We start from the raw sequence: 40794 nt of genomic DNA on the forward strand, positions 1-40794 counted from the left end.
CTTGACCACAACCCTGCAACTCTCTTTATCCAGATAGGCATAGATTCATGCGTCATATTCTGCGTTTTTTCACTGTTAAAAATATAGGCCCACACAATTCCAGGCTTTGTGTTATCTTTCAAATAGCCGCTTAGAAATACATCATTTTTTACTTGAAAGAATGAATTTTCAGAGATGTTATTTGTTCTTAAAGTAATTTTTGAGCTATTTCCAAATGCAGGATAGTCTGTAAAGCTAAAAACTTTGATAGTAAATGTTCCATTGTTTGTCTGGTCAGAAGAGATTTCTTTTGTAATCATTTTTCCTCCGGCTTTATCAACAAGATCAGATGCAAATTGTGTTTGCAGATAGTTTATTATTTTATGATCAGGGTCAGCAAAAGAATAATCAATATTCCCTTCAGGTTGTAGGTTACATGCCTCCTGTTGCCATATTGATGAACCCTTTATGGCATTAATCATGAGTTGACCATGAAGCAGTTCATGGTATAGTATGACCAAATTTTCAATATTGTGCAATCGCGGATCTGTTTGGGTATCATTTGATATTACCTTTGGATTAATTCGAAGTTCGTTATTGCAATCTAGAGAAATCTTTCCATCTTGAGTGGTTTGAGAGCAATGCCACGTGTAGGAGCCTCCCGTAACTAGATCTTGATGAACTGTATTTTCATCAAACTTTGCCAAACTAGTTTTTACATTTGTTATAACTTGATTATTGGTATCATGTAAGTTACAAGAAAAAGTGATTATCATCTGTTTTTGAAACGTTTCAATCACATCAGATACATCTTGTTTTGGTGCATTTACTGTCTCAAATTGGACAAGTAACTGATCAAAGATGGTTTTTTCTTCGCTTGTTGGAGGTTCGTATAATGCATATGCAGGAACAATATTTACAATCAATACTAGACTAAAAAGCAGGACATACTTCAACAAGAAAGAAGGTCGTAGTTATATAATTAAGAGTTAGGCACAGATTGTATCTGATTCTTTAGTTCATCCCATGCAGGTTTTGGGTTTTTGTTGATATCAAATAGACCTGTACCACATAGATATGCTGCAGTATTATTCAAGACCACATTGTTGCCAAATATTGAATTACTCTCTTGGTTTAGTGAGTTGTAACAGGTATCAACAGGTCTATCATATTGTCGGTACCAAGTTAGAAACTCAAAATCAGATTGATTCTTTTTGTAAAAGTCATAGACTGTTTTTACAAACTTTTGTTGGTCTTCCTTTGTTCCATTAAGAGACGGGTCAGTACTCCAACCAATCTCCATTAATGCTATTTTCTTGCCTTGTGCAAAATCAATCATCTTTTGCAAATTAGCACTAGCCTTATCGGTACTAGTACTTTGATAATATAACAAGTCTACAGGTGCATAAGAATATGCAACAAAATCACCTTGGTTTAGTTTTCCTACAATATCACCTTGGCTGTGATTTATGATGTCATTTAGTGAAAACCAGTTTCCAAATTTGACATTTGGATGCTTTACTTTTAATTTTTCATATACGCCATTGAAGAAATCCACGTATTGTGGAATTTCATTAGGATTATCTCTAAAGTAATTGTCTACACTACCGCCAATTATCACATAATCTACTATGTAATACCTTGAGAGTATGGCATCAAGAGTAGTTACTGTTTGATCCTGAAGTTTTTGATCAAGATGTGGTTTTCCCATCCAAGTAGGAAATGGACCTAGAATTTGGTTGTTGACTACAGAAAAGTAAAGTGTGACATTGAGGCCCTGTTCACGATTTAACCCCATTAGAATATCAGAGTAGCTCCAATTGTAGGCTCCTTGTTTTGGTTCCATGAGAGGCCAAGAGAGATAGACATTGCTCCTTCCAATTCCTGTTGATGCTGCTTGAGCATATGCATTTTTGATCTCTTGAAGTGTTGGTGTTTGAGTAGGAGGCATGATAACAAGACCGAGTTTTGGATTATGTGAAGAATTTATTGGTCCAACTGAAATTGGTCCAGGTCCAGTTTGTAATTGTGGAATTACAAAGAAAATTATTGCAATTGTTATTGCAATTCCTGCTCCAATGGCAACACCAATGAGCTTCTTATTCAACAATACCCTCAAGAATTGGAGATACTAAAAGAGTTTTGATTTAGGAAAAAAATCCTAACCAGATGTACAGCCGCTATATCCGCATTCTATGCACACACTGCATCCCTCTGCAAATACCAAGTTGTTTTTGCATGTAGGACACAATCTTTCTTCCATTTGTTCTGGAGTAAGTGCTGGTGCCGGAGTAGATTGCAGATTATCTGGAATTTTTATTTGAAGTGCTCTTTCTATCTCAGTTTTCAGATATGCGTTTGTGACATTCTTTGAGATATAGTCCGTGACATAACCACTTGGGCTTACTTGGAAGTTCTTTTGAACATTGTTTCCAGTCATATGCAATACTTGTTCATGTCTTGAGCCATCACGGAATACAGTGATTCCTTTTAGACCAAGATCATGTGCAAGCAGATATGCAGCTTTTACATCATCAGATGATACGTCATTTGGCATATTGATTGTCTTTGCAATAGCATTACCTATCCAGCGCTGCCATACTCCTTGAGCCATCAAGTGATCTGCCCAGTGAATGTCCATTGCTGTGACAAATATCTTTTGCATCCATTCTGGAATTTCAGCGATTCCTTTTACTGAACCATAATTGTTTGCAATCTTTTCAAGAATTTGATCGGTGTATAACCCATGTTCTTTTAGTACTGCTTCAAAGATTTTGTTAGTGTAGAAGAATCTACCTACTGTAACTCTCTTTTCAAAGACTAGAGCAAACATTGGCTCCATTCCGTTTGAACAGTCAGATATCATTGACAGTGTACCAGTCGGAGCAACCGTTGTTGTCAGAACGTTTCTGATACCATGCTTCTGAATCTTGGCAATTAGAGCATCCCAGTCATATGTACGGGCACTCTTTGGTTTCTCATAATATCCAGCAACAGGAATTTTACCTTCTGGATATTCTGTTTTTGAGCATAGTGGGAATGATCCTCGTGTCTTTGCAAGTGCAACACTTTCTTCCATGGAATAGTATGTCAATGCTTCAGCAAGCTTCTCTTGGAACTCATATCCTTCTTGTGAGTTGTATGGAATTCGTAATTTGAACAAGAGATCTGCAACTCCCATTACTCCAAGTCCAATTCTTCTAGAATCTTTTGATGCCTTGTCAATTTCTGGAATTGGATATGTATTAACATCTATTACGTTGTCAAGGAATCTTGTTGTCTTTCGTATGGTTTCTTCATATCGTTGCCAGTCAAATTCGTATTGACCATCTGCTTTTCTCTTGACATAATTAGATAGATTGATCGATCCAAGATTGCAGGATTCGTATGGATAGAGACTTTGTTCTCCACATGGATTTGTTGCTCGTATTGGGTGACCTCTTGCTTTTGCAAAAACATTGTATTTGTTTATGATATCAAAGAAGATCAATCCTGGTTCACCACTCTTCCATGCAGAAAGTGCAATCAAGTCAATCAAGTGATGTGCATTTATTTCTCTCACAGGAGCTTTGTCTTTTGGATGTCTAAGAGTGAATTTTCCATCTGCTGAGTTAACTAGTGCTTCCCAAAAGTCTTCCCAAACTCCTACACTTACGTTAAAGTTCTCTAGAACACCTGGTTTTGTTTTTGCAGTGATGAATTTTTCAATATCTGGATGCCATGCCTCTATGATTCCCATATTTGCACCCCTTCGTTTACCGCCTTGTTTTACTACTTCAGTAACTGTGTTAATGATGTTCATAAAAGAGACAGGACCTGAGGCTACTCCAGATGTGGATGCCACCATATCTCCTTCTTGTCTCAAATCTGAATAGTTGATTCCAACTCCGCCTCCTGATTTGAATATCAATGCTGCGTCTGATGATGATTTCATGATCTTTTCCATATCATCTTCCATTGCAAGCACAAAGCATGCAGAAAGCTGGCCTAATCGTGCACCAGCATTCATCATAGTTGGTGAGTTAGGTAGAAAGTCTTGTGCAACCATAAGATCAGCACCTTCTTTGATTCGTTCAGTATATTGCTCAAACTTGTTTGCAGCTAACATAGTCAACAATTCTCTAAAGCTGACTTTCATCTGGCCATGTTTTGCCAAATCTATGTAGTGGTTTATCAGGGATCTAAAGTGATATTTGTTAAGATAGTATTTTCCTATCTTGAATTTATAATTAAAGTCATCAAGTTTGTCAAGGTACCGTGCTGCTTCCTCTGTATTTTGAGTATTTCCTCCTTCAAGTTGGAATACAGATGGATCTCTAATGATATCTGCAAGGCCTACCAAGATAGCAACTCTTTCAAACATTTCTCCTGGGCTTTCAGTTATCTGGCCTTTGTTATTTCTAAGCAGGTATCTAGATGCAAGAACTCTCAAGCAATTAAGATCAAATTTCTTTGCAACACTATCAAGTGACTTGGATTCAAGTACTTTCATCTTTTCTTCTCTGACTCTTCGTCGCTCGTGTCTGTATAGGATGTATGCCTTTGCGATCTCGCTAAGTCCCTCTTCAATCAGAGTAGACTCGACCATATCTTGAACATCTTCTACACTTGGTGCTTCAGAACCAGAAAATCCTCGATTCACGAGTTTTGCAAGAACATGATTAGCAAGTTTGTCTGCCAATCCATGATCTGATTGTCCGCAAGCAACAAGTGCTTTGTAGATTGCGTTTGAAATTTTATCTCTTTGGAAATCCGAGACTCGACCATCGCGCTTCTTTACTTGAATGATCGAATTTTCTATTTGTGAAAAATCTGTCAAATTACTCCCCTTACCCCTATCAAATGGCAGTTAATTAAACACTGCGGCAAAAAATAATTTTCAAAAGCTAAACTTTGGATCAATTTTGTTGACACCGTTACGATTTCCATGGTATTAGATCATCTTACAGTAAAATAAATTTTGATAAAATTTTGATATATAATCTGAAATTAATTCAAAAATTTTGTTCACTAAATTATTAGCCGTTCCTGTGTGAAGGCTATGCTAGTATGTAAGGAGACTTACATACAGAACACTTTTCAGCGATCTTTTCCTCCTTGAGACCACAGTTACTGCATATAGGTACTTTTTTGATAGGTCTGAAAGATCCCAATAGATCACCTGCCTTTTCTATTGCCTTCTTTATTCCTGAGGAATCCATTGCATCTGGGATCTTTAATTGGACCAAGAGGCCGCCGTTAAGTATTTTTGAGAAATAATTAGATTCTACGATCTTTTCGTTCTTAGGAGTCATCTCCGCCATCTCAGAGGCATCAAGAATAACCCCTTCTGAATACGATTCTCCCATTACGTGATTGTTAATTGACATTTTACCATATTTTTCACCATCAAGAGACGAGAAACGGCTTGCAGCATCACTCTCAGTCATGGTCACAATGACATTGTCGCCCATCTCTTTTCCTTTCTTTGTGGCTACCTCCATAGCGGTGTTTATCACTTTGGCAAGGATTTCGTGTCCTGCCTTGTTATTTTCATATCCAAGAATACCATAAACTGCCTCCTTGAGGCCTATCAGATTAACAACAAGTGTAACCGATCCCTTTTGCATGTATTGAGTATTGTTTGCAAGTATTGGGTTAAGACCACGTCTTGTTAGATCAGATATCTCCTTCTTTCTTAGAGACATGGCTGCTAGTGCAGGTTTCATCAACAGTGCAAGTCTTGCTCTGAAATAAGTTTCGTCTTTGTTAGATTCAAAGGCAAGTCTTGGCATATTGATCGATAAAGATTCTAGATTGATAGAAGTCGTTCCGACATTCTTTGTATCTCCTCGTGCTAATCCTTTGTTAGATACTAATCCTTTAGCAAACATAATGTGTCCACCCAAGGCAATTACATCTGCCAAAGTTTCTGAATAGTCGCTTATCTTGGCCTTTTCATAATCAATAATCAATCCTATCGAAGGAAGCGGTGTAGACTTTACATATTTCTTGTAGGCTTGAAGAACAGTTCCAACCATCTTTGGTTCTGTTCCTATAGAAATTCTAAATGAAGCAAGTGTTCCATTCTTTCCGTATTTGGGTCCTGTAGATATTTTTGCAAAACAACTTGCAAGTTTTTCTTCAATTTCAGGCAAATTCTTGGAATATTTTTGTAATACTGCAACCAATCCATCCATCACTATTTCTTGTGATGCTTCTTTTATCAGAAGACAAGTAAGTAAGGATAAGGAAGTGAATAGGTCATCTAATGAGCTTGGTGATGAAGTCCTCGTTACGCCTAGGAATTTTCCTCTCAAGTCAACTCCTTCTTCTATGAGTTCCTTAATGTTTACAAATATGGTATCTGGAAGAAGTGACCACAATCCAGCATTAGTAATGTGAAGATCTCCTGAGAGATGAGAATCAGCCACATCCTTAGGCAGAGTATTTAAAACGAGATATTCTCCAAAGACATTCTGTCCTGTTTTAAACAACAGGCCTTCAACTCCATTATGAATGCCATCTACATTAGTCAACATCTCATGAATGTCATAGCCAGGTAAGCCAAATCTTGCTAGTTTGTGCCTGTAATCTTCATGACCTTGTTCTAGGAGTACAGAGTTGACCATTTCGCGTATAAGAGAGGATGTAAGATATGATGTTTGGAATTTGTATATTCGATTCTCTACTTCCTCGGTAATTTTTTGAGCAAGCTCAAGTGGGAGACTACCCTCTCGAACCAACGATTGAATGATCTTGTGAGAATTGAATTCTTCTATGGATTCATGCGAAGTCCTAACGTACATCTTGCCACTTTCAATGATAGATCGCTCCTCAATCTGTCTTGCAAGACTTAGGACCAATTTTCCCAAATTGGTAATAGTATATCGCCTTTCAGATTTGTTCAGGGCTACAAGAGATTGTCTTAGTAATTTTCTCAAGTGATATGCAAACTTGCCACTTTCTTTTTTAGACTTAAAGCCGGCAAGTGATTTTAATTCAGAATAAGTGAGAGGTCCTTTGGAGTTTAGTATACGTAAAATATCAATTCTGTTTGGACTTGCCATAACAGAGAAGATCATTCTTACACGCTTTGATGCTGATTGTAATATTCCACCACGTTTTGGATCGCCAAAGTCCTCGCTAAGTTCCATGGAATTGTCTAGAGGGTATCGGTAATTAAGATTTTTGACTAAATTGATAGTAAGAAGAAGCTTTTTAGATCAGTTTTTCTGTACATCCACACTAAATTCGGATGGAGAAAGTGTATGTCCACAGGATGGACATTTGCTGTTATACGGCCTCATTACGTCTTTTATTGATTTTAACATACGCATATTTGCAATTTTAGCTCCGCATCTTCCGCAAACTACATCGACTGACATTACAAACTAATGTCATTGGAAATATTATAAAAGAGATTTTTCGAATTTTTTTAATCAGTTTCGTAAATTTGGTTTACTGTTTTTCGATTATGATTCCACGTTGATCATAACCTGTGATTTTTACTCTAGTTCCTAGAGGAAGATCGGCAGGAGATTTTATGCCTGCCATAAAACCAGAGATTCTCAATTCAGAATTATCTAATTTTATGACTACCCAAGCATACGGAACATACTCTTCGTATCCGTCTGGAGGCACAGTGATTATTGTATAAGTCACAACGGAGCCCTTACCATCAACTACGGTATTCTCAAATCCTTTGTTTCCGCAATTTTGACAAAAATATGTAGTCACAAGATGGTGATGACCACATTTTGTACATTTTCTAGTCAGAACCTTACCTAATTTGGCATTGTTAGCGAATTCTTCTTTTGTTAGCAATTTTATACACTTTTGAATATATGNGGAATCTTACCTAATTTGGCATTGTTGGAGAACTCTTCTTTTGTTAGCAATTTTATACACTTTTGAATATATGTACGGCACAGCTGGCGCCTGTTGCACCAAAGTTATGTGTTAATCCGATTTTAGCATCTTTGACTGTTCTATCACCTGCTTTTCCAGTTAATTGATCAAAAACTTCTGCAACTTGACCTATTCCAGTTGCACCAATTGGGTGACCTTTTGATTTGAGTCCTCCTGATGGGTTGATAGAAATATCACCATTAAGTTTAGTTCTTCCTTCTCTAACAGCTTCAACAGCTTTTCCTTTTTCGAAAAATCCCAAGTCTTCAGTGTCAACTAGCTCTGCAATTGTAAAGCAGTCATGAACTTCTGCAAAATCAACATCCTTGGGAGATATGCCGGCCATCTTGTATGCAGCTTGTGCTGCAATTCTTGTACTTGGTATAGTAGTTATGTGATCTCTTCCTTGCAGTGCAGCAGGTGATCCACCCCTGCCTGATCCAATTACTTCAACATAGTTTTTGGTATGTGCCTTTGCAAATTTTTCACTACATAATATAACAGCGCTTCCTCCATCTGAAAATGGACAGCAATCATACAACTTTAGTGGACTTGCAACTACTGCTGATTTCATTACATCATCTATTGTAATTTTTTTTCTTAGATGTGCTTTTGGATTAAGAAGTCCATTGTCATGATTCTTTACTGCAACGCTTGCAAGATCTTCCTCTGTTGCTTTGAATTCAGCAAGATATGCTCTTGCCATAGATGCAAACAATCCAGGAAATGAAGCCCCTGCTCCTCCCTCATAAAAGAAATCAGAACAATATGAGAAATATGTTGTAGTCCATTCAGTACCTGTATGAGTTACTTTTTCTACACCTGTTGCCAATACAACATCATAGAATCCTGCTGCAACATTTGCATATGCTTCTCTGAATGAAACTGAACCGCTTCCACATGCAGATTCAATTGAAAGTGATGGAACTTCTGGTATACCGAGATTACTCATTATGACCGGACCCAAGTGGACTTGCTTGTCTGCAATTCCAAACACGTTAGAAATGTATCCTGCCTGGATCTCTTTTGGTCCTATTCCTGCACTTTCTATGGCATCAACTGATGCTTGAAGTGCGATATCAGTAATGCTATCTTCTAATTTACCATATTTTGTACTACCAGCTCCAATAAGACAGACTTTTTCCACAAATCTCGCTGACCAGATTCCATATAAAAATTCTTCAGTAGTTTCTTTAATGCGATAAGCAAGATGGTATCATTGAAAGACCAAATTACTCTTGTTGTCAAGAAGCGACTGAATTCAAGAAATTCTGTCAAGATAACAAAGAAGAACATCGGCAAAATTCAGAGTGAGATAAAACAGTACTATGACAAGAATGGGTATCTTTCATGGTCAGAGAAGAAGCGAAAATATGTAATTCTAGGGACAAACGCTCCTGTTAATGGCCTTGTGGAATGTCCTGCTTGTCATGTAGGAAAACTTCTCATAATAAGATCTCGTCAAACAAAAAAACGATTCATAGGATGTTCAAATTATTACAACGGTTGCAGGGCATCATCTCCGCTGATTCAAAGAGGTATGATCTGTGCAACAAAGATTTCATGCGAGATTTGTTTGTGGCCAATTATTTTACAAAGATATTCTAGAAAACAAAAGTGGGCACGACAATGCTCTAACATACGATGCGCAAGCAGAACTAAATCTTGAGATTGGTGTAAACGTCAGTACGTCTATTTTGTAAGAGTGGAAGTTTTTGTCTTACTTGTTTTACTTCATCAAGAGAAATATCAACAACTCCAATTCCTTCTTTTTTCTTCATATCAAGAAGTATTTTCCCGTAAGGATCAACCACTAGACTTCTCCCGCAGTAAATGTTACCCACTTGATCTGGAGATATTACATAGCATCCATTCTCAATTGCTCTTGTTTTGTTTATAGTAATCCAGTGTTCTTCTTTCATTTTTCCCTTAACCCATGCAGATGGTACTACAAGAATTTCAGAACCAGATGAGGCAAGCATTCTTGACATCTCAGGAAATCTGAGATCATAGCAGATCATCATTCCCATTTTTCCCGCACTGGTTTTTACGGGTTTGACAATTGATGAGCCTGGATAAAGTTTTGAAGATTCCTTGAATCCAAGTGCATCATAGAGATGAATTTTTCTGTATGTAGTTATGACTTTGCCATTTTTTCCTATAAGAAAAGATGTGTCATATACCCTGTTTGGTTTTGGACTTTTTTCATACAACGTACCAATAACTTGTATTGAATTTTTTTTTGCTTCTTCAGATATTGATGAAACAAATTCTCCGTTTATTTTTTCTGCAGTGTTTACAAGATCTATAGCAGACTGGGAAGATGATGTGTAACACATCATAAATTCTGGAAAAGTGCAGAGTTTTGCATCTCTGCGTGCTGCCTGGGATATATATCGAAGAATTTTTTTTAAATTGTTTTTCTTGTCTGTTGCAGCTCGCATTTGGACTACGGCAATTTTTGTCACACGTTTTTTGAATTATTATAAAATAAAAATGTGTTTAGAGAGGATTTCCTGCCATATACCAATTTTCTTTTGGATTCTCTTCGAAAACCACGATTACATGACTTTCTTTTGTCTTGAGAATCTCTACTGCCGATTTTGTGATGGCTTTTGCATATTCCTCTTTCTGTTTTTCAGTTCTGCCCGGATACATTGAGATTGTTATGAGAGGCATGTATCACAGATGGGCATACAAGATTTATTCTTTGGTAATCATCAAACTTGAGTTTTTACTAGAATCACACCGAAGAGTTATTTTGTAGATTCAAGTTCCCCACTTGGTACCGCCACCTTTCCAGCCATACCGTGTACCATAAGTAAACTCTGAGCTGTGGGTTTTTTTGTAAACGTATCCGGCAAGCAATCCAATTAGAAACCCTCCAATGTGTGCAAAAAAGGCAACACCTGAACCACCTGACCCGATAAATGCTGGCAAGACATTTTGGAAGATAAACCAGAACGGCAGATACCACTTGGCTGAAATTCTAATCAGTCTGGTGAAAAATCCAAGAAACATTAGTGTGACAACTTTTGCGTTTGGAAATATGATGAGATAAGCACCAAGTACTCCAGAGATTGCACCAGAGGCTCCCAATGCTGGCAATTGACTTGAAGGATCTGACAAGATATGGAAAAAGTCAGCTACAACACCCCAAAAAAGATAGAGTGCTAGAAATTTGCCCCTTCCAAATTTGTATTCGATATTATCTCCAAATATCCAAAGAAATAACATGTTGCCTCCAATGTGCATTATACCTGCATGGAGAAACATGGAACTGAAAATAGAAGTAAATACACCATAGTTGTGATTTGCTAAACCATGTACAACATTACTTGGAATAGTACCATAACTCAACAACATATTTTCTGCTTGTCTGTTTGTAAACTCCCAGACTTGATGAGTTACCGCTATTTCCCAAAAAAAGACTAGAACATTAATTGCAATTAATGAATATGTAACATAGGGTCTGTATCCTACAGGTTTTGGGTTTTCATCTCTGAGAGGTAGCATGTAATAATGAATTCACTTTAATTTCTATAATAGCATTTTGTGAGTTATACAGAAAAGAAAATCAAAATTTAGAATTTTGGAATTCCTCTAGTCTTTGCAACAAACACTACCATGCTCATAACAGCAATTGCCAGAACTATTGATGCTACTGGACCGAATTCTGGTACAGTTGCGTTATCTGGTGTTATGCTAGATGAATTACCAGACTGCCCATCAGTTTGGGTCAATGCGTCGTTATCCATTACGGTAGAAGGTATGACAACATTTCCTCTGGCCATGCCAATTCTTGACGTATCAGGAACACCGTTGTTAAAGATTGATTTTACCTTGATAACAATGCCATAGATGCCATTACCTGGCAAGTTTATTGTTTGAGTACCTGCGCCATTTTGTGCAATGGCATCACTCTTTGACCACAATACGCTTTGATCTTTGTCAAGTATCTGTAGATCATAATCCACATCACCAGCTACCTGTTTTTCTGTAAATGAATCGTAGAAGCTGATATTCAGATTGTTTTGTGAATCTGCTTCCAAGTTTTTAGGATTCCATCCAAGCTTTACATGCCAGCCTCCAAAGTCGGTCAACAAAGAAGCTGATGATTGTACATTTGGTTTTTCAGGTGCTACTTTGAATTCAATACTTGAAGTTCCACTTGGAATAGTTTTTGCCATGTTTACCAAGTCAAGTTTGTTTAGGAACAGGTGGACTATCATGTAATCTCCAATTGTATATGGATCAACAATTATTCTGCTTCCAGTAAGAGCATATCCTTGTGCACTTGCAGCATATGTAGGAGTGTCTGAGAATGCTGTCAATGACTTTGGAACTCTCAACTCTTCATGTATGAATATAGGTCGGTCTTGGAATCTATTTACATTCCAATCAAATGGCATCTTCCAAGAAAATTGTTTTGTTGATTGATCAAAGTTAAAGTCTGATGTTTTGTCATAGTAGGAAATTAGTGTAGTATTGTATGGATTATTTTGATAAGTAACATCTTGCATAGATACATCTCCCACACTTAGATAGGAGTCAAATTTTGGCGGATTTGATGGATCAAGCAACGTATTAGCAAAGTCAAGAGCCAAAAGTTCCATATGAAGATGATATAGACCTCCTTCTGCGAGTATTGGGGAAAGTACAGTTACATCGTTTGTCTCTGATCCCCATCCGCCCAGTACGGGGTCGGGATTTCCATACACTGTACATATTCCTGATGGACAGTCACCAGGTTGGAATTTAATTGTAAGATATCCGGAATGAGTATAGAACAAATCATGCATCAAGATTTTGTCTCCCTTGGTAGCATTGATGAAAAATGAGACATTTTTTATTGTGGTATTGGTATTTGCGTCAAAGAATCTAAACTGTAGAGTTTTGTCTTCCGAACTATCAGATGTTATAATTGGAGGATTAAGTTTAATGAAAGCTGTAATAACTCTGTCACCAATTTTTGCCTGTACATTTTCTTGAGTAAAACCGTCACCGAATGCTTGTTGAGGAATAAATGGAACTACAGATAACAAAACAAACACGCCAAGGACTATAGGTAATATACTCTTGACATAAAGCTGCATTAATTGAAAAGTGATCTGTTAACCTATTTAATTCTTGAGCAACAACGTTACTTCACATAAAATTATTAACAAGACAAGATAAAATTATGAAATGAAAAGATGGTCAAAAATATCATCCATTTTTGCAATATCTATCACAATATTAGCAATATATCTGATATCAAGTTCAGAAATTTATCATTCAAGAGATACTGCATTTGCCCAGAGTTCATCATTAACGATAATTACACTATCAAGTGATAACAAATTAGTTGGCGGGGGCCAATTTGTAATCTCGCCAAATCCATTTACAGGTACAGGAAATTATACAATTACAGACAATTCTGCCGATGATACTGACAAAGAAAAAGATGGTGTAGTTACTTTGTCAGGAATAAAAAATGGAAATTACAGCATAATTCAGACAAGAATTACATCAGGATATAGTGTTGATCAGATGCAAAAAACAATTCAGGTGAACAACTCATCTGGTGTTGCTACTTTTACTGATCTACCAGTCAACAACGCTGTTGCATCTTTTGGATCAAAAAGTGTTACTTATACAACCAAGTTTGAATGTGGTTCCATATATGCTGGAGAAGGACCGCTAAGGCCTGGTCATTACGATACAGACATTAGTTTATTTAACAAACAAAAGTTCCCAACACAAGTTTTTTGGAATTCTGTGCTCAACAATGGCCCTAGTTCAAATGCTATTTTACTCAAGATGGATTCTGAGACATCAAAGAGCATAACGTGTCATGATATCAGAGCCATACTTGGAAATAACAATGAAAATTTCATAGAAGGATTTACCATCGTTAATGTTCCATTAGATTCAATGTTTAATGGTGGAATGACCATGACAAGTTCCTCAAGTGACATCAACGTATTAGATGTACAAGCATTTTACACTGCAAATGCATTGGATATGCTTCCTCATGAGGTAATTGTGGATAAGATCTCATTTTACATAATACAGGATGAAAGCGGAAAGATTCCAACCAACATGACGCGAAAGACTCTTGACATATCAATTCCATCAGGCCTAAATCAGATATCAGACACGGAAAAGAAAGTAAAAGATGCACTTGCAAAACAATACTCACTTTCTGATGATGACTTGGCAAAAATTGTGATCAGGATAAAAGATGTCTCAGTAGGAGTTGGAGTTTTGATTGACGATCATGCCATATCATTATCTACAGTCGAACCTCAACCAGGTTCTTAGAAAAATAATAAAAAGAAAAGTAGAGTTAAGTTTAGAATTTTGGAATTCCTCTAGTCTTTGCAACAAACACTACCATGCTCATTACAGCAATTGCCAGAACTATTGATGCTACTGGACCGAATTCTGGTACAGCAGTTGTATTAGCTGGTGTTGTAGTTGTTGTATTTGTACTTGGTGTGGTGCTAGCTGCTACAATTACTTGGCCTGCCATCCATGGATGTACAGTGCAAAAGAAATTGAATGTGCCTGCATTTGCAAAAGTGAATTTGAATTCTGCGCCTTTCTTGATGAGTCCACTATCAAATAGTGAACCGGCGTTGTCATCGGAGACTTTACCGCTTGTCACTGTGTGACTTACGGTGTCGCCGTTCTTCCATGTCACTTCTGTTCCAGGTGCAACAGTTATAGGATTTGGAGAGAAACAATTACTTGTAGTAACACATGCTGCATTTGCGCTAGATCCTGCGCCTGCTTGAATGTCTACTTCATTTGCTGTCTGTCCAAATGCTGGTGCTACACCTAAAATAGCAACTAGAGCCAAAAGACCAAATAGTGCGCCAATTGGTTTTGACTTCATTGTTTTGTGTAATGCTTCAGATCTTAAAAAGATGATCAAATTCTATAATCAAAATAAAATCATCAGTGACAATATGTACCAAAATCAGATTTGATTTTAGGATGAATTAAGGTACTATTGGCTTTGTCTTTCGAGTAAATTTGTTTCTGGCCCTTAGGGATTTTANCGATATAGTGATGCCTGAAATTACTGCTGAAACAGACAGGGAAATAGAAATTAGCATCGTANGATATAGAGCTACTATAAAAATCTCTCAGATAGTTCTCTAAAATATGCTCTCAGTATTGTTAACAGTATTTAGAAAATCAACTATAATCCACTTGTACTAGTGCTTCATAATAAAAAGAAAAGTAGAGTTAAGTTTAGAATTTTGGAATTCCTCTAGTTTTTGCAACAAACACTACCATGCTCATAACAGCAATTGCCAGAACTATTGATGCTACTGGACCGAATTCTGGTACAATATGTGTAAAGCTAAGTGTTTCACCTTTAACACCTGTCCAGGTGGCAGGATCTACTGTAGGCAATCCAATACCATTGAGTGTTATCTGTACATCTATCGGATCAGCAGATGAAAGATTTGTACTGCTGGTTTGTGTATCATCACCTGTATGAGTATGTCCAGCTGAATTTGATAGAACATTATTTCCATCTTGCGTTACAGAAATTGCATAGTTCTGATGATGTATTTTATTTCCACTAGCATCTGTAAATGATACATCTATTGACAGTGGTTGTCCATTGACTGGACCGCTAGTACTTATTGCTACAGCGGTACCATCAGAAGCTTTAGCAGTTAATGTTGTCATTCCGCTTGTATTATTTCCGCCAGCTGATGCTGCTCCTACAATTACTTGGCCTGCCATCCATGGATGTACAGTGCAAAAGAAATTGAATGTGCCTGCATTTGCAAAAGTGAATTTGAATTCTGCGCCTTTCTTGATGAGTCCACTATCAAATAGTGAACCGGCGTTGTCATCGGAGACTTTACCGCTTGTCACTGTGTGACTTACGGTGTCGCCGTTCTTCCATGTCACTTCTGTTCCAGGTGCAACAGTTATAGGATTTGGAGAGAAACAATTACTTGTAGTAACACATGCTGCATTTGCGCTAGATCCTGCGCCTGCTTGAATGTCTACTTCATTTGCTGTCTGTCCAAATGCTGGTGCTACACCTAAAATAGCAACTAGAGCCAAAAGACCAAATAGTGCGCCAATTGGTTTTGACTTCATTGCCGTAAGATCGTGTCCAATGTATAAAAATATGTTTTAGATTATTTCATGATGATTTTGTTCTGTGGAATGAGAGATTAACTAACTATAGACAAATTATGCTTGTCTAATGACTTTGTAGAAAACATGCCAAAATGTTTTGCTATCAATGTTCCAACAAACATTGCAACCATCAGCATGACTATAGTTCCAGAAGGAGCCAGATTGAAGTAATAGGATAGGGTGATGCCTGCAACTACTGCTGAAACAGACAGGGAAATAGAAATTAGCATCGTATTTTTGAATCCTTTACCCATCATTATGCTGGTTATGTTTGGCAATACTATTAGTGCAGATATGAGCAATATTCCAACTAGTCTCATTGTTGCAATTACGGTAACTGCTGCCAAGGCCACAAATAGATAGTTTAGCTTTTCAACAGGTATTCCATGAACTTTTGCTTGTTCTTCGTCAAACGTGAAATGTATCAATGGTTTTCTTATAGCAATTAGTGTTACAATAACACCACAACTTACTGCTACAATTAGTAATGCATCTTGCACACTTGTCAACAAGATACTTCCAAAAAGGAAACTGAAGAGATCAATAGTAAAACCATGGGATGCACTAATGAGCAATACTCCCATTGCAAAGCCTGATGACAACAATACTGCTATGGCAGCATCTCCAGATATTTTGGTGCTCTTTCTTAATTTTGTAATACCAAGAGCAGTAGAAACGGAAACAGCAAATGCAGTCCAGATGGGATAAATGTTAAGAAAGAATCCAAGTGCTATTCCACCAAATGCAACATGTGAGAGAGCATCTCCAAAAAGAGAATACCGTTTCAAGACCAAGAACAATCCTATCATAGAGCAAGTGATTGAGACCACTATACCAGTGAGAAGACCCCTTTGCATAAAACCATAAGACAAGATATCAGGAACCATCAAAATCACATATCATGTTTATGCATGTGCAGCTGCATAGCTGATTCAGAATATGTTTTAAGCATGTCCTTGTTTGCAAAAAATTCTTCCTTCTCTCCATGGAAAAATAATTCTCTATTCATACATGCTACTCTGGTTGCAAGATCTGAAATTGCAGTAAGATCATGAGAAGACCACACTATAGTGATCTTGTTTTCTTTGTTTATTTTCCTGAGCACTGAATAGAATTTGTTTTGTACATCCATGTCTACCCCAGTTACAGGTTCATCTAATATCATCAACAATGGTTCTTTGACAAGAGATTTTGCAATGAAAGCTCTCTGTTGCTCTCCTCCAGATAATTCACTAATTCTTCTGTCTTTGAATGATTCCAATCCTACAATTTTTAGTGATTCTTCTATTTTTTCATGGTCTTTACTAGATGTAGAAAATATCCTATTCCAGCAGCAGCCACAACTTTGTATCAATGCAGCACCTTTAACCAACTTCTTTTTGGGTAAAATTCCCATTGAAACCACATCATAGACAGTTGCAGGAAAATTAGGTTCAAAATTTACTTTTTGTGGTACATATCCTACCATTGAAAGCAATGTAGTATACGAATGTCCTTCATATCCAAATAACTTGATTTTTCCTTGATAATTTTGTAATCCAAGAATTGCTCGGAACAAGGTGGTTTTGCCTGCTCCATTTGGTCCAACAATTCCTAAGAGGTCTCCTTCTTGAACGCTAAAACTAATTTTATTTACTGCCAAAATACCATTATGGCTTACTGAGACATTATCAACATCTAACGCATTTACTGACATTCTAGAGCCATCCTCAAATTGTCTAAGTTTTCATGCCATTTATCTAAGTATGTCTTTCCTTCTTGCTGTTCAGTTTGATTTATTCCCTCAAGTGGGCTCAATACCATTACCTGTGCACCAACTTCACTTGCAAGCGTATTTGCAAGTCTTGGGTCCACCAAGTCTTCTGAAAATATAACTTTGACGTCCTTGTCCTTTGCAATCTGGATCACTTTTTGTATATCTTGTGGAGGTACATCTGCTTCTGGTGCAATTCCCGTAATCCAAACATCATGTACACCATANCCGTAATCCAGACATCGTGTACACCATACCTGTTTGAGAAATAATTAAAGGCATTATGAAACGATACAAATGTATCTTTTTTGCAGTGTGACAGTCCACTCTTTATGTCGTTGTCTAATGCAGATAACTTTGCAATGTATGCATTCGCGTTATCGTTATAATATTGTGCATTTGCAGGGTCAGCTTTTTGCATTGCATTTTTGATATTTGTAACTTCTTGTTCTGCATATATTGGATCATTCCNAAAGTATCTTTTTTACAGTGCGACAATCCAGTCTTTATGCTGTTGTCTAGTGCAGACAATTTTGCAATGTATGCATTTGCGTTATCTTCATAGTATTGAGCATTTGCAGGATCTGCTTTTTTCATTGCATTTTTAATATTTGTAACTTCTTGTTCTGCATATATTGGATCATTCCATACATGTGGGTCCATTCCACCCTGCGCCAAGATTTCCTTGTCATCTTCTGCAGCATCTGCTTTTAATAGAGTAATGCCATCAGAGGCCTTGACAAATGTCATGTTTGCAAATTCTCCAGATTCCATGAATTTTGAAAGATATGCTTCCATACCGGCTCCATTGTAAATGAAAAGTTTTGTTCCCTTTAGTTCCTCAATCTGTTGGATACTTGGCTCCCAAGAATGTGGCTCATTTCCAATTGGAAGAAAACTGTAAACTTCAGCTTTATTGCCACCAACATTTCTTGCAAATTCATACAATGGGAAAAAGGATGCAGCTACTTTGAGTTTCGNCCGGTGGAGAAACATTGGAACTTGATAAAACTATGGCTGCAATTATTGCCACTGCAACTGCCACACCTACAATTATTCCTGCCTTGAGTTTATTCAACACTAAAGCTATTTCATTGTTATTAATAAATTTACAAAATCTTAATAACTATTGCTGCTAAACTTATAAGATACTTAATAACAGTTGTATCCATGCCTATAGTCTCAATTTCTCTAAACGACGAGATTCTATCAGAATTGGACAGGATACAGAAAACTATGGGGTTTTCTGGCAGGTCTGAGATTATTCGCGCAGGTATAAGAAATTTAGTTGCTGAAGAAAAACAGCATGGAGCATTATCTGGACTAATCCATGCCATACTCATGATTGTCCATGATGAAGAATCAGAGCAAGTTGTAACAGGAATAAAACACAATCATGAAGATTTGATTGGTACTCATCTTCATAGTAAAGTAGATGGAAACAAGTGCATGGAACTTTTCTTGTTACACGGAGATGCTGAAAAGATCAGTATCATGACACGAGACTTTCAGACAAACAAGAAGATGGATAATGTAAAACTAGTTACGATGTAAAAATTATTTTTTATACGATTCCGTTTTCATTTAGAATCAATGCCAAAAGCGCTGCGCGTGTGTCTTTTCCATATTGGGCTTGTTTAAAGTATCTAGCTTGTTTTGCAGAATCAATTTCATGCGATATTTCATCAAGACGTGGTAGTGGATGCATTATGATTGCATCATCTTTTACTTTCTTTACTAGTTCTGAACCAATTTTATAACTACCTTTGACCTTGACATATTCTTCGATATCAGCAAATCTTTCTTTTTGTATTCTTGTTACATAGATGACATCTAGGTCATCCAAGTTTTCTTCCAAATCAGTAGTTTCAGTGTATTGTAATTTTTTTCTTATTTCATAGGTTGAATCAGCACGGATTTTAAGCGATGGAGGAGATATCAATTTTACATCGACACTATAATTACTTAGAGCATACAAGAGCGAGTAGACTGTTCTTCCATATTTTAGGTCACCGACAATTCCTATCTTAAGGCCATCAATTTTCTTTTTTTCTTTTCTAATTGTGTAAAGATCAAGTATTGCCTGTGTTGGGTGCTCTTCTGTACCACTTCCTGCATTAATCAGTGGTTTTTCTGATATTTCGGCTGCAAACCTGCTAGAACCATCAAGTTGGTGCCTGAGAATAGGACATCAGAGTACAAAGACATGATTTTGACAGTATCTGCAAGGCTTTCGCCCTTTTTTGCAGACGATGAGGAAGCATCAGCTATTCCAAGCGAGGTGCCGCCTATTGAGGCCATGGCAGCCTCAAAGCTTAGCCTGGTTCTAGTGCTAGGTTCAAAAAATAGATATCCAAGTGTCTTTCCTCGCACAATTTCCCTTCGTTCATTTTGGTTCATTCCAATTATTTTGTCGGTTGCTTGGAAAACAGTTTCAAACTTTTGTTTATCAAAATCTCTCACTGAGACAATATCTTTTTGGAAAAAAGAATTGCTCATTAGCAATTCACTATTATATATGAGTAGTATACAAACTATTCCAATGTCAGAGTCGGATCTTATCGTAAGAAGGATCAAGAATGGAACTGTTATTGATCACATAGAATCTGGAAAAGGTTTGAAAGTGTTAAGTGCATTGGGAATAGATGGTAGCGACGGAAATGTGATTACAATTGCACTCAATGTACCAAGCTCCAAGGTTGCAAAAAAAGACATTATAAAAGTTGAAAATAAATTTTTACAAGACAAGGATACAAACAAGCTTGCACTTATTGCTCCAAAGGCAACGGTAAACATAATCCAAGATTACAAGTTAGTTGAGAAGAGACGTGTTGCTTTGCCAAATCAGATTGAGAGAATTTTTAGATGTTCAAATCCAGACTGTATAACAAATAGTGATGAAGACATACAGCCAATCATGGATGTTGTTGACAAAACAGGACTTGTTCTAAGATGCAGATATTGCACAAGAACTTTGGATGTCAACGAACTAAAATATTATTAGAATTATTTCTTTTCTGCTTGTAATTCATACTGGTGATAGGTAAATTTCCTTGCGGTTCCAAATGGCTTGAATGCTCTTCCATTACCATGATAGAATTTTGAAAAGAATTCGACATAGACTAATCTGGCTCCCTGGATACCTGGCTCAAAGACACCAATTATGATATTGAATATGTGACCTATGAAGAGTATCATCGTTCCAAGAACAATGAAAGGAATTCCATGATGTAATGTTTTAAAAAAGATAAAGTCAATTACATCAGCCAAGATAACTGATGCCAAAAGAATTCCAATAAGTCTGGTGTATGATAATATGTGGCTAACAATAGAGGGTAACTCCATGATTGCCCTTGGGCCTTCTCCTACAAACATCAAGCCGATTCCACCTATCATCAAACCTATGTAGGCTGCTCCTGTCATGCTGTGTACTGGGTTGACATGCTGGTGATGCATTAATGCAAGACCAAAGAGTACTACACCCCAGCCAAAGAGCAACCAGCCCATTTTACCAATTGCATGTTTTTTGAGACCTTCACGTATACTGTTCAAGATACCAAGAATTAGACCAAATGTTACCATTCCAAGACCAATGTATCCAGCGATTAGCAATAGTTTTCGTAGACTAGTAATTGGACTGAATATTGTTCCGTCTGCAGGTAGATGTAAACCTAGATGAGTATTGAGAAAACCAAATAGATAGCCGTTAAGATGGAATCCAAAGTAGAGGTTAAACACAAATCCCAATCCTATTGCAATGATAGCACCAGGTGTCATTGCTTTTGCAAGTTTTACCATCTGTCGTCTCTTTAGTATATTCAATGCAAATTTGCTCAACATACTAGGCATGATGTTAATGTCTCTCTTTCCACCTTCAATTCTTCGAATGACCCATCTGCATACTAGAAGTATAAACAGCCCATATCCTGCATCTCCTACCATCATACCATAGAATATTGGAAAGAATATACCAAAGATTAGTGTGGGATCGAATTCTTTGCCTTCTGGTAAAGAATAGAATCTGATAAAGGCCTCAAACAGTTTGAATCTTTTTGGATTGTCAAATTGTGTGGGTGGATGCTCGTCAGTTTCAAGTTCAAATAACATAGTACCTTTGGTATTTTTCTCAAAGACGCTTCTTAGTTGACCAACTTTTGATTTTGGAATCCAGCCTTCAAGGGCAAAAGAGTCAGATGTGACTCCTAGGTTATCAACAACTTCAAGCTTTTTGTTTTCAATCTCGAGTTGTTCCTCAATGCATACTATATCGACATAATGAGATTTTGAGATTTCACCTAATTGTCTTTCTACTTCTTTTAGTTTGTTAGAGATATCAGCATGTTTTGCTTTGAGATTTTGTAATAGCTGGTCTGCCTTTCCATCTAGTTTTGGAACTGCCTCTAACTTTACGTCATATTCTTGAACTACGGTAGCAAGCGCATGTGGCGGAAAATTTGGAAATGTAACAAGGACTAGATTTGTGATATCTTTTCCTTCTTTTGGATAGACAAAGACGTCTTGGCTATTGACATCTAGTGCCTTTCTGAAGGCAGCATAGTTTTTGGAATCTACTCTACCAAAATAAGAGTGGGCCATTTTTAGTTGAAGAACATTAAAGTCCTCTGGGAAAAATGAAAATTCCTCAACTAGTTTAGTATTATTTTCAGTCTCTTTTAGCTGTGTTAGAAGATGCTCTTTTTCTTTTTCCAAAGTTGCAACCTTATCATCAACGTTAACGGACTTGGCAGCTTGAATTATTTGGTCTACGGAAGTGAATCGTTGGCACTGTGCAGCTGCAATTGGTGGAAGGACTGTTTTAAATGCCTTCATTCTCAAAAGCTGATCTGAGACTTGTCTGAATGTTTCATTATCACGTTCATTTCGTACAAGTGTAGCAACATCCTTTGATAATGATTCAAGCTGGACAACATGGAGATCGTGTAAAATAGAGACTACAGTCTGTCTTTCTTTTCGCAGCCCAAGCACTGCAATTCTTTGCATCGGTATTGGTTTTAGAACCAAAATCTATACCTCTTTTAGTAAAATATCGATTATTTCTTTTACTGTATGAGAATCAATTCTTGAAGTAACTGTCTTTGCCTTGTTTTTTGCATCCTCTATAATTTTTTCCGTTTCAGTATGTGCTTTTTTTCTTGCTTGATCTATAGATGATTCAACTAGTTTTTCGCCATCAGCCTTTGCCGATGTAATTGATTTTATTGCATAAGTTTCAAAATTTCGTAGCTCTTCTGCTACTTTTTTCTTTTGTTCATCAATTTCTTTTTGTGATTTGTCTTCTACTTCTTTTATTTGCTTGAGTGAGTGGACGTATTTTTCTGACGTAGACATTTTAAACTCCAAAAAAGTGCTTGCCTGCATACAGTGCCAAGGCTACGGTACCAAGAATATTTCCTAGCTTAAATGCTCTTACTATCATAAAGAATCTTCTCTGTTGTTGATTTGCAAAGTTAGGCAACTATTTCCTTCTCCTTTTGTTTTAAAGACTCTTGTTCCCTTTCTCCCATCTTTCTTTTTACTGTCTTTAGCATCATGAAGGTATCTCGCTCCATTTCATCGAGTCTGAATATGATGAATTTGATTGCAGCTTGCAATCTTGGGATGAAAACGTTTTCAATAGCGTTAGATTTTCTTTTTGTTTTTTCAATCTCAAGTAATAGTTTACGAAGTGTGGTTTCTTTTTCTGCTACATCAAGAACCATCTTGTGTACATTGTGAAATGCCTTGATTGCTTCATTAATAGACGGAGGAAGTTCTAGGAGATGTTCTGTGAGAGCCTGGCTATTTTTTCCACCCTCAATTTTTGGAATTCGAACACCCATAACGTTTTTTGGAGTAATTTCTAATTTGTTCAATTGTGGAATTTTCATTGCCTCATTTTCTAGTCTCATAGCACCTGCAAGCATTTCGGACATTCGAATTGCCTGATATCCTTTTACTAGTTCTGCTTGAAGACCGCTTCTAAGTGCAGCCACAGTCTTGCTTGCATTGAAAAATTCAAGAATTAATGCTTGTCTTTTTAGCTTTAGTAATTTTAGACCTTTTTTTGCAACAATGATTCTTCGCTTTGTACGGATGTATTCAAGACGGGTTGGTCTAATGTTAATTACTGACGGCAATTTTATGCACCTGCACCAGATTTCTTTCTGTACTTTTCGATGAATTCTGGCTTGATACGATTAAGTTCAGAGTCTGATAGTTCGCTTAGTAATTCCCAACCAATATCCAAAGTTTGTTCAATTGAACGGTTCTCATCCATTCCTTGGTTTACAAACTTTCTTTCAAAGTCGTTAGCTACTTTCATGAATTTTCTGTCAAGGTCACTGAGTGCCTCTTCACCTACAATTGCTGCCAATGATCTTGCATCTTTACCCTGCGCATAAGACGAATAGAGTTGGTCTGCAAGGCTTCTGTGATCTTCTCTTGTGCTTCCCTTTCCGATACCTTGGTTCATCAAACGTGAAAGACTTGTCAAGACATCTACTGGAGGATGTATGTCTCCTCTGTGCAAGTCTCTGCTCATGACAATTTGTCCTTCTGTGATATAACCAGTAAGATCTGGAATTGGGTGAGTGATATCGTCTGCAGGCATGGTAAGAATTGGAATTTGTGTTACAGATCCATTTCTTCCCTTGATCTTTCCTGCTCTTTCATACAATGATGACAAGTCAGTATACATGTAACCAGGATAACCTCTTCTTCCTGGAACCTCTTCTCTTGCAGCAGAAATTTCTCTTAATGCTTCACAATAGTTAGTCATATCAGTCATGATTACAAGAACATGCATGTCTCTTTCATAAGCAAGATATTCTGCAGTAGTCAATGCAAGTCTTGGTGTAAGTAAACGCTCCATGGATGGATCAGATGAAAGGTTCAGAAATAGTGCGGTTCTTCCAAGTGCACCACTTTCTTCAAATTGTTTTACGAAAAAGTTTGCTTCTTCACTTGTAATTCCCATTGCTGCAAATACTACTGAAAAGTTTTCGGAACCACCAAGAACTTTTGCCTGTCTTGCAATCTGTGCTGCAAGCAAGTTGTGTGGAAGACCTGCGCCTGAAAATATTGGAAGTTTTTGACCTCTAACTAGAGTATTCATTCCATCAATGTTAGACATACCAGTCTGGATGAATTCAGATGGCTCTTCTCTTGAATATGGGTTAATACCAGAACCAACCAAGTCAACTTTGGTTTTAGAAACAATCTTTGGACCATTGTCTCGTGGATTTCCAAGTCCGTCAAAGACACGACCTAACATTTCATCAGAAACTGCAAGTTGAGCAGTTTCGCCCAAGAATTTTACGGATGTATCACCAATGTTGAGGCCTAGTGTTGCACCGAAAACCTGTACAATTGCAAGACCTTGTCTTGTATCAANTCCTAGGAACTTTACAGATGTATCACCAATGTTGAGTCCTAGTGTTGCACCGAAAACTTGTACAATTGCAAGACCTTGTCTTGTATCAAGAACTTGGCCTTGTCTTCTCTCGCCATTTTGTAATTTTATTTCTACCATTTCACCGTATGCAGCATTTTCTACACCCTCTACGAACATTAGAGGACCTGCAATCTTTGAAAGAGTCTTGTATGATATTGCGGACATTATCTTGATGCCTCCATTGATAGTGATGTGAATTCTTGTTGCATTTTGCTCTTTGTATCCTTTACTAGTTGTTCAACTTGGTCTTCCTTGGTCCATTTAATTTTTGAGATCATCTTCCTTGATTCTAATTGTCCTACCTTTACAGATGTGATTCCTTTCTTGATTGCATCTGCTTCCATCTTGCCGAATTCAAGTATTGTTGATAACATTAAGAATTGTTTTCTGATTGATGTGTATGTATCTACATCATCATATGCACTCTGTTGTAGATAGTCTTCTCTAATTGATCTTGCAGTATCCAATACACCCTTTTCTGGTTCTGGAAGTGCATCATAACCCACAAGCTGGACAATTTCTTGCAATTCAGATTCTTTTTGTAGAATTTCAAGTGCTTCTTTTCTTGATGCAATCCATGTTGCGGATACATTGTTTTTGTACCAATCACCCATGCCGTCTGCATATAATGAATAACTTGTAAGCCAGTTAATTGATGGGAAGTGTCTTCTTGATGCCAAGCTTGCGTCAAGTGCCCAAAAGACTCTGGTTACTCTAAGGGTATTCTGAGATACTGGTTCTGAAAAGTCACCACCAGGCGGTGATACTGCGCCTACAAGTGTAAGAGAGCCAACACGCTCTTCAGGTGAAATAACAACTGCTTTTCCACCTCGTTCGTAAAATTCTGCTAGTCTTCTACCAAGATAAGCTGGATATCCTTCTTCACCAGGCATTTCTTCAAGTCTACCTGAAATTTCTCTGAGTGCTTCTGCCCATCTTGAAGTACTGTCTGCCATCAATGCAACACCATATCCCATATCACGATAATATTCGCCCATTGTGATACCGGTGTAGATGCTTGCTTCACGTGCAGCTACTGGCATGTTAGAAGTATTAGCAACAAGAATTGTACGTTCCATCAATGGTCTCTTTGATTTTGGATCTTCGAGTTTTGGAAATGTTGAAAGAACTTCGGTCATTTCATTTCCTCTTTCTCCACAACCTACATAGACAATCACATTGCTGTCTGCCCATTTTGCAAGTTGTTGTTGAGTTACAGTCTTTCCACTTCCAAATGGACCTGGAATTGCAGCTGTGCCACCCTTTGCTACTGGGAAGAAAGTATCAAGTACTCTTTGTCCGGTAAGCAATGGTTCTTCTGGAGCTAACTTGCGAAGAACTGGTCTTGGAGTTCTTACAGTCCACCAGCTTGACAGACCAATGTCTGCCTTGGTTCCATTTTGTACGGAAGCTACAATATCATTAACGGTGTATTTTCCTTCAGAAATATCGGTCAGTGTACCCTTGACGTTGTAAGGAACCATTATCTTGTGCATGATAAGTGGAGTTTCCTGAACTTCACCAATTATTTCTCCAGGAGAAACATGATCTCCTTTCTTCTTTATTGGAACAAATTCCCATTTTTTGGTTTGGTCAAGTGCTGGGATGACCTTTCCTCTGCTGATAAAGTCACCACTTTGTTCTCTTAGAACATCCAGTGGTCTTTGAATACCATCATAAATTGATTTTAGTAAGCCAGGTCCAAGCTGCATTGAGAGAGGTCTCTTGGTGTTGATTACCTTCTCTCCTGGACGAAGACCTGTTGTATCTTCATAAACTTGAACTGTTGCCTTGGTTCCTTCTATACGAATTATTTCTCCTACTAGTCCCATATCACCAATACGGACTACATCGAACATTTGTGCACCTTCTAGACCACTTGCGATCACGACAGGACCTGAAACTCTTGAGATTATTCCTTCAGCCATTTATCATCATCAACTCGAGGGGATACTTATTCCTAACACTCTCTTTGCTAGAACAGATATAGATTCTTCTTGAATGTTACCTTCTAAAGCAGGCATAAATATCACAAGGGGTTCAATTGATGCTTCGATCTTCTTCCTAAAGATCGCAGGAAGACTAGATCTTACGGCGTCACTTATAATTATCAGACTATAGTTGCCTGACGAAAAGAGTTCTTGGATGGTCTTGCTTGCATCGTCACCACTTGTGATGAAAGTATCTTCGATTCCCAGAAGATTATATCCTATGGCAAGCTCACGCTCACCTACTACTGCTATACGCCCAGTGTTGTTGGATTTTTGTTGTGACATGTTTATTCTATTAGCAATAACGAATTGATGTAATCTGTGGACAGGTTATAGCGTTTACCATAAGCGATTCTTTTGATATTTTCACGCTCATGTTCTGTGTTAATGATAAAGTAGAATATTGTACCAATTGAGAGTGCAATGTTTTTCAATTTTTTGACATATTCGGAATTTATGAATTTATCCAATGCTACTTCAAAGTCGATCAAACTGTGTGATTTCTTGTATTGGGCAAGCGCATTAACCAGCATGAATCTGTTTTCTATTCTACCAACAATTTCTGAAACATCTTTTGCGTTGTAGATATCTAACAATTCATTTTTGGTCATCTTGCCACCCTCGATCATGTGTCTGCTAACTATCTCCTTGTCAAGATCAGATTCTTTGGCCTTGAGAAGGCTGAGAACGTTTTTCTTGTCTATCTCTGCTCTTATGAAATCTCGAATCAGTCCCTCGTCGCCTTGGAAGAACTTGAGTGACTCTAGCAAATTGTGATAGTAGAAAGTTTGAAGTGCAGACATCATTGGTCCAAGATCGCCAGTCTTCTGATATGTCTCAAGGTGTTGCATCAGAACTGTTCCATAGTTGTATTTTATGAGTTGGTTTACAACGCCATCGACTCCAGTCTGGGACAAGATTATCTTCATTTCATCATGTGGAATATTTCCAGCAGATATTCCTGCAGGAACATTTCTGCTTGATACAAGAAATGATTCTGTTTCAGAGATTGGTCTTCCCATGCTCTTTGCAGAGAGAATTAGTTCAATGTTGTAAATATCCCATTTTGAAAGATATGCACGGACGGCAGATTTGCCATTAAACGGGGTTGCCTCTAATGCAGTCTTGTTGATGTATACAAGATGTCTGTTAAGTGCAACCTCCAATAGCTCAGATTCCTTGAAAATTGATGCAGCTTTTTCAATTTCTGACTTGTACCAAGTAGATCCTAGTGTCTTTACCATCTCTGTTTCGTCTTTTGCCTTCATCAGGTTTTGCATTTCTTCTTTTGATAACAGACTAAGCGAGATTGCTTGCAATCTGCCAAATGATGATGCGTATTGTGATGTTGGCATTACATTTTCTCCGAGAGGAAGCTCTTGACTTGGTCTTCATTGGTTCGTAGTAATTCTTCAAAGGTAAGGTCCAATTCTCTTGTTCCTTCTTTGTTTTCTGCAATGATTCCACCAAGAGTCTTAATTGACTTGCTTGTGGCTACTCCAAGTTCTTTGAGAATGGATTTGTCTTCTTCTCGGCAGTGAACTATAATATTTTGACCAAGTTTCTTTTTTGAATTGCTAACCATAGTTTCAATAGCTTTCTTGTACTGGGGACTCTTTGTGTAATTTTCTATCTCCGTTTGAATTACTGCAAAGGCAGATTGCATGTTAGCATTAATGGCATCAAACATAATCTTCTTTGCTTGAAGTTTTGAGGCCTCGATTATTCTTGCTTGTTCTCTTTCTGACTTGATTTTAGCTTCAGTTGAAAAACGTTCTTGAATCTCCTTTAAGGTATGATTCATCTCGGCTTGGAGTCTAGATTTACTTTCTTGAAGATCTTTTTCAAGATCCCCAATCTCTTTTTGTTTCCTAGTCTCTATCTCTCGAATGAACGTTTCAATGCTCATTACTGAAAACCACTATAGTATGCCCAGTAGCAATATGATTCCTAACACGAATCCAATGATCCATAGAGTTTCTGGAATCACAAAGAAGAATAGTACCTGACCAAACTTCTCTGGCTTTTCGGCAATAATACCCATACCAGCTGCACCAATACCTTGTTGTGCATTACCAGTACCAATAAGACCACCTGCGATTGCGATTGCTGCTGCAATTGCTAAGAGTGGTTTTGTTAATCCGCTACTAGTAGTAGAAGTCTCGGCTGCAAATGCTGGAGTTGTTGATACAAATGTTGATAGTGCAATTGTAAGTCCAGCAGCTATAACTAAAAGCGATAATTTTGAACGCTTGTTAAGCACCATCATCAGAGGCTCATTTGAGAAGGTTATATTAATCTAATTCTTGCAAATTTGTTTTTAAATTTTTAAAAATTAACGAACATGCGATCATCGCATCCATTATTTTGTTACGACAAGAATCTCAGTTTTTGTTTAGCTCAACTGGAAGATTTAGCATATTTCCCCACTCACCCCACGAGCCAAGATAGACCTTTACATTTTTGAAGCCAAGCATTTTGAGTGCAAGAAAAGAGTTTGCTGCACGATATCCCCCTTGGCAATATGTTACAATTTCGTCATCTTTTGAAAAATTGTACATCTTGGCAAGATCTTCAAGAGATTTCATGGTGCCATCATCATTGATGTTTAGCGTCCAGTCTATATTTACAGCAGATGGAATGTGTCCCCTTCTTGCTGCACGTATTGTAATTCCATCGTATTCGTCCTTGCTTCTTGCATCAAGTAGTTTTGCTTTACCTAACTTTTTGTTGATATATTCATAACCTGCAATAATTTCCATGTTTAACTTGCCTGAAAATTTGTCAGGTCTGAATCCGTTTGTTTTTGTTTCTGTAACAAGACCCTGACTCTTCCATTTTTTGAATCCGCCATCTAGCATGAATGCGTTATTGTGTGAAAAATACATCAATAGCCAGACACCCCTTGCAGCACTCATACCGGATACATCATCGTAGAAAACAACTGTCTTGTCTTTTGTTACGCCTAAAAAAGACAAGAGGTTTTCCATCTGTCTTTCAAATGCCTTTATTCCATCTTTTGAAGTGTCAGACCAATGATAATAGAAAAAATCAAGATTTACTGCACCAGGAATGTGACCTTCTAGATAATCTTTGTATGACCTACAATCAACAAGAACAAGATTTGGTTTTTCAATTTTTTTCATTAGTTCAGCAGATGAGATCAACATGTTATCATTATCAACCTGAGGGTAATGTAAATCCATTTCATAGAAAATTACATTACGGTATTGTACAATTGAAATTTTTTGAGACTGGTCCAACACATGTTTGAAGAAAAAATAATTTTAATTTCAAATCATAAATTCTTATATCATAGGAAAATATGATAATATCATAAAATGAATATTTTAAATTATCAAACTATAAAAGATGACCATTTTACCATACAAGAATCATTTTGCGAGTAAAAAGATGACCAAAATAAAAAAGCAGATTCCAAAGCTATCAGTTTTTCAAACATTCAAGACAAAAAACAAAGAACTTACAGGAGAAGCGATGCGCCAGCGTGGGATTATAACCCATCTAGTATCTGAGACCTTGCCTACAAGAAAGACTCGTACTGCAATTGCACACAAGCTCGCAGAACAAAATGGTACAACATGGCAGAACATCTACTCTGGAATTTTCAGAGATTTGGATGAGATCCTTCTTCCTTTAGAATTGGTAATAGAAGCTGGAAGACTGCCAATAAAGCGCGGTCCAAAGGCACTACAAGAACAAGGTGTCCCATACTATCAATTGACGGATAGTGGTTTGCTTGTTGCAGCTTCTGTATCTAATACTGAAAAAGAGAGAATGCGAATCATGAATGATTTTTTTGAAAAAGAAAGTAATACAAAAGAAAAAGATCTGAAGAAGGCAATCATTACATTGCTTGATGTTGCACCAAATTTTGTTTTGTTGTTATTGCAAAAATATATCGAATCATACAGCGAGGGTACAATTGACAAACTTGTACCGTTTAATTCAGAGTACATCAAAAAGGCATTTGATGATGCATTACATGTTCAAAGGGAATTATTGGAAGGGTTCTCGTCTCTTTCAAACTCTGACAGAGAGCCAATCATGAGTCTACTCAAGAAGATAGGCTAGGCATCTCATTAATAATTAAAATCCCTTTCCAAAAGAGCTTGATAATATTGATAATGTCATCTAAAGCCGCTTCTGGCAAGTCATGTCATATTGGAACAGGATGGTAGATGGCAGACGAACTAATTGAGTATGTAATACATTTGATAGATGCCAAAAAGGGTGATGTTGGTAGACTAAACTATATCCTAAGCGCCCTGCAGGATGGCAAGACACTTTACAATTCGGACAAGAAATATCTTGATTCACTTATTACAACACATCTTGGTTCTTCAAGAAAAAAAGCAGGAGACCAAAAATCTGTTGAGGAACTAAAGACAGAACTTGCAAGAGTCAAGGAACGGCTGGAAAAATTTGAAAAGCGCGGATACAGAAAACCAGTAGGAAGAAAGGCCGGATTTTTCTTTGTGACATTTTTCTTTGGATGGCATGCAGTCATCACAGCACTTGCCAGTAAATCCATAATTGACATAAAGGATCTTAACCCATACCTTTTGCCGATATACCTACTTGACAAAATAATTCCATCAGCATATCTCAATTATGTATACCAGTTACATCTGAGCATACCAAAGATCGTGGTTCTTGCATGGGGTGCGATGTTACTTGCATGGATAATACTTGGATTTGTTTATCTTGTAAAGTTCATCCGATCAAGATACAATCCTGAAAAACGCTAGACTCTATTGCAAGAAATCAAAGTCTTTTGTATACTATTGCAAGAAATCAAAGTCTTTTGTATAGGATTGGCCTGCAAAAGCTGAGTGTGTTGAATAATAGGCAGTTCCATTAAATCTAAACTTGGCAGCATGGTTTTGTAATGCGGACCAGACCTGTGGGTTGTTTCCGTCATTGACTATTTGTGTATCAACAGTAATTATCTCAGAGTTGTGTTGTGTAAGCGGTAGATAGGAAGAGCTCTCCCAGGTTCCATCATATCGTTGTCCATATTGTCCATGACCAATCGTGACACCGTTTGCGTAAATGTCATAGGTTACCATTTCAATTATCAAAGTATTGTCATTTGGATTGGTAAGATTGAACTTTGTTTCTATTGTTGCATCTCTGTCGCCAACTGATGATATTGATGAGCCGTTGAATTGTATGCCAAGAGGCTTTACCTCAGTCATTACAGATGTGAGCGCAGTTGGTGTGCTTGCATTTGGAGTAAACATGTTCTTGAGAACTCCGGAACTTGGTAAGATTGCAACCACTCCAAGTATTGCAATTATAACTCCTACTGCAGCATATAGAAAAATTTTCTTTTCCAAGGATGTTTCTAGCATTTGTTCAATTCTTAAATGTTGAGTTGAAAACGCTTATAGTAAAAGTTTGAAAATACAATTCATGCAGTATCATCAGGCAGTCAGAATAGGTCAGGAAAGATCAAGAAAATCGCAGATGACATTATTTTCACATGCAGGATTTGCCATGCTCACACTTACTGTAAAAAAATCGGAAGGCTCGTTTGTGCCAGTGGGGGAAAAAGAGTTTGTTGCAATTGTTGAAAGACCCGGAGAAGGATGGCTTGTTGTAATAGTTGATGAAGAAGGATATGCCAAGTCCCAGTCAAAGATTCTTGCAGAAGATGCTGCTAGAGAAATTTTAAACAAAGCAATCAGTGCTGACATACCTGAATATACAGGCCAAGTCAGACTAGTGTAATTTCAGTGCCCTCTGGGCTTCCTTTGATTGCTTTTTCCAGTATCTTTGTGTCTGCTTTTAGTATTCGGGTCTTTAGTTTGGAGCGCTCTATCACCTTTAGTGCAACTATATCCATCAGGTCATAGCCTCCTGCCACAGAATCTTGGTGCACAAGCATTGAGCGCAGTTTTTTTATTGGTATCTTTTTGAACTTGCTTGCATTCTTGTTCTTGTTTGGATCAGAGTCATAGACTCCATCAACATCTGTTGCATTGAAAAATACACTTGCCCTGACTTTTTCTGCAATGAGTGCGGCAGTGGCGTTTGTGCTCTGCCCCGGATGAAGCCCACCTGTTACTACAATCAGTCCTGTGTCAGCTGCATTTGCAACCTCTTTTAGATTGACTGGAGGATGTGGGTATGCTTTTTCCTGCAATGCATAGATCAAAAGTTTTGCATTAAGCCTTGATACCTCGATTCCAAGCTCGTCTAGTGTTGATTCGTCTGCACCAGATGATCTTGCGTGTGAAATGTAATGTCTTGCAATCTTTCCTCCTCCTGCAATTATTATTGGCTGGCATACCTTGCTGATTTTCACAAAAAACTCGGCATATTGTTTTAATGTCTTCATGTCTTCAAGACCAAACAGACTTCCCGACAATTTTACTACAATTCTTTTTTTCATTGACTGGTTTCACCAAGGATGACGTTTGCTGCAATTTCAACCTTTTTTCTAAACTGCTGTCTTGTGTAGACTCTAAGAATATCCATAAAGCCAGATATTGCAGAGACCAGCGGAATCTCAGATATTGGAAGTTCGTAGGATTCCTTTGGTCCCTCTCCTTTTTTTGTTGTTAAAATGATAGAACGTGATTCTTTTTTTGACGGGGCAAGAGGAATTGAAGGAGTCTTTGATATGTCGATAAAGACCTCACACTTGTCTACCTTGGATCTTTTGGCAATCTCATTTTGTAGACTGTCCACGTCTATCTTGCCCATTCTTGGTTTTGTAAAGATCTTTTCATAAACACACTTGAGAAGTCTTCTTTCTTGGTACTCTACTGCAAGCTGTTTTGCTCTTTTTAGCTCTGCATTTTTTGGTTCCAGGGAGATTAGTTTTGATATCACAAACTCGTCTGTCAACTGGACATATTTTGTGATATCATCTGTAGTAAGTCCAAGCTCGCTGTCTGCAAGTATCATAGATTGTATCAGCATAACCTCTGCAGAGCGCACAGTCTTGTGAAAGTAAACTGCCTTGAACATTTGATATCGCGAGATCATCATGGATTCAAAAGAATGGAGTGCCGATTTGTCAAGTGAAAGCTTTTTGTTGTGTACATCAAGTGAGTGGATTATTCTCATAAAATCCACCTTGGCGTGCTCTGCACCTGTGAAATATCCATCACGCAAAAGATAATCCATCATGTCAGCACTCAGACCGCCAGAGATTATTTCATTCATGAATTGGTATTTTGAGTTTCCAAATGCAAGCTTGGAAAGAAATTTCTTGTCAAATCCTGATTTTTTTATTATATCTCCAATCTCAGAATCAAGTATCAGTCTCTGCCCGATATCTTCATGAGAATTTTTTTTCTTTTTTTGCAAGACTTCTTCGAACAGGTGTGAGAATGGGCCATGACCAATATCATGTAATAGTGCTGCAATTCTGATATTTTCAGAATCGTTTGTATCAAGATATCCCTTGTCTTTGAGNAGAATGGGCCGTGACCAATATCATGCAGCAGTGCTGCCATCCTGATATTTTCAGAATCGTTTGCGTCAAGATATCCCTTGTCTTTGAGCACGTTTGCTGCCTGACCTGCAATGTGCATTGTTCCAAGAGAATGCTCAAACCTTGAGTGTTGGGCACCTGGATAGACAAGATGAGCGCCTGCAAGTTGTCGTATCCTCCTGAGACGTTGAAATACAGGCGAGTCTACAAGTCCCAACTCTTGTGGATATACAGTGATGAAATCATGAATCGGGTCTACAATCTGGAGATATTTTTTTGCCATGGTTTCTTCATCTGATGTGTCTTGATACGATATCCCTTACTTGTTGATGAACTTGACTTTTTTCTTGTGATGCGTTAACTATGCTCCAGTGATATTTTTTTGCAAGTTTTCTGTATGTGTTTGCAATCTTGAGTGCAAATGTTTTGTCTTTTTCAAATCTGTCGCGTTTTTGTTTTTTTCTTGAAAATGAATCGGACACCTTGACATCAAGCAGTATTACCAGGTTTTCTTTTGGTAGTCCCCGGTCAAGGTTTTCAAGCCATTTTAGATCAAGTCCGTTTACTGTTCCATATACTAGGTTAGACTGGTAATAGCGGTTCATGATAACAACATAATTTTTTGCAAGCGCATCCTTGATGTCCTGCGATCTCTCCCACCTGTTTGCTGCAAGAAGACAGTGTATTACCTGCGGAGGAAATTTACGCTTGCCCCCAAGAAAGTTCTTTATTTCTTTTCCAACAGGAGTGGTATAGTCTGGAAAACTAAATACCACAGACTTTTTCTTCTTGGTTTTTAGGAAATCAGACAATAATTTTGACTGGGTTTTTTTTCCTGCTTGATCAAAGCCCTCTATAACAATAATCATCAAAGTCCTATTGAATCGGGCAGTAGATAAATTATGAACTGTTCCACGAATAAAATGCTCAGGTATTACTGCGGAGCTAATCTAACTAAGGTTTAATAATCAAAAAAGTGCTAAATGATACTACATGGGCATAGGTCATTACATGGTAAAAGAGGTCATGAGAGAGATAGGCAACAAGTCACGCGAGTTCTACGAGTTTGTTCTTCCTCCAGTAGATATGATACTACAAAATGACAGCCTGCTTGTAACAATAGACATGCCAGGATTTGATAAAAAAGAGATCAAACTAAGACTCAATGGCAACATACTCTCAATTGTAGCAACAAGAGAAGACGATGTCGAGGGCACAGTAATCTGGAGACAGAGACCGCGCTCAATTGACAAAAAGATAAGATTGCCAATACAGGTAAAAGACGACGAAGATCCAGCAGCATCTGCAAAATATCGTGACGGTGTTCTTACACTTACGATACCAACAAAGACTGGAAAGAATATCGCAATAGAATAACTATTTTTCTCTTAATGCAACAGCAATTGCCATTATAGCAGCAGAGCCTATCATTCCAATCTCTCCAATTGTACCATTTGTAGAATACAGTATGGTAGATCCGACAAATACTGCAGCTGCAAGAATTGTACCAGAAAGCAGAACAGTCCTTGATTTTGGTTTGTTTGTTTGCATGTTTTTGTTTTGTTCGATGAACTGTCGTATCTCAGGAGCCAGAGCAATTGCAGCGTCTATTGATTTTACAAATCTTCCAAAGGAAAGCTTGAGCTCTTCAACATATGCATCTCGTACAATGTTTTCTTCTTCTAAAATATTTTGTAATACGTTAATGAATCTGAAATTTACCTTGTGTGTTAGATACACACCTTCTAGTATTGATGCCATCCTCATGTAGAGTGCAAGATGTTTTGGCAACTTGAATGGAAATTTGCTCATTGTCTTGTTTGCAAGCTCCATCAGTGCCTTGACTTCCATCCTGTCAACTTTGGTTCCGTGAAACGCCTGTATTGAAAGTGCCAGTCCCTTTTCTATTATGGTTCTGTCATATCCTGGCATGAGCATTCCAAGATCATCCATTGCAGATACCGTCCTTGTCGGGTCTCTCTCAATGAGTGATAGATAGAGCCTGATAAGTTTCAGTCGGGTCTTTGTGTCAAGCCTTCCGACCATTCCAAAATCATACAGAATCAGTGAGCCGTCATTTGTAACAGCGATGTTTCCAGGGTGAGGGTCTGCATGGAACAGGTCGTGTCGCAATAACATTGTAAAAAAGACCCTGTGTGCACGAACCACAAGCTGTTCCCTGTCAATTCCTGCCTCATCAAGTGCCTTGACATTTGTTATTTTTATTCCTGGGAGATACTCCATTGTGAGTATGTTCTTGCTTGACCTGTTGTCTATTACAGATGGAATTATCAGCTTTGGGTAGCTCTGCATGTTCTTCTTGATTGCCTTTAGGTTCTGGGACTCGATTCGGTAGTCCATCTCTTCGTTGATTGTTTCGATAAACTGTGAAAGCATTGCCTCTGCAGAATATCGCAGATTGGGATCGACAAACTTCATTGCAAATGGAATAATTTTCTTTAATACGCGGATATCTTCTTCAACGACTTTTTCAATCCCGGGTCTTTTTACCTTGATGATTACATCTTTTCCTTGGAGCCTTGCCTTGTAGACCTGTCCAAGTGATGCGCCTGATACTACGTTGGTGTCAACAAAATCAAAACTCTGGTCCATTGGCCCAAGATCTTTTTCTATTATTGGCCTTACCTTGTCAAATGATTCTGCCGGAACCTCATCTTGTAGTTTGGCGAGTTCCTCAAGATATGGCTGTGGTAATATGTCAGCCCTTGATGAGAGCCACTGGCCCAACTTGATGTATACAGGTCCAAGTGACAGAAATGTATTGAGCGCCTTGCGTGCGTTTTTTTGGTATCTTTTGGTGTCAACATTTTTTCCTTGTTTTCTTACCCATTCTCTTCTGTCCTTTCGTAATGCAAATACAAGCGGCACTAGTTTGATGAAGGTTTGAATTGTTCGAAGTCGAGAAATTTGTCTTCTCCCCCTTTAGAACTCTTTTAGCTTTTTTGTTATGGTATAGCCTGCATAGCCTGCAAGTACTGATGCTACAAGTCCTGCAAAGATAGATGTGCTCTTTGCAAAGGGCATGTCCTTTTGTAATTTGTAAACACTTGATGAAACTTTTTTTGCCGCAACTATACCACTTGTGATTCCAACTATAATTCTGGAGCATCTTTTACAAGATGGCCCAGTGGATCTTTTCTTGGATCAACTTTATCCATGTGAACCAAATACTTGTCGTCATATTCTCTGATGTGTAGATTACCATAACGATACTGTTTTTTTGCACCATTTTTTTGACCCAGTACTGTCTCTTCTGCCCCTTCAAGCATGAAATGGCGAACTTCTTTTGGGATCTCGATCTCATCCCATATCATGTCTAAAAAAATGCCTTTGCTGTAAATATACCCTTAGCTTGATTCTTCAACTTTCTTTTCAAGTACAATCTTTTTCTTTCGTACCTTGAATACGATACCACCTATTCCTGCTGCAATTGCTACAAGTATGATGATTTGAAGTTGGCTTGAGTTTGCGCTGTCACCTGACNAACAAGGTATCCTTCCATGTCAGTGTAACCTGGATTTTTTGGTCACCTGATGGTGGAGAATCATAACTTAGTGGAATGTTAAATGGAACTGGTGCATCAATGTCAATGTCTCCAATATACTGGCTTGACTTTTTGATTGCTTGATCATCTAGAGGCATCACAGTTACTTGGCCAAAGACTGCCTTGACATTTCCTTGGTTGAGCACATCTCCAGTTATCATCTTCTGGCCTGCAATCTCTGTTAGGCCAATATCATGAACTGAGATGTCAATTACTCCCCTGATGTAGGTTGCAAAGTTTTGTTTCTCAATTACCGTTGCACCATCTTTGGTATACTGTACATCGACTTCATAATCTACTGCCTGGCCCTCGATGCTCTTGTCTGCAAATACTGGAATTATCAAGTCGGTCTTTTCAAGTGGGTTTATTTCTTTTATGAACCACTTGTTGTCCTGTAGAATCTTCAAGCTGTTAGAGTTTGGTGTGATTGAAATCGATATATCAGATATCTTTGATGGGGACAAGTTTTCAATTCCTAGTGTTAGGTTTTGCATGACTGCAGTCAAAAGATATGGCGGAGATGACAATTTTATTATCGATACAGAACTTGTTGGTCCAACAATAAAGTCCACAGTCCTTGTTGTTGTAACTTGGTTTCCTTGCCCGTCAAAATATGTTATAGTAAATGGTGCATGGATTGTCTGGCCTGCAACACTTTGTGGGATAAATGTCTGGATTGAAAATGTGTTTGACGAACCAGGCTGGACTGTTCCTACCTTCCAGTGATTCTGGTCAAGCACGATTCCTTGTAGGTTGTTTGTGCTAGAGGTAGTACTACCGCTATTTTGATCTCTTTGAATTACAACATCGACGTCATTGAGCGGTGCAGTTCCGGCATCAGATATCTGGATTGTTATTTGATTATTTGATGCAGGATCCAAGAATGGATTTGCTGCCTTGAGGTTTATCACACTCTTTCCTGTAACTTNCGCTATTTTGGTCTCTTTGAATTACAACATCAACATCATTGAGCGGTGCGGTTCCAGCATCAGATATCTGGATTGTTATAGCATTATTTGATGCAGGATTCAAAAATGGGTTTGCTGCCTTGAGGTTTATCACACTCTTTCCTGTAACTTTGAAATTAAAGTCAAGAAATGCAGTACGCTCTCCATTTTCTCGCACTCTTGAATATGTAACCTTGACTGTACCTGAATAGTCATGTATGTTGATTGTCTTGTCGACATTTACAAAGAATGTAAGCGTAAAGGACTGGCCTGCAGTTGCAGTCTGGGTGTTGTCTGCTTGGATAAGTCCATTGCTTGCAATAGCCCCTGAAAATCCTGCTGGCAAGCTGAGCAATCCCTTGATACCTGAAATGTCCTCTGTGCCAACATTTGATAGTACAATTGTTAATGGAACATTCTTGTCACCTGGTTCTGCCTCGATCTTTTGTCCTGCAGGACCAAAGTATGCATNCCTTGTATTCCTGAAATGTCCTCTGTGCCAACATTGGATAGTACGATTGTTAATGGGACATTCTTGTCACCTGGCTCTGCCTCGATCTTTTGTCCGGCAGGACCAAAGTATGCATCAAGAAGTTTTACATCATTGAATCCATGCTCAAAGGGTGACTCACCTGGTGCAAGGTGCTCAGCAGTCTGGGCATAGCTTGGAAGTATAATCTGTCCTACAGACAATAGTACTAGAAGAAGAATACTTTTGTATATCATGTCAGATTTGCCTCCATCTCTTCTTTTAAAATTCGGCCATCTTTTATTGTTACTACTTTATCCACCTCTCCGAACTGGTGTCTGTCGTGTGTTACAATGATAAATGTCTGGTATAGTTTTCTGTTTAGAGATTTTAGTAATTGTACGGTAGTTTCAGCAGATACTGAGTCCAAGTTTCCTGTAGGCTCGTCTGCAAGCACTACAGCTGGTTTTGCAATCAACGCCCTTGTGATTGCTACTCTTTGTGCCTGTCCACCAGATATTTGGTTTCCAAACTTGTGCACCTGTTTTTCTAGCCCGACTGTTCTAAGTAATGTCCTTGCCTCGTCTGAAGAATTTTGTATTGTACCTTGAATCTTTCTTGGTAGTGTAACGTTTTCAAGAACTGTAAGATCTGTCAAGAGATTTGAAAATTGGAATATGAATCCAAGTTTTGAATTTCGAAATGCAGAAAGTTGGTTGTCATTGAGCTCTGACGTGTCCACTCCATCGATTATCACCTTGCCTCTTGTTGGCCTGTCAAGCAATCCAATCATGTTAAGCAGTGTANTCTTGCCTCATTTGAAGAATTTTGTATGGTACCTTGAATCTTTCTTGGTAGTGTAACGTTTTCAAGAACTGTAAGATCTGTCAAGAGATTTGAAAATTGGAATATGAATCCAAGTTTTGAATTTCTAAATGCAGAAAGCTGGTTGTCACTGAGCTCTGACGTGTCCACTCCATCAATTATCACCTTGCCCCGTGTTGGCCTGTCAAGCAATCCAATCATGTTAAGCANAACGTCCTTGCTTCGTTTGAAGAATTTTGTATTGTACCCTGAATCTTTCTTGGCAGTGTAACGTTTTCAAGAACTGTAAGATCT

General features: G+C 37.9%; 41 protein-coding genes and 6 pseudogenes. 8 read left to right on the forward strand and 39 right to left on the reverse strand.

Going from position 1 to position 40794, the window contains the following annotated elements; genetic code table 11:
- The 6 genes from DYY66_RS01865 to DYY66_RS01890 form a co-directional block, all read right to left on the reverse strand.
- A partial coding sequence (locus DYY66_RS01865; RefSeq protein ID WP_166285705.1) for a hypothetical protein occupies positions 1 to 935 on the reverse strand: 935 nt, incomplete at its 3' end.
- Between the two features lie 26 nt (positions 936 to 961).
- A complete protein-coding gene (locus DYY66_RS01870; protein ID WP_166285707.1) occupies positions 962 to 2086 on the reverse strand; it encodes a beta-galactosidase in 1125 nt (374 codons plus the stop codon).
- 54 nt (positions 2087 to 2140) lie between these two features.
- Complete coding sequence (locus tag DYY66_RS01875; RefSeq protein ID WP_166285709.1) at positions 2141 to 4798, reverse strand: adenosylcobalamin-dependent ribonucleoside-diphosphate reductase; 2658 nt, start codon at positions 4796 to 4798, stop codon at positions 2141 to 2143.
- A gap of 220 nt (positions 4799 to 5018) precedes the next feature.
- A complete protein-coding gene (gene nrdD / locus DYY66_RS01880; protein WP_166285711.1) occupies positions 5019 to 7115 on the reverse strand; it encodes an anaerobic ribonucleoside-triphosphate reductase in 2097 nt (698 codons plus the stop codon).
- A 304-nt stretch (positions 7116 to 7419) separates the two neighbouring features.
- A complete protein-coding gene (locus tag DYY66_RS01885) occupies positions 7420 to 7785 on the reverse strand; it encodes a Zn-ribbon domain-containing OB-fold protein (RefSeq protein WP_166285713.1) in 366 nt (121 codons plus the stop codon).
- Positions 7786 to 7861: 76 nt separating this feature from the next.
- On the reverse strand, positions 7862 to 9016 hold the full coding sequence (locus DYY66_RS01890) for a thiolase domain-containing protein (protein ID WP_166285715.1): 1155 nt from the start codon (positions 9014 to 9016) through the stop codon (positions 7862 to 7864).
- A 63-nt stretch (positions 9017 to 9079) separates the two neighbouring features.
- Here DYY66_RS01890 and DYY66_RS01895 point away from each other — a divergent pair, with 63 nt between their 5' ends.
- Positions 9080 to 9538 (forward strand): DNA topoisomerase, encoded by a 459-nt coding sequence (locus DYY66_RS01895; RefSeq protein ID WP_166285717.1) that lies wholly within the window; start codon positions 9080 to 9082, stop codon positions 9536 to 9538.
- Here DYY66_RS01895 and DYY66_RS01900 read toward each other — a convergent pair.
- The 4 genes from DYY66_RS01900 to DYY66_RS01915 all read right to left on the reverse strand — a co-directional run bounded on the left by DYY66_RS01900 (position 9528) and on the right by DYY66_RS01915 (position 12965).
- Positions 9528 to 10337 carry a carbon-nitrogen hydrolase family protein gene (locus DYY66_RS01900; RefSeq protein ID WP_166285719.1) on the reverse strand — a complete coding sequence of 270 codons (810 nt, stop codon included), beginning with the start codon at positions 10335 to 10337 and terminating at the stop codon, positions 9528 to 9530. The genes DYY66_RS01895 and DYY66_RS01900 overlap by 11 nt on opposite strands.
- A 34-nt stretch (positions 10338 to 10371) precedes the next feature.
- Positions 10372 to 10548 carry a 4-oxalocrotonate tautomerase family protein gene (locus tag DYY66_RS01905; protein ID WP_166285721.1) on the reverse strand — a complete coding sequence of 59 codons (177 nt, stop codon included), beginning with the start codon at positions 10546 to 10548 and terminating at the stop codon, positions 10372 to 10374.
- Positions 10549 to 10638: 90 nt separating this feature from the next.
- Complete coding sequence (locus DYY66_RS01910; RefSeq protein ID WP_166285723.1) at positions 10639 to 11385, reverse strand: rhomboid family intramembrane serine protease; 747 nt, start codon at positions 11383 to 11385, stop codon at positions 10639 to 10641.
- A gap of 68 nt (positions 11386 to 11453) precedes the next feature.
- Positions 11454 to 12965, reverse strand: a complete 1512-nt coding sequence (locus DYY66_RS01915; RefSeq protein WP_166285725.1) for a hypothetical protein — start codon at positions 12963 to 12965, stop codon at positions 11454 to 11456.
- A gap of 91 nt (positions 12966 to 13056) precedes the next feature.
- Here DYY66_RS01915 and DYY66_RS01920 point away from each other — a divergent pair, with 91 nt between their 5' ends.
- Positions 13057 to 14175 (forward strand): SpaA isopeptide-forming pilin-related protein, encoded by a 1119-nt coding sequence (locus tag DYY66_RS01920; RefSeq protein WP_218583565.1) that lies wholly within the window; start codon positions 13057 to 13059, stop codon positions 14173 to 14175.
- A gap of 31 nt (positions 14176 to 14206) precedes the next feature.
- On the opposite strand, the gene DYY66_RS01925 is transcribed toward DYY66_RS01920, so the two are convergent.
- The 7 genes and pseudogenes from DYY66_RS01925 to DYY66_RS15700 all read right to left on the reverse strand — a co-directional run.
- The gene (locus DYY66_RS01925) at positions 14207 to 14752 is read right to left on the reverse strand and encodes a plastocyanin/azurin family copper-binding protein (RefSeq protein WP_166285727.1); all 546 of its coding nucleotides are present in this window, start codon (positions 14750 to 14752) and stop codon (positions 14207 to 14209) included.
- A 362-nt stretch (positions 14753 to 15114) separates the two neighbouring features.
- Positions 15115 to 15984, reverse strand: a complete 870-nt coding sequence (locus DYY66_RS01930; RefSeq protein ID WP_166285729.1) for a plastocyanin/azurin family copper-binding protein — start codon at positions 15982 to 15984, stop codon at positions 15115 to 15117.
- 77 nt (positions 15985 to 16061) lie between these two features.
- Positions 16062 to 16898: a metal ABC transporter permease gene (locus tag DYY66_RS01935; protein ID WP_309223954.1), complete on the reverse strand. Its 837-nt coding sequence runs from the start codon at positions 16896 to 16898 to the stop codon at positions 16062 to 16064.
- 20 nt (positions 16899 to 16918) lie between these two features.
- On the reverse strand, positions 16919 to 17722 hold the full coding sequence (locus tag DYY66_RS01940; RefSeq protein ID WP_166285731.1) for a metal ABC transporter ATP-binding protein: 804 nt from the start codon (positions 17720 to 17722) through the stop codon (positions 16919 to 16921).
- Positions 17713 to 18006, reverse strand: a 294-nt coding sequence (locus DYY66_RS01945; RefSeq protein WP_218583566.1) for a metal ABC transporter solute-binding protein, Zn/Mn family, incomplete at its 5' end; no start/stop codon positions are given. The genes DYY66_RS01940 and DYY66_RS01945, both read right to left, overlap by 10 nt.
- Position 18007: 1 nt before the next feature.
- Positions 18008 to 18200: pseudogene (locus DYY66_RS15695) on the reverse strand (metal ABC transporter substrate-binding protein); the annotation flags it as partial.
- A 51-nt stretch (positions 18201 to 18251) separates the two neighbouring features.
- Positions 18252 to 18759, reverse strand: a pseudogene (locus DYY66_RS15700) (metal ABC transporter substrate-binding protein); the annotation flags it as partial.
- 190 nt (positions 18760 to 18949) lie between these two features.
- On the opposite strand from DYY66_RS15700, the gene DYY66_RS01955 reads away from it, so the two are divergent.
- On the forward strand, positions 18950 to 19333 hold the full coding sequence (locus DYY66_RS01955) for a CopG family ribbon-helix-helix protein (RefSeq protein ID WP_166285735.1): 384 nt from the start codon (positions 18950 to 18952) through the stop codon (positions 19331 to 19333).
- 10 nt (positions 19334 to 19343) lie between these two features.
- Here DYY66_RS01955 and pyrB read toward each other — a convergent pair.
- Positions 19344 to 20278, reverse strand: a pseudogene (pyrB, locus tag DYY66_RS01960) (aspartate carbamoyltransferase).
- Positions 20279 to 20321: 43 nt separating this feature from the next.
- Here pyrB and pyrI point away from each other — a divergent pair.
- Entirely contained in the window at positions 20322 to 20783 is a 462-nt protein-coding gene (gene pyrI / locus DYY66_RS01965; protein ID WP_166285737.1) for an aspartate carbamoyltransferase regulatory subunit, read from the forward strand.
- A gap of 2 nt (positions 20784 to 20785) precedes the next feature.
- Here pyrI and DYY66_RS01970 read toward each other — a convergent pair whose 3' ends face one another.
- The 12 genes and pseudogenes from DYY66_RS01970 to DYY66_RS02015 all read right to left on the reverse strand — a co-directional run bounded on the left by DYY66_RS01970 (position 20786) and on the right by DYY66_RS02015 (position 30393).
- Positions 20786 to 22801: a V-type ATP synthase subunit I gene (locus DYY66_RS01970; RefSeq protein ID WP_255495986.1), complete on the reverse strand. Its 2016-nt coding sequence runs from the start codon at positions 22799 to 22801 to the stop codon at positions 20786 to 20788.
- Positions 22802 to 22804: 3 nt separating this feature from the next.
- Entirely contained in the window at positions 22805 to 23128 is a 324-nt protein-coding gene (locus DYY66_RS01975; protein WP_166285739.1) for a hypothetical protein, read from the reverse strand.
- A 1-nt stretch (position 23129) separates the two neighbouring features.
- Complete coding sequence (locus tag DYY66_RS13755; RefSeq protein ID WP_255495987.1) at positions 23130 to 23255, reverse strand: hypothetical protein; 126 nt, start codon at positions 23253 to 23255, stop codon at positions 23130 to 23132.
- Positions 23248 to 23916, reverse strand: a complete 669-nt coding sequence (locus DYY66_RS01980; protein WP_166285741.1) for a V-type ATP synthase subunit D — start codon at positions 23914 to 23916, stop codon at positions 23248 to 23250. Before DYY66_RS01980 ends, DYY66_RS13755 begins: the two co-directional genes overlap by 8 nt.
- A gap of 2 nt (positions 23917 to 23918) precedes the next feature.
- Positions 23919 to 25171: V-type ATP synthase subunit B (locus tag DYY66_RS01985; RefSeq protein ID WP_255495988.1), on the reverse strand; the 1253-nt coding region annotated here is incomplete at its 5' end.
- Between the two features lies 1 nt (position 25172).
- A pseudogene (locus DYY66_RS13760) lies at positions 25173 to 25397 on the reverse strand (V-type ATP synthase subunit B); the annotation flags it as partial.
- Positions 25397 to 27160 (reverse strand): V-type ATP synthase subunit A, encoded by a 1764-nt coding sequence (locus DYY66_RS01990; protein ID WP_166285745.1) that lies wholly within the window; start codon positions 27158 to 27160, stop codon positions 25397 to 25399. The pseudogene DYY66_RS13760 and the gene DYY66_RS01990, both read right to left, overlap by 1 nt.
- A gap of 9 nt (positions 27161 to 27169) precedes the next feature.
- On the reverse strand, positions 27170 to 27508 hold the full coding sequence (locus DYY66_RS01995; RefSeq protein WP_166285747.1) for a V-type ATP synthase subunit F: 339 nt from the start codon (positions 27506 to 27508) through the stop codon (positions 27170 to 27172).
- 2 nt (positions 27509 to 27510) lie between these two features.
- Positions 27511 to 28578, reverse strand: a complete 1068-nt coding sequence (locus DYY66_RS02000; protein ID WP_166285749.1) for a V-type ATPase subunit — start codon at positions 28576 to 28578, stop codon at positions 27511 to 27513.
- Positions 28578 to 29132 (reverse strand): V-type ATP synthase subunit E, encoded by a 555-nt coding sequence (locus DYY66_RS02005; protein WP_166285751.1) that lies wholly within the window; start codon positions 29130 to 29132, stop codon positions 28578 to 28580. Before DYY66_RS02005 ends, DYY66_RS02000 begins: the two co-directional genes overlap by 1 nt.
- Positions 29133 to 29144: 12 nt before the next feature.
- Positions 29145 to 29492, reverse strand: a complete 348-nt coding sequence (locus DYY66_RS12890) for a F0F1 ATP synthase subunit C (RefSeq protein ID WP_255495989.1) — start codon at positions 29490 to 29492, stop codon at positions 29145 to 29147.
- A gap of 115 nt (positions 29493 to 29607) precedes the next feature.
- Positions 29608 to 30393: a sulfurtransferase gene (locus DYY66_RS02015; protein ID WP_166285791.1), complete on the reverse strand. Its 786-nt coding sequence runs from the start codon at positions 30391 to 30393 to the stop codon at positions 29608 to 29610.
- A gap of 244 nt (positions 30394 to 30637) precedes the next feature.
- Between DYY66_RS02015 and DYY66_RS02020 the strand changes: the two genes are divergently transcribed.
- On the forward strand, positions 30638 to 31318 hold the full coding sequence (locus tag DYY66_RS02020; protein WP_166285753.1) for a hypothetical protein: 681 nt from the start codon (positions 30638 to 30640) through the stop codon (positions 31316 to 31318).
- Positions 31319 to 31425: 107 nt separating this feature from the next.
- Entirely contained in the window at positions 31426 to 31995 is a 570-nt protein-coding gene (locus DYY66_RS02025) for a hypothetical protein (protein WP_166285755.1), read from the forward strand.
- Positions 31996 to 32028: 33 nt separating this feature from the next.
- Here DYY66_RS02025 and DYY66_RS02030 read toward each other — a convergent pair whose 3' ends face one another.
- Entirely contained in the window at positions 32029 to 32586 is a 558-nt protein-coding gene (locus DYY66_RS02030) for a hypothetical protein (protein ID WP_166285757.1), read from the reverse strand.
- A 76-nt stretch (positions 32587 to 32662) separates the two neighbouring features.
- Here DYY66_RS02030 and DYY66_RS02035 point away from each other — a divergent pair, with 76 nt between their 5' ends.
- Complete coding sequence (locus tag DYY66_RS02035; protein ID WP_166285759.1) at positions 32663 to 32980, forward strand: hypothetical protein; 318 nt, start codon at positions 32663 to 32665, stop codon at positions 32978 to 32980.
- Here the strand turns inward: DYY66_RS02035 and pyrH are convergent.
- The 5 genes and pseudogenes from pyrH to tmk all read right to left on the reverse strand — a co-directional run bounded on the left by pyrH (position 32967) and on the right by tmk (position 35563).
- Positions 32967 to 33644 carry a UMP kinase gene (gene pyrH, locus DYY66_RS02040; RefSeq protein WP_166285761.1) on the reverse strand — a complete coding sequence of 226 codons (678 nt, stop codon included), beginning with the start codon at positions 33642 to 33644 and terminating at the stop codon, positions 32967 to 32969. The two genes, DYY66_RS02035 and pyrH, sit on opposite strands and share 14 nt — an antisense overlap.
- On the reverse strand, positions 33641 to 34633 hold the full coding sequence (locus DYY66_RS02045) for an HD domain-containing protein (protein ID WP_338140853.1): 993 nt from the start codon (positions 34631 to 34633) through the stop codon (positions 33641 to 33643). Before DYY66_RS02045 ends, pyrH begins: the two co-directional genes overlap by 4 nt.
- A pseudogene (locus DYY66_RS15385) lies at positions 34633 to 34675 on the reverse strand (hypothetical protein); the annotation flags it as partial. The gene DYY66_RS02045 and the pseudogene DYY66_RS15385, both read right to left, overlap by 1 nt.
- Position 34676: 1 nt before the next feature.
- Positions 34677 to 34977, reverse strand: a pseudogene (locus DYY66_RS15250) (HD domain-containing protein); the annotation flags it as partial.
- Between the two features lie 7 nt (positions 34978 to 34984).
- Positions 34985 to 35563 (reverse strand): dTMP kinase, encoded by a 579-nt coding sequence (gene tmk / locus DYY66_RS02050; RefSeq protein WP_166285763.1) that lies wholly within the window; start codon positions 35561 to 35563, stop codon positions 34985 to 34987.
- A gap of 124 nt (positions 35564 to 35687) precedes the next feature.
- Between tmk and hsp14 the strand changes: the two genes are divergently transcribed.
- A complete protein-coding gene (gene hsp14, locus DYY66_RS02055; protein ID WP_166285765.1) occupies positions 35688 to 36071 on the forward strand; it encodes an archaeal heat shock protein Hsp14 in 384 nt (127 codons plus the stop codon).
- Here the strand turns inward: hsp14 and DYY66_RS02060 are convergent, their stop codons facing one another.
- The 3 genes from DYY66_RS02060 to DYY66_RS02085 all read right to left on the reverse strand — a co-directional run bounded on the left by DYY66_RS02060 (position 36072) and on the right by DYY66_RS02085 (position 40468).
- Positions 36072 to 37622 (reverse strand): AarF/ABC1/UbiB kinase family protein, encoded by a 1551-nt coding sequence (locus tag DYY66_RS02060; RefSeq protein ID WP_166285793.1) that lies wholly within the window; start codon positions 37620 to 37622, stop codon positions 36072 to 36074. It abuts the gene before it with no gap.
- A gap of 185 nt (positions 37623 to 37807) precedes the next feature.
- Positions 37808 to 38029 carry a hypothetical protein gene (locus DYY66_RS13770; RefSeq protein WP_255495991.1) on the reverse strand — a complete coding sequence of 74 codons (222 nt, stop codon included), beginning with the start codon at positions 38027 to 38029 and terminating at the stop codon, positions 37808 to 37810.
- Positions 38030 to 39928: 1899 nt separating this feature from the next.
- On the reverse strand, positions 39929 to 40468 hold the full coding sequence (locus DYY66_RS02085) for an ABC transporter ATP-binding protein (RefSeq protein ID WP_166285773.1): 540 nt from the start codon (positions 40466 to 40468) through the stop codon (positions 39929 to 39931).
- Between the last annotated feature and the right edge of the window lie 326 nt (positions 40469 to 40794).

Origin of the sequence: Candidatus Nitrosotalea sp. FS (genome assembly GCF_011319475.1) — an archaeon.
Taxonomy (GTDB): Archaea; Thermoproteota; Nitrososphaeria; order Nitrososphaerales; family Nitrosopumilaceae; genus Nitrosotalea.

Coding starts and splice junctions, on each gene's coding strand:
- DYY66_RS01895 (WP_166285717.1), top strand. CDS start 9,080: ATGGTATCATTGAAAGACCAAATTACTCTTGTTGTCAAGAAGCGACTG.
- DYY66_RS01990 (WP_166285745.1), bottom strand. CDS start 27,160: ATGGCTGAAGGAATAATCTCAAGAGTTTCAGGTCCTGTCGTGATCGCA.
- DYY66_RS01995 (WP_166285747.1), bottom strand. CDS start 27,508: ATGTCACAACAAAAATCCAACAACACTGGGCGTATAGCAGTAGTAGGT.
- pyrI (WP_166285737.1), top strand. CDS start 20,322: ATGTCAGAGTCGGATCTTATCGTAAGAAGGATCAAGAATGGAACTGTT.
- DYY66_RS13770 (WP_255495991.1), bottom strand. CDS start 38,029: ATGATATGGGATGAGATCGAGATCCCAAAAGAAGTTCGCCATTTCATG.
- DYY66_RS01925 (WP_166285727.1), bottom strand. CDS start 14,752: ATGAAGTCAAAACCAATTGGCGCACTATTTGGTCTTTTGGCTCTAGTT.
- DYY66_RS01975 (WP_166285739.1), bottom strand. CDS start 23,128: ATGTCTACGTCAGAAAAATACGTCCACTCACTCAAGCAAATAAAAGAA.
- DYY66_RS01930 (WP_166285729.1), bottom strand. CDS start 15,984: ATGAAGTCAAAACCAATTGGCGCACTATTTGGTCTTTTGGCTCTAGTT.
- DYY66_RS01920 (WP_218583565.1), top strand. CDS start 13,057: ATGAAAAGATGGTCAAAAATATCATCCATTTTTGCAATATCTATCACA.
- tmk (WP_166285763.1), bottom strand. CDS start 35,563: ATGATTATTGTTATAGAGGGCTTTGATCAAGCAGGAAAAAAAACCCAG.
- DYY66_RS01910 (WP_166285723.1), bottom strand. CDS start 11,385: ATGCTACCTCTCAGAGATGAAAACCCAAAACCTGTAGGATACAGACCC.
- DYY66_RS02085 (WP_166285773.1), bottom strand. CDS start 40,468: ATGATTGGATTGCTTGACAGGCCAACAAGAGGCAAGGTGATAATCGAT.
- DYY66_RS02025 (WP_166285755.1), top strand. CDS start 31,426: ATGGCAGACGAACTAATTGAGTATGTAATACATTTGATAGATGCCAAA.
- DYY66_RS02000 (WP_166285749.1), bottom strand. CDS start 28,578: ATGCCAACATCACAATACGCATCATCATTTGGCAGATTGCAAGCAATC.
- DYY66_RS02005 (WP_166285751.1), bottom strand. CDS start 29,132: ATGAGCATTGAAACGTTCATTCGAGAGATAGAGACTAGGAAACAAAAA.
- DYY66_RS02035 (WP_166285759.1), top strand. CDS start 32,663: ATGCAGTATCATCAGGCAGTCAGAATAGGTCAGGAAAGATCAAGAAAA.
- DYY66_RS01955 (WP_166285735.1), top strand. CDS start 18,950: ATGCCTATAGTCTCAATTTCTCTAAACGACGAGATTCTATCAGAATTG.
- DYY66_RS01940 (WP_166285731.1), bottom strand. CDS start 17,722: ATGTCAGTAAATGCGTTAGATGTTGATAATGTCTCAGTAAGCCATAAT.
- DYY66_RS01915 (WP_166285725.1), bottom strand. CDS start 12,965: ATGCAGCTTTATGTCAAGAGTATATTACCTATAGTCCTTGGCGTGTTT.
- nrdD (WP_166285711.1), bottom strand. CDS start 7,115: ATGGAACTTAGCGAGGACTTTGGCGATCCAAAACGTGGTGGAATATTA.
- DYY66_RS02020 (WP_166285753.1), top strand. CDS start 30,638: ATGACCAAAATAAAAAAGCAGATTCCAAAGCTATCAGTTTTTCAAACA.
- pyrH (WP_166285761.1), bottom strand. CDS start 33,644: ATGAAAAAAAGAATTGTAGTAAAATTGTCGGGAAGTCTGTTTGGTCTT.
- DYY66_RS02015 (WP_166285791.1), bottom strand. CDS start 30,393: ATGTTGATCTCATCTGCTGAACTAATGAAAAAAATTGAAAAACCAAAT.
- DYY66_RS12890 (WP_255495989.1), bottom strand. CDS start 29,492: ATGATGGTGCTTAACAAGCGTTCAAAATTATCGCTTTTAGTTATAGCT.
- DYY66_RS01905 (WP_166285721.1), bottom strand. CDS start 10,548: ATGCCTCTCATAACAATCTCAATGTATCCGGGCAGAACTGAAAAACAG.
- hsp14 (WP_166285765.1), top strand. CDS start 35,688: ATGGGCATAGGTCATTACATGGTAAAAGAGGTCATGAGAGAGATAGGC.